We start from the raw sequence: 53529 nt of genomic DNA on the forward strand, positions 1-53529 counted from the left end.
CAATCCCATCATCAACTAAAATACCTACTACAATTATCATCCCAAAAAGAGACACTAAATTTATAGTTATCCCAAAATACGAAGCAAAAATGAACATTCCTAAAAAGGAAACCGGTAGGCCTAATGCCACCCAAAATGCTAATCGAGTATTAAGGAATAAAGACAAGAAAATCAAAACAAGAAAAATTCCCATAGCTCCATTTTCCAATAATAACCATGTTCTATCTCTTAAATTAATTGAACTATCTCTAACTACATCAATTCTTACCCCTGTATTTTTTTCATTAAACTCTTCAATATATTTGTTAACACTAGCTGCGGCACCCAATAAATCTTCATTATTCGTATTAGTAATCTCGATATTTACGGAAGGATTACCATTAAAATAGGAGGCATTAGGAGTTTCGGAAAACCTATCTCTTACCGTGGCGACGTCTTGAAGTCTTACAATAGTTCCATCTTCCTTAGCTCTGACCGTCAGATTATTTAGCTCAATCCCGTAATAGGATCGGTTATTTGCTCTTATTAAATAATCTTCAGCTTCAGTTTTTATATTACCTCCCGAAGAAAGTATATTAGCCTGAGAAACTGCCTCTGCTACCTCTGAAAAAGTTAAATCATATGCTAAAAGGTCATTTTCCCTAACTGCAATTTCAATTTCCTCATCAGGATACCCTGAGACGTTTATCTGAGAAATACCTTCAATATTGCGCAAATCATTTTCAACCTGCCTCCCTATACTTTTTAATGTCTTCAGATCAACATTTTCGCCATTAATTGCAAAATCAATCGTTTGCCGATAATTCTCTTGTTTAGCTACTACCAAAGGTTCCATTCCTGTTGGATAGTTTGGGACTCGATCTACAGCATTTTTTACTTCTGCTAACATAGCATCAATATCTTCTCCTCTTTCGATTTCAATAGCTATACTCCCCCCATTTTCCCTTGCCGTAGAGGTGGTTCTATCTATGCCTTTTAAACCTTTTAAATTATCCTCTATCTTAAGAATAATACCTTCCTCTATTTCCTGAGGCGCAGCACCAGGATATGCAATATTTATACTAATGTTTTTAGCGTCTTGAAGCGGTAAATAAGATGATTTTAATTGAAGTATGCCAAAAACACCAAACAAAACAAAACCAATGAGCACTACATTAACTGCAACACTATATTTAATAAAATATGAAATTATTTTTCTCATATTAATTATTTAATACTCTTGATTCCTGTTTGGTATTGGATAAATTAGCTGGCTTTACAAGCATACCAATAAAAGCTCCTGCTAATGGTCTAGAAAGTATTTTGGTGCCATCTGGAACACCTTTTATAACAACATCATTTGGAAAGAAATAAACGGGATCAATTTTTAAAACATCCAGTAAACTGTCTTTTAAAATAAATATTTCAGAATCATTAACTAGTAATTTTCTCGAGATTTTAATTGCGTTAGGCTCTTCAGAAGCTTGCAATTGTGCTTCAAGGTACATGCCTTCTTTCAAATTATCCGATTTAACCTCAACGTAAACCTTAATCGTTTGAGTGGTTTGGTCAATTTTACTATTTATTCGAACTACTTCGCCAATATAAGACTCTTTACCACCTATAGTACTTAGGTTAACGGATTCGCCTATTTTTAATAAATCGCTGTATGATTTACTAATAGCTAGTTCTACCTCATAAACAGAGGCATCAATAAACTCTCCTAATTTTTGACCAGGTCTTACAAGAGTGCCTTTGGTTACCAAAGCTTCAGTAAGAACCCCATCATAAGGTGCTGTAAGTCTGTATTTAGAGAGTCTTTGCTCTAAGTTTTTAACATTATAATAGGCTGATAATATACCTCGACCAGTAATAAAATAACTAACCTTTTCATCATTTATATCTGGAAGAGCATTTATAGACTTATCCATATCAAAAGCCATCAGATACTTTTCCCAAACTTTATAATGTTCCGGAAAATCTAATCTTAAATCTGGAATGATAGAGGTTATTAAATTATAAAGATTACTTTTAGCAGCCTGCACGGATGCAAAATATTCGCTTGAGTTAATTTTTATTAAAGTTTCACCTTTTTTGAAAGACTGACCTGCTTTAAAATCATGAGAACTCGATTCAAATATTCCTTGAACTTCAGAATACAACTCAAATCTATTTTTTGCAATTAAATTTCCATTTGCTGGAATGATAATTGGAATATTAGTATTCTTTACAGTTTCAACAAAAACAGTTTTAACAACTTTTTCAACTTTAGGCCTTACTTTTTTATTATTTTCAATAATATAATAAGCGCCTAAGAAAGACGCTATTAAAATTAAAATACCAATACCAATTAGTGCTATTTTTCGCATTTTTGAGCTTTTGATGGTCAAGGATGCAAAATTACCTAATTAGTAACCCGTATGAGTTAAAAAAAACTTAAAATTAACTTTCGAGGGTATCTATTTCAAATTGAATAAATTCCCATTTTTCCATACAATTTTGTAAATCACTTTTCAGTTTTTGGTAATTTTCAAAAAAGTTAGCTTTGGAAGTAACTTCTTCATAATTAACTTCCAACTGAACGTCTATAGATTTTATTTGTCGTTCTAACTCACCAATTTTAGATTCAATATTACTTAACTTATTATTTAAGCTTTTTAATTTTTTTTGCTCTTCGTAAGATTGTTGTTTGTTTTCTTTTGGTAGTTCTTTAATAACGGTTCGTTTCTCAACCTCACGTAAACTTTCTACCTTACGCTGATCTAAATAATAGTCTATATCACCTAAATATTCTTTGAGTTTGTGATCTTTAAATTCATAAACCTTATTGGTTAATCCTTGGAGAAAATCACGATCATGCGATACTAGAATTAATGTGCCTCCAAAACGTTTTAGAGCTTCTTTCAAAACATTTTTAGACTTAATATCCAAGTGGTTTGTAGGCTCATCCATAATCAAAACATTAAATGGTTGAAGCATTAATTTTGCTAAAGCTAAACGGTTACGTTCACCACCAGAAAGTACTCTTACATATTTTTCAACCTCATCGCCACGGAATAAAAATGATCCTAAAATATCCCGCACCTTGCTTCTGTTGGTTTCATTTGCAGCATCAATCATGGTATCTAAAACGGTTTTATTGCCATCTAAATACTCCGCTTGGTTTTGGGCAAAATATCCTATTTGAACATTGTGTCCCAGTTTTAAATGCCCATTGTATTTGATATCGCCCACAATTATTTTTGCGAGGGTAGATTTTCCTTGTCCATTTTGACCAACAAAAGCTGTTTTGCTATCACGTTCAATAAGCAAATTTATATGCTTTAACACATGGTTATCGCCGTAATTTTTTGAAATATCTTCAGCTTCAACTACCACCTTTCCGGGAGTAATGGAGACTGGAAAATTAAGAGTCATCACACTATTATCATCCTCATCAACCTCAATTCTATCAATTTTATCAAGCTTTTTGATAAGGGATTGTGCCATAGTTGCTTTGCTTGCTTTGGCACGAAACTTTTCAATGAGTTTTTCGGTTTGTTCGATTTGTTTTTGCTGATTTTTTTGGGATGCTAACTGTTGGGTTCTCAATTCTTCACGCAATACCAAATATTTTGTGTATGGCTTTGGATAATCATAAATCCTTCCCAAAGAAATTTCTATGGTGCGGTTTGTCACATTATCCAAAAACATTTTATCATGCGACACAATAACAACGGCTCCTGTATAATTCTTTAAAAAACCTTCTAACCAAATAATGGACTCTATATCCAAATGGTTTGTGGGTTCATCTAACAACAAAATATCATTGTTTTGAAGCAGCAATTTTGCCAATTCAATCCGCATCCGCCAACCTCCTGAAAATGTATCCGTTAGTTTATCAAAATCTTTTCGTTTAAACCCCAGACCCTGTAGAATTTTTTCTGTATCTCCTTGGTAGTTATAACCGCCAATAATTTCATATTGATGTTGCAGATCATTTATATCGACCATTAATTGATGATAGCCTTCGCTTTCATAATCGGTTCGTTCTGCTAATTGTGTATTAACCGATTCCATTTTGGCCTCTAAATCTTTAATTTCTGTAAAGGCTTCATAAGACTCTTCCAACACGGTTCTACCTAAAACAAAGTCGATATCTTGTTTTAAAAATCCAATTTTTAGTTCTTTATCCGTTGCTATTTGACCTGTATCGGGTTCCATTTCTCTGGATAGAATTTTAAGCATCGTAGATTTGCCAGCTCCATTTTTACCAATTAGACCTACTCTGTCGCCATTTCCAAGTTTAAATGTTATATCTTCAAAGAGATATTCTCCTTGAAATGAAATTGATAAATTATGGATGTTCATCATAAAAATGTAACTTTTATTACAAAAGCATTATTATTAATAATGTACTTTTACGTGTTTATTTGAGCTTGCAAAAATACATAATTATTATGTTTAAAAAAGGAACCAAATTATATAGTATTTTAATAGGAGTTTGCCCAAAGTGTCATCAAGAATCTATGTACACTAATAAAAACCCATATAACCTATCTGAAGCATTAAGTATGCATGAAAAATGCTCAAATTGCGGTATTAAATATAAAATTGAGCCATCCTTCTTTTATGGCTCTATGTATGTTAGTTATGGGTTAGGAATTGCATTTGCAGTTGCAGCTTTTATTATTTCTTACTACTTTTTTAAAGCCAGTATTAATAATATTTTTATTTCTATTATTGCAACGCTGGTTGTGTTTATGCCTATAATTTTGAGGTTATCTAGGAATATTTGGATCAATCTTTTTATACATTATGATAAATCCTTTGGAAAAAAGTGATTCGTTAAAAACGTTTGATATCAATTTCTACATTTAAAGGAATGTTGTTTTCAATAAAACCAAAAAGTTTATTGGCTACATAAGGCCCCATCATAACACCTCTCGTTCCCAAACCATTTAAAACATAAAGGTTTTTGTGTTTTGGATGTTGCCCTACCAAAGGCCTCCTGTCTTTAACCGTTGGCCTAATTCCTGCTACTTGATTTATAACCTTGAATTCGCAATTTATAAGCTTTTTTAGCTTATACAAGAGTTCTTCTTTTCCTTTTTCGGTTACTTTTTGAGTTAGGTCTTTCCATTCATAAGTGGCCCCAACTATATATGAATCCAGGCCTAATGGAATTAAAAAAATACCTGCCTTTAATACAAACTCAATTTTTAATCCTGGAGCTTGTATGGTAAGTAATTCTCCCTTTGCTGGAACTAAAGGCAAATGGTTGAAAAAAGGGTTATGCTTTATACCAAAACCTTCAGCAAACACGATGTTCTTGGCAATTATTTCGTGGTATTTAATATATGTTTCTTCAACAATTAATTCTTCATAATCAAAGCGATTATCGAACAGTAATCCATTGCTTAATAGGTCTTTTTTATAAGCATCAAGCATGGTTTTCACATCTAGCCTTCCTGTTTCTAAAACTTCACCGAAACCAAAAGGCGCATTAACTGATTGATTTTCATTTTTAATAATTTTTGTTGAAAGATATTCAGATAGTAAAGGTTTGTCTGAAGCTGTAAACCAATCGTTTTGTTCTTCTAAAGAAGCAAATTTTCGATATACCGGGATTTTATAATCGAGCTTTACGTTAAGTCTTTTCTCTATACTAGCATAAAGGGGCAATGCCATTTCAAGTTGCTCTTTACATTTCCAAACTGTTGTAAACCGTTTTAAAACTACCGGATTATACAAGCCCCCTGCTACGGTTGAGGATTGTTGTGAAGCGTTATCAAATACCACAAAGGTTTTATGGTGCTTTCTTAACTGCTCACAGAAACTAATGCCTGCAATACCTATCCCTACAATAATATAATCTACTTGCATATTTTGCGAATATATATAGAATAATGGATTCCTGCCTTCGCAGGAATGACAAAAAAAACGCTCACTTTTAGGTGAGCGTTTTTTTTATTATTTGAAATATCAAATTAGTATGTCCACATATCTAATTCAAAATCTCTAATTTTATCTTTGATCCTTTCAGATTCGAGCAACTGCATTAAAGCATTTTGGGACACATACTCATTAACTGCTCGATCACCTTGCACATTTTCTTCTCTGTAAATATAACCCTGAAAGCGTCTAGCGTTTAAAAGGTGATCAAAAGAAAATGGCATAGAACTATTTTCATTGTTGAAAGATTTTGCCTCATGCAGCACCTCTCTTGCATCTGGGAAAAACACCCAAAATAAAGGGACTAAATCTGGTTCTTCTTCATCAATAAAGTTAACGTCAGGTGCCACTGGAGCGATACCTAGCAGTCTGTATTTCATTTCAGCTTGACGCTTATCAAAATACCAAAGTCCTTTTATACGGTACTCTCTAATATCAGCAGCAGTAATATCTCTTCTGTTAATATATTCCGGAGATAGTTCCTCCCCAGCATTTAATTGCTCAATACCTAACTCTGTAGTATCTATCTTCACTAAGGCAGCTTCAATATCTTTTAGTGTACGCTTTGTTGTAAAATAAGAGTCATCATAAATGTTTTCTATTTTACCCTCTTTTACGGCTTTCATCAGCACGTCGTACAACGATCTTCTGTTGCTACCAATATTATTGGTATCTATTGGATAATATAGTGGAAAGTTTGCGCGCTCATCTAACACTATCCGTTCCCAAACCATTTTAGAAAACAAGATATCTCTATCGTCAACATAGCCATATTCCAATGGTTTATCATTGTCAACTGCCCTTTGAGCTGCTGTCCTTACTCCTATTTCTTCAGGGCTTTTAGCATTTAGTATATTGGCTTGCGCGAACATACTGGATGCTGTGAAAACAGTAGCAACGGTTAATAAAAAACTCTTTACATTCATAACTTAATCTTATTTTACATTTTGTACAGTAATAACTAAACGTTAAAACTTGTATTTTAGTTTGTTAACTCAACCAAAACTGGAGATACCTTTTTAAGTATTACGCTAACACCATTAGCTTTCGCTTCGATATCGAATATTTGTACATCAGAACCACGTTTTGCTTTGCTTAACGCTTGTTTAGCTCTACTATCCAATTTGTTTCCGTTTACATCAATTGTTGGTTGACCAGCAACTTTAAATTTAAATCCAGTAACACGTAATGGTAATTCAAAATCGAAATCATCAAATTTTGCACCAATTGTAGAAATCTCAAGGGCGTTACGTTGCATTTTGATTGCTCCATCTTCACCTCTTACAGTTCCTGTTGGTTTTGGTAAATCTTTAATTCTGAATTTCGCATTATCGCTAACTTTTCCACCATCTGGTAACGTACCAGTAACATTAATAGTTACTTCTCTACCTTTGATTAAAGTAGCATCCATAACATAGCTACTGCCTGAACCTCTAGATAATCCTTGTGCACTCGCGGTTACTTTGTTATCTGGGATACCAGCAAATGAAATCGTCATTGGGTTTTTAACACCACGATATACTACGTTCATTTTATCTGCAGAAATAGTTGCAGCATTTGGCTTTGCAACGGTAGCAAATGATGAGTTTACAGGAACTTCAATTTCTTCTCCTCCTTCACCAAATATTAGCTTACCTTCTATCTTGTGCTCTCCTACACCACCAGTTCCAACTTTGAGCTTTACTTTACCATCTTCGATTGAGTATTGACCCTCAGTAAGTTTTCTTCCATCTAAAGTTAATTCAACTCTTTTTGGTTTTGTTGTCGCATCTTTACGTCCTAGTACAATTTGTCCATCAAATTGCTCACCATTAAAGTAAGCCGATTTAGAAGTTTCCATTAAGGTCGTATAGTTGGTCATAGATACTTCACTTGAAAGTGTGCCTTGTAACATGTTTGCTAATACTTCAGACTCAGTCGTTTTAATATCAGCTTGCATTTGCGTCATTTTTGTTAGAGAAGCCACTAAAGGGAATCCTTTGAAATGGTAATCTAACCAGTCTATTTTAATACCGTCTCTGTTAATTTCTTTTTCAGTACTGAATTTTTCTTGAACATCCTTAACGATACTTTCCATACCTTTTTCATCTTTCAACAAATTGACAACGCCGTCTCTAAAAGAATTTATTTGATTTAAAAATTCTTGTCCTTCAGGCTTAATTTTGTCTCCCTTAAAGAAATTTTGATCCAGGTAATCTCCCTTGTCCATGATTTCATAATCGGTAGGGTTGTCAACGGTAGCTGTCATTTTTCCTTTTAGTTCCTCCAAATAAGCATCAAACTTGTGGGCCAAATCATCAATTTGATCTGCTTTGGATTTTAAAGGTGCATACTTTTCTGGTTGATCTGCAGCTTTTTGGTCTAAACTTGCTACAAAATTTTGATTTCTCTGCTCTGTAGCTTGGTTAGATTCTGTAAGCTTTTCGTTCATTAATCCGAAGGCTGAAAGCACTTCTTTTGACATATTTAAAGCTAGCATCGCTATAAATATTAAATACATCAGATTAATCATTTTCTGTCTGGGTGATAGTTTTCCTCCTGCCATGTGTAATTAGGTTTTTGGTTAATTAATAGTAATTTGGGAATTAAAAAACTTCCTAATTAATTTCTGTTCATTGCAGAAAGCATACCACCATATACACCATTTAATGATGATAGGTTAGATGCTAAAGATTGCATTTGCTCTTTAAGTTTGCCAGCATTTTCAATAGATTCTTCATTGATAGTAGCTTGCTTGTTGATGCTTTCTAATTGCACTTTATATAAGCTATTTAACGATTCCATTTGAGCTGCAGCTAATGATAATTCCTCACCATATTTCTTACTTGCTTCAATTGAATCAACTGTTGAAGACATATTTTTGGCAGCACCTTCAAAATTTTTGATACTGTCTCCCAAACTTGCAATTAATTCACCATCAATCTTAGCTTCTTTTAATAATTCGTCTAATTTTTTAGATAGTAAACCTTGAGCATCTTCTTTTCCTTCTTTTTTACTTGATTGTCCACCAGCCAATTCTGGATATACTAATGACCAATCTAATTCATCATCAACAGGTTCGAATGCTGATAGTGCAAAAATAATTGCTTCTGTTACAAGACCAATGGTTAACATAACGTTACCGGTTAGTGGTCCAATTTCAAAGTGAATAATTTTGAATAGAGCTCCAACGATTACAATTGCTGCTCCTAATCCGTAAGCCATATTCATGAACTTTTTACTTGCTTTTGACTTTGCCATAATTTTCGATTTTTAATTTAAGTAGGTATACTTAAGTAGGTTAATTAATAGTTATTATTATTGATTTGATTTAATTCTAAATTTATTTATTGTCCGTTCTTAGTTACTTGAGTCCCCATGTAATCTTGAACAGTTCTGAAGCCTATATAACTTCTTGCTGAATCTGCATATTCATAATCTCTTGAACTTACTTGTAAGAAATACGCAACATCTTTCCATGAACCACCTCTTACAATTTTACGTTGGTTATCATCATCGTTAACACTTGGATTAATTGTTGATGTGAATTCATAAGCTGAAGGATCATAAGAGGCATTTACCCATTCTGATACATTACCAGCCATGTTATATAAGTTATAATCATTAGGTTCATATGATTTGGCTTCAACTGTATACAGTGCTTGGTCTGCGGCATAATCACCTCTTACAGGTTTAAAGTTCGCCATAAAGCAACCCCTATCACTTTTTGTGTATGGTCCGCCCCATGGATACGTTGCAGCTTGCAGGCCACCTCTTGCAGCATATTCCCATTCGGCCTCTGAGGGCAATCTGAAAGTATTTACCATAGCGGCTCCTTTTTTGGATTTTTGATATGAATTTTTGTTAATAGTTCTCCACTCACAAAATGCCTTCGCTTGTTTCCAAGTTACCCCCACAACTGGGTAATCACTATATGCATCATGCCAGAAATAATCGTTATGCATGGGTTCGTTGTAAGAATAGGCGAAATCCCTAATCCATACAGTTGTGTCTGGATATACTTCAATTTCTTCTTTTTTGATGGCGTCTTTACGACTTAAACCTCTATTTCTAGCTGCTTCCTGAATATCCATGTAGCTGTACTGAAATTTGAACTTTTTAACATCCCAAGTACGTTGACCGTTATAGGATTCTTCCAAAGGTAAGTACATAGTATCCATAACTTCGGTATAATATTCATCTGGATATTCAGAGGTATCAAAAACTAAATCAATGTCCTTGTTTAACTTTCTACCTTCATATCCTGTTGGACCTAAACCAGTGTAGTTTTCAAACATATACTTTTCGTAAACAGACATATTAGCTGTATCAGCATCTTTAAATGCGTACTCACCTATACCTCCATCATCTGGAACTTTGCCAACTTCATCGGCTAAAATGGCTAATTTCATTCTGACAATAGAATCTCTTACCCAATTAACGAATTGACGGTATTCACTGTTTGTTATTTCGGTAGCGTCCATATAAAAGGCTCGAACAGTAACTGTTTTGGAAGGTGCATCGTGCACTCCTGCCAAATCATCATCTGCTTTACCCATTATAAATGCACCACCTGGAATAAGTTCCATACCGTATGGCTTTTCTGGGTGCCATTTTTTTCCTTTAACACCAACTAGCTCGCCTCTATCTTTAGAGCCGCAACTAGACATAATTGCTAATACTGTGGTTAATAAAATAAACTTCTTCATATCCATAGAAAACTCGAGGTTAATTATTTAAGCTTCAATTTGAGAGCGTAAACATATTTATATATTTTTTAAAAAACAACTTTTTATCTAAAAAATTTACATTTCATCGTAAAAAAAATACATTTTACCGATGAAATCAACTATTTGACCATACTTTGTCTATAACACACAATTCTTTTGAAATGCTTTATACCAACGGTCTGGCACCTTATTATTACAGGCATCCAGGTAATCTTGATGCATGCAAGGTAATAACGTGTGTCTTTTTAATTTATTATTAACTTCTGATAAAAAAGGTATTTCAATCCACCATCTACCAGTTTTATTACTTTTATAAAAGACCAATTCCTCTGATTCCACCAATGTTATAAACTTTTGATAATTCTTGTCATCTGAAAAATCATCATCTTTTACTCTAAAATTAACCCCTTCAATAAAATACCAAATCATTTGAGAAATTAACATAGCTGTCAATTCATCATCCTTAGATGGCTTGTATTCATAAATTCCAAATGAAGTTACCTTATTACTTATTCCCGCATAACGTGATATAGCACAAATTTCTTTTCCATCTAAACCGTTAGGAGAATATTTTTGTTTTAAACTAACCTCAGCACCTTTTACCGATGTTAAATCTACAGTTACAATATTGGCATCTCGCATTACAGGCTCTACTATGGTAATATCTTTTGAAACTTGCCCTAACCTGTAGGATTCAAAATATAAACTATCCATTAAATCTATTTCTTCTTGGGAATTGAAATATGTTTGATAACCAATAGTTGCATAATTAAAAAGGTTATAGGGCTGGTCTAAAATTATTTTGCCAACAAAACTATTGTTTTTGATAGGTTTTGTTGAATCTCCTAAATTAAATTTAGCATCTACATTAACTATATTAACCATGGGTATTAATCCATCATAAGCCCTGTAATTTGCATAAGTAAGATCTTGGGAACCACCCAAAATAATAGGAATTATATTTTTTTTCACCAAAATATTTATGGCTTCCTTTAGAGCAAAATAGGTATCTTCAACACTTTCTCCTTTATTGATATCGCCCAAATCTGCAATGGTTACATTCCAACTTCCAGGAAAAAGGCCGTAAAAAGCTTTTCTTATTTCATCTAAATCAAAACTTTCACCTATATAATTTACATCATTTCGGTTCTCAAGAACTCCAATAATAGCTATTTTAACACCATCCAAATCGGGTATTCCATACTGTGAAGAATGAATTTTAAGTTTTCTTCCCAAAGTTTGTGTTGAAAGCAGCTCATTATGAGCCAAGACCAAATCTGAAACTGGAGTTAAAAAATTAAAGTTCATCAATAATAAAGTAAGTGTCTGTATTAAAAAATTGATAACACACAAATATCAATAGAATAAATGAGTTTTTTACAAGCTTTATGTTAAAAATAATCGTTGAAATACAAATATTCATTAAATTAATATTTGAATAATTGCGAATTTTGAATATCAACGATAAAATAGGAAATTATTTCTTTTTGGTTGTTTTCTTTTTCGGAGATACTTTTTTCTTGGTCGCTTTGGCTTCGATTAAAGCTTTTACATTTTCCAAGGTCATTTTTGAGACATCAACGGTTTTTGCTAATTCTATTTTAGTTTTTCCTTTTATAATATTGTGCCTTCCCCAACGTGCCTTTTCAATACGAATCCCTTCATCTTTCCAATTATGGACAACTTTATCTTTTTCCTTTTGAAGTTTATCTTCTATCAATTCAACGATATCATCATCAGACAAATTATCCCAATCATACTTTTTACTAACGTTGATGAACATGTTATTCCATTTGATAAATGGTCCAAAGCGTCCTTTTCCTTTTTGTACAGGTAAATTTTGATACATATATATAGGAGCATCTGCTTTTTGCTTTTCCTTGATTAAAACAACGGCGTCCTCGAGTTCTACACTCATAGGGTCCACACCTTTTGGTAAGGATACAAAAGAATCACCAAATTTCACATAAGGACCAAAACGCCCATTATTCACCTCAACTTGTTCTCCTTTATATTCACCTAAAGCTTTTGGAAGTTTAAATAAATCCATTGCCTCTTCATAGGTTATGGTGTTTAATTGTTGATCGGGACTTAAACTTGCAAATTGTGGTTTTTCTTCATCATCAACCGTTCCTATTTGTACCATGGGTCCAAATTTCCCTAAACGCACACTCACTTGTTTTCCGGTTTTCGGATCGGTTCCTAAGACACGTTCGCCAGATTCCCTATCAGCATTTTCCTTAACGTCTTCAACTGTTGGATGAAAATCTTTATAGAAAGATTTCATCATTTTGGTCCAATCTTCATTCCCGTCAGCTATTTCATCGAAATCGGCTTCTACTTTAGCAGTAAAGTTATAATCCAATATTTGTTCAAAATGATTCACTAAAAAATCGGTAACAATCATACCCACATCTGTTGGTATTAATTTTCCTTTATCCGAACCTGTTTTCTCGGTTAACTTTTTACTTTTAATCTCACTTCTTTGTAAGATTAATTGTTTATAATCACGTTCCTCACCTTCATTAGAGCCTTTTTCAACGTAATTTCTATTTTGAATGGTTGAAATGGTTGGCGCATAAGTTGACGGACGTCCAATACCCAATTCCTCCAGTTTTTTTACCAACGAAGCTTCGGTATATCTTGATGGTGGTCGTGTATAACGCTCTGTAGCAGTAATGTATTTATTTTGAAGTTTTTCGCCAATTTTTAAATCTGGAAGAATTCCTTCTTGCTCTACATCTTCATCATCAGTTCCTTCTAAATACACCTTTAAAAATCCATCAAAAGTGATGATTTCTCCATTGGCAACAAACTCTTCTTCAACTTTACTAGAAGCAATTACTTGAATTTTTAAACTGGTACGTTCCAACTCAGCATCACTCATTTGGGAGGCAATAGCACGTTTCCAAATCAAATCGTACAATCTAGCTTGATCTCTATCAATATCAACCGAATGCAATGAAAAATCTGTTGGACGGATGGCCTCATGAGCTTCTTGAGCTCCCTTACTTTTACCTTTATAATTTTGGGGTTTACTATATTTTGTGCCGAATGCAGACATAATCTCTGATTTCGCACCATTTCTTGCCTCTTCGGATAGATTAACACTATCGGTTCTCATATAGGTAATTAGTCCCGATTCATACAAGCGTTGGGCATTACTCATAGTCCTACTCACCGAAAACCCAAGTTTTCGGGATGCTTCCTGTTGTAACGTTGATGTTGTAAAAGGCGCTGCGGATGATTTTTTTGCAGGCTTTTTCTCTAAAGTTGATACTTGATATCCAGCACCTATATTTTTATTAAGAAACTCTAAAGCCTCTTTTTCGGAATTAAAATTCTTCGGAAGTTTTGCTTTGAAGGTTTGCCTATTTTCGTTTGAAAATTCCGCATCTATTCTGAAAGACACTACAGGTGTGAATTCTTGTATTTCACGTTCTTTTTCAACAATTAAACGCACAGAAACCGATTGAACCCGACCAGCGGATAAACCACCTTTTACTTTTCGCCATAAAACCGGAGACAGTTCGTACCCCACAATTCTATCTAATACCCGACGTGCTTGTTGCGCATCCACCAAATCGTAATCGATACCTCTCGGGTTTTCAATGGCCTTTTGAATAGCCGATTTGGTGATTTCATGAAAAACAATACGCTTAGTTTTATTTTTATCCAATTTTAAAGTTTCTGCTAAATGCCAAGCAATAGCCTCTCCTTCTCGATCTTCATCACTCGCCAACCAAACCATGTCGGCATTTTTAGCTAATTCTTTTAGTTTTTTTACAACCTCCTTTTTGTCTTTTGAGACTTCATATTTTGGTTTAAAATCGCCATCAACATCAACCCCTAATTCCTTGGAAGGCAAATCGGAAATATGCCCGAAACTAGATTCTACTTTAAAATCTTTTCCTAGAAATTTTTCAATGGTTTTTGCTTTTGCTGGCGACTCTACTATTACTAAATTCTTAGCCATACTACATTTTTTGAAGGTACAAATGTATATGAAAAAAAGTTTAACTTCCTAATTTTATAAACTATCTCTTTTTTTTTCAAATGAAAAAAGCCTGCATTTTCTATTTGAAACACAGGCTTTTTAATATATAAAATTTAACAATTATTCTGGTGTTGCTCCTATTTCATCAATGGCCGTGGGTTCGTCAAAACCTATTACATTTTTATAAATTAAATAAGTAGGATGATAAACGAAAGCAGCTGTAAATAAAACCCCTACAAAACACAAAATAAAACCTATAATTTGCGCCAATAAAGATGATACTATAATCAATCCAAAGGAAATAAGCCATTTTTTATTACCAAGTTTAAAACTTGCCTTTACCATATCTCCCACACTTAATTCTGGGTTAAATGCAAAAAATAAACTAAAATAAGATAATGGTACAATCGCATAAATTAAAGGAATGTAACATAGAAGTGCTGCAGGAATGGCAATTAAAATTGAGATTAACATCAACATGAATGCTTTACTCAAGTATTTTCCTTTAACAAAGTAAAAGAAATCTGAAGTTGTTACCTGCTCGTTGTAATCTAATCTTTTCATAATTCTGTAAAAACCTGCATTCAATGCTACTGAAATAGCGCCCAAAACAAAGATGCCCACGACGATAAACAAAATGTATAATAAAGACATACTAGCAAAAAAGGCATTGAATGCATCCGAGTCATTGTAACCACTTTCTTCTTGTGCGATTATCAATCCTATAAATGGAATATAAAACATAATAATTAATGGCAACATTACAATAAAAGTGAACAATTGTAATAAAAACCCTTGAAGCCATGTTTTTTTGAACAACTCGATGGATTCACTAAAAATAGTTCCGAAATCCAGTTCTTTTGCGCGTTCTATTTTTTCTTGTAAAGTATTCATTACATTCATTTTTAGACTGATTATTGTTTCTAGTTCATAAATGTAATAGATTTTTTTAAAACCGTTAAAAATTATCGCAAATAAAAAAGCCTACGGTAGTGCATAGTTTAGTTTTAGTAGGCAAAAAAAATTTAAGTAATCAACGCTATCTATTTTAAGATTTTTAATATTAAATTTAAACTGCCACTTTGTCATAAAACATAAATTAATCATATCTTTGCATACTTATTGAAATATATGAGTTTCTTGTATACTATGGAAAAAATAATAGACGAAAACAAACAAGGAGAATCTTTAGTATTGCACCAAAAACCTGGCAATAATCGTAAACTTTTTATTGAAAGTTATGGTTGCGCCATGAATTTTAGCGACAGCGAAATTGTTGCTTCCATTCTATCTGAACAAGGCTTTAATACTACCCAAAAACTTGAAGAAGCCGATTTGGTTTTGGTAAATACTTGCTCCATTCGCGATAAAGCTGAACAAACCGTTCGTAAACGTTTGGAAAAATACAACGCAGTGAAGCGAGACTATAACCCGAAAATGAAAGTGGGAGTATTAGGTTGTATGGCAGAACGTTTAAAAACGAAGTTTCTCGAGGAAGAAAAAATTGTGGATTTGGTTGTTGGACCAGATGCTTACAAAGATTTACCAAACCTCTTAGCCGAGGTTGATGAAGGTCGTGATGCCATAAACGTTATACTTTCAAAAGATGAAACCTATGGAGATATTTCGCCTGTACGTTTAAACACTAATGGCGTTACTGCTTTTGTATCTATAACTCGTGGTTGTGATAACATGTGTACTTTTTGTGTGGTACCTTTCACTCGCGGAAGAGAACGTAGCAGAGATCCGCAAAGCATCATAGAGGAAATTAATGATTTATGGAACAAAGGATTCAAAGAGATTACGCTTCTTGGGCAAAATGTAGACAGCTATCTTTGGTATGGTGGCGGACTTAAAAAAGATTTTGTAAAAGCTAGAGATATGCAGAAAGCTACCTCTGTTAATTTTGCAAAACTATTGGAATTATGTGCTAATGCACAACCTAAAATGCGGATTCGTTTTTCAACCTCCAATCCACAAGATTTAACCTTAGATGTTGTAAAAACCATGGCGAAACACCATAATATTTGCAATCATATACACTTACCTGTACAAAGTGGAAGCAATCGGATTTTGAAAGAAATGAATCGTTTACATACTCGTGAAGAGTACATGACTTTAATCGATAATATTAGAAAAATTATTCCAGATTGCGCTATAAGCCAAGATATGATTGTTGGTTTTCCAACAGAATCCGAAAAAGATTTTCAAGACACGGTATCACTAATGGAATACGTAAAATATGATTTTGGCTATATGTTCACTTATTCAGAACGCCCTGGAACACTGGCAGAACGTAAAATGGATGACGACGTCCCAGAAGAAACCAAAAAACGTAGATTAGCTGAAATTGTTGAATTACAACAAAAACATAGTGGATACAGAACCAGACAAAACTTGAACCAGGTAGTTGAAGTCCTTATTGAAAAAGAATCTAAAAAATCAAACTTACAATGGTCTGGGCGCACATCACAAAATTTGGTAACTGTTTTTCCTAAAGAACACTATAAAATTGGTGATTTGGTGATGGTGAAAGTTACCGATTGCACCTCCGCAACATTAATTGGTGAAGTGACTGGCTATTCGGAAAATAATTAAACCATGGAATCAGTACAAGCAATAAAACAACGTTTTGGAATTATTGGTAACTCGCCAGCCCTAAACCGTGCCATTGAAAAAGCGATTCAAGTAGCACCTACTGATATTTCAGTGTTGGTAACTGGTGAAAGCGGTGTTGGTAAAGAAAGTATTCCTAAAATTATACATCAATTATCGCATAGAAAACACAATAAATACATTGCCGTAAACTGTGGCGCCATTCCAGAAGGCACTATAGATAGTGAGCTTTTTGGTCATGAAAAAGGCTCGTTTACGGGTGCCACTCAAACACGTGAAGGCTATTTTGAAGTAGCCGATGGTGGCACAATTTTTTTGGATGAAGTAGGAGAACTACCACTAACTACACAAGTACGATTGTTACGTGTGTTAGAAAATGGTGAGTTTTTAAAAGTAGGTTCAAGCAAGGTCCAAAAAACTAATGTGCGTATTGTGGCAGCCACAAATGTAAATATGTTTGAGGCTATACAAAAAGAGAAATTTCGAGAAGATTTATTTTACCGTTTAAGTACCGTTGATATTCACTTACCACCACTTCGCGAACGTCAAGAAGACATTCACTTATTATTCAGGAAATTTGCTAGCGATTTTGCTTTAAAATATAAAATGCCGACGGTTAAATTAACCGATAACGCCATACAACTGCTTATAAAGTACAGATGGAGCGGAAACATTCGTCAGTTACGAAACATCGCCGAACAACTTTCAGTTTTAGAGCAGAACAGAACCATTTCTGCTGAAACTTTAAGAAGCTATCTACCTTCAACGGGCACTAATTTGCCAGCGGTAATTAAAACATCAAAATCTGAAAGTGACTTTAGCAGTGAGCGTGAAATTCTTTATAAAGTCCTTTTCGACATGAAAAGCGACCTCAACGATTTGAAAAAATTGACCATGGAACTTATGAAACATGGAAATGTTAAGGACGTTGAAAAAAACAATGAAAGTTTAATTCAAAAGATATATGGGAATGCGAATGATGAAGATACAGATTATGAAGACACTACCGATACCCCAGAAGTAATTTCAATACCAGAACACAATCAAAAAGTGGAAGATGTTGAAACAAATCTGGATAAATATCATTTTGCTGAGGAAATTGAAGAAGAAGAAACGCTTTCTTTACAGGACAAAGAATTGGAATTAATTAAAAAATCGCTTGAACGCCATCATGGAAAACGTAAATTAGCGGCTGCAGAATTAGGCATAAGTGAGCGTACCTTGTATAGAAAAATAAAACAATACGATTTATAGTTCAATCGTTTAATAAACATGAAAAAATACTTTATATACTTTTCCTTTTTCGCTTTAAGCATTTTGTTATTTGGTTGCGGTATTTATTCATTTACAGGCGCATCTATACCAGCAGGCACTCAAACCTACCAAGTTAACCGTTTTGAAAATACAGCACTCTTAATTGAACCAGGATTCGAGCGAGATTTTAAAATAGCCTTGGAAGATTTAATACAAAATCAAACCAACCTTGTCCTAGTGCCTTCTAGTGGCGATTTGGTTTATGAAGGAGAAATAACCGATTATAGGATTTCACCAACCACAGCAACATCACAAAATACAGCAGCACAAAATAGATTGACCGTTTCTGTGAAGTTGCGTTTTTTTAATAGAAAAAATGAAGAGGATGATTTAGAACAAACATTTTCCTTTTTTTATGATTATCCGGGAAGTGACCAACTTGTTGGTGCCCAAAAGGCCACTGCCCACGAGGAAATTTTTGAACGTATCACACAAGATATTTTCAATGCTACTTTAGCTAAATGGTAATGAATAAAACAGATTTTACAAATATCATCCAACATCCACAAGCTATCACGCCCGAGCAAACCGAAGCTGTAAAATCTATCATCGAAGAATTTCCATACTTTCATTCGGCTAGAGCCGTTTACTTAAAAGGCTTAAAAGACCAAAGTAGCTTTAAATACAACCAAGAATTAAAAACGACTGCAGCTTATACTACAGATAGGAGTATTTTGTTTGATTATATTACATCTGAGGCTTTCTTACAGAATGAAATATCACAATTTATAAAACAAAATATAGCCCATTTGAAAGATATTGATGTTGATGTTGAAGATATTTCTGTTAGAAAAAGTGTAAAAATAGATGACGCTTTAAAGCAACAAATTAAAGACACTGATGGTGTTTTGGATCCTGCTCTTTTTCAACCCAAAGAAGCACGCCCCAGTAAAGCGTTTATTTTAGATGAATCTGAAACTATTGAAGATATCACTACTAAAACCAAAACGCCAGAACCTACTGCAGAGGAGATTTTAAGTTTAGGCAAACCGCTTCAATTTGATAAAAAAGAAACGCATTCTTTCAATGAATGGTTAAAGCTTACGCGTTTCAAACCCATCCAAAGGGCATCAAAAAGTGATGAGGAAATTAAGGCAACAGAATCATTAGACAAAGAAAAGAAGTTTGAGTTAATTGATAAATTCATTAGTGAAAACCCAAAAATAAGTCCTACCAAACCAGTATCGCTGAAAGGGAATTTGGCCAAAGCACAAATGATACAACCTGAGGCTCTAATGACAGAGACCTTGGCGCGCATTTACGTCGAACAAAAAAACTACAAAAAAGCCATTCAATCTTATAAGATTTTAAGTTTGAAATATCCAGAAAAAAGTAGTTTCTTTGCAAACCAAATTAAAGCAGTAGAACAATTACAAGAACAAAATAATAAAGAATAATGAGTACGTTTACAATATTTTTAGCCCTAATAGTGGTAGTGGCATTTTTACTGGTAGTAGTAATAATGGTTCAAAACCCTAAAGGCGGAGGTTTATCATCATCATTTGGTGGTGGTGGTACCCAACAATTAGGTGGTGTTAAAAAAACAACCGATTTTTTAGACAAAAGCACGTGGACTTTGGCCACTTTACTTTTAGTATTAATTTTACTATCCAATGTAGCCATTAACAGAGGTTCAGAAACTGTAGATTCAAAAGCATTAGATCCTGATGCAACAACAGCGCAACCTTTGCCTGTAGTTCCGTCTGCTACGTCCAATGACACTGCTACTCCAGCAGATTCAACAGGAAATTAATCAGAAAGATATTAATACAAAAATGCCAACTTTTCCAGTTGGCATTTTTTGTTTCTGAAAGTTTGTCAGTCCCTAAGTATTGGCACATTTTTAGCTAAATCAATAATCATTAATACTAATTTTTAAATTAAAAATATACACAAATGAGCTTAAACATTAAACCATTAGCAGACCGTGTTCTAATCGAACCAGCTGCCGCTGAAACTAAAACAGCATCAGGAATTATTATTCCAGATAACGCTAAAGAAAAACCACAAAAAGGTACCGTTGTAGCTGCCGGACCTGGCACCAAAGACGAGCCTATAACCGTAAAAGTTGGCGACACTGTTTTATATGGTAAATATGCAGGAACAGAGCTTAAACTTGACGGTAAAGATTATTTGATGATGCGCGAAAGCGACATATTAGCAATTGTTTAAATTACTTATAGAGTTAAAATTAATAATTAAATATTGCATATAGCAAAGTGCTAAAGGCAAAATAAAAAAACTAAATAAAATGGCAAAAGATATAAAATTTGATATTGAAGCACGCGACGGTTTAAAACGTGGCGTTGATGCATTGGCAAATGCAGTTAAAGTTACTTTAGGCCCAAAGGGACGCAACGTGATAATCAGTAAAAGTTTTGGTGCACCACAAGTAACCAAAGATGGTGTAACCGTTGCAAAAGAAATTGAATTAGCAGATGCTCATGAAAATATGGGTGCACAAATGGTAAAGGAAGTTGCTTCTAAAACCAACGATTTAGCAGGTGACGGAACTACTACTGCTACCGTTTTAGCACAAGCCATCGTAAAAGAAGGTTTAAAAAACGTAGCTTCTGGTGCAAACCCAATGGATTTAAAACGTGGAATCGACAAAGCCGTTGAAGCCATCACCAAAGACCTTGAAAAACAAGCCAAACAAGTTGGTAATTCCTCTGAAAAAATAAAACAAGTCGCTGCAATCTCTGCCAATAATGACGATACTATTGGCGAATTAATAGCTACCGCTTTTAGTAAAGTTGGTAAAGAAGGGGTTATTACTGTTGAAGAGGCCAAAGGTATGGATACCTACGTTGATGTTGTTGAAGGAATGCAATTCGACAGAGGGTATTTATCACCTTATTTCGTTACAGACGCCGATAAAATGATTGCTGATTTAGAAAATCCATACATTTTACTATTTGATAAAAAGATATCCAACTTACAGGAAATTCTTCCAATTTTAGAACCCGTAGCTCAATCTGGCCGTCCACTATTAATCATCGCAGAAGATGTAGACGGACAAGCTTTGGCTACTTTAGTGGTTAACAAACTGAGAGGTGGTCTTAAAATTGCTGCTGTAAAAGCACCTGGTTTTGGAGACAGACGTAAAGCTATGTTAGAGGATATAGCTATTTTAACTGGTGGTACCGTAATTTCTGAAGAAAGAGGGTTTACTTTGGAGAATGCCGATTTAAGTATGTTAGGAACAGCTGAAACTGTTACAGTTGACAAAGACAATACCACCATTGTAAACGGTTCAGGAGATGCTAAAGATATCAAAGCTCGTGTAAACCAAATAAAAGCTCAAATTGAAACCACAACAAGTGATTACGATAAGGAAAAACTACAAGAACGTTTAGCTAAATTGGCTGGCGGTGTTGCAGTTCTTTACGTGGGCGCTGCAAGTGAAGTGGAAATGAAAGAGAAAAAAGACCGAGTTGATGATGCTTTACATGCTACTCGTGCAGCTGTTGAAGAAGGTATTGTTGCTGGTGGTGGGGTTGCTTTGGTAAGAGCTAAAGCTGTTTTAGAAAAATTAACCACTGAAAACTTAGACGAAACCACTGGTGTTCAAATTGTGAACAAAGCTATAGAAGCACCATTACGTACCATTGTTGAAAACGCAGGTGGTGAAGGTAGTGTGGTAATTAATAAAGTATTGGAAGGTAAAAAAGACTTTGGTTACGATGCTAAATCTGAACAATATGTAGATATGCTGAAAGCAGGAATCATAGACCCGAAAAAAGTTACACGTATTGCTTTAGAAAATGCAGCTTCCGTAGCAGGCATGATTTTAACAACCGAATGTGCCTTAATTGATATTAAAGAAGAGGCTCCTGCGATGCCAGGTGGCATGGGTGGGGGTATGCCAGGAATGATGTAAGTCGAAAATCGCGTTACGCAATTTATATAAAAAAAGCCCTGAGTTTTACTCAGGGTTTTTGTATTAATTTTGATGGTCTTTCACAACTTGCTCATCTCTGTATTTACAACAGGCATTTACTTTATTGTAAGCTTCTTCAGTAGCTTTAATAGCTTTGGTATCATGACCTGCTGATGCAATGTTCGCTTGAATGGTTTTTAAATTGGTTTTATTTTCATCAAAAAACAGTTTTAATTCATGCGTTTTAACATCCCAGTTAGCACTTTTTACCCCTTTAGTGCTTAAACATACTTTTTCAATTCTTGCTTTACACATCATACAAACCCCATCCACTTCAATGGAGGCTTTGGCATTTTTATTTTGCGCAAAGGTTGTTGTTGCTAATAATAGCATCGTTAAAATCATTAATTTTTTCATATTTATTGTTTTTAATTTAATTTAAATCTAAGCCCAGCATAATACATGCTTCCAAAAATAGGACCATATACAAAATTAGTATCAAAATTCAAACCAAATGGATCATTTGCAGCTAAAATAGGATTTGGCTGCCTTACATTGGTTATGTTTTCACCTCCTAAATATACTTCAAATGTATTTGAAAACACTTTAGTAACCTGAGCGTTTAAAGTGCCCACAGTAGGTGTCCGCTGAGGTAATTGATATGGTATTGGATTGGATGTTGTTGATGAAAATCGCTGGGTACCCAACCAATTATATGTAGCATCAAACTTCCATTGAGCATCACGGTCATTTTTATTGGTTTCATAGGAAGCATTCGCAAATAAACGGTGTTTAGGGGTTAATGGTTTTTCCAATCTTCCCGAATTATAATCTGTTTGTACATCATAGTACTTATAAGCTGTTCGCAAATCAAAATTTTCAAAAGCATTATAATTAAACTCTATTTGAAAACTTTTAGCAAAACTTTTTCCATCCAAATTATAAAAATTCACCTCCAATGGGTTTTCATAATCGATAACGATTTGATTTTGAAAATCCGTTTTATAAAAATCTAAAGTCACATCGGCTTTTTTTCCAAATAGATTAAAACCCTGTAAAAACGACACGCCATAGTTCCAAGCAATTTCGGGATTAAGCCCATAAATATTTCCGGTTGTATTTAAAATATTTATCTCTCGCGATGAAGCAAACATGTTTTGATTTTCAGCAAAAATATTGGCACTGCGTATACCTCTACCGAATGAGGCTCTTAAAGCTGATTTCGCCCAAGGCGTATAACGTGCATGTAATCGGGGAGTTATAAAAGTTCCCAATAAATTATGATTGTCTATTCGAACTCCAGCGGTTAAATTCAATTTATCAAGATTATCATAATTATATTCAAAAAAAGCACCAACAGAGCGTTCAATTCTTTCATAATTTGAATCTAAATTTCGTACCGCTAATATTTCATCATATTGATCATACGTATAGCTTACTCCTGTTTTAATCTTATGACGAGAATCGCTAATAATGGAATTATAAATAGCATTGGTGTAAAGACTATTGTGAGTAATATCATATCGATTAAACCCAAAATAAGACTCTTGTTTATGGCTACTAAACGCCGTTTGTACCCCTAAACTTTGCCAAGGAACATCTGGATTCACATAACCAAATTTTGCCGAAACTTCGTAACGTTTGGTATCAATTTCACTACCCCAAGCGTTTGTTGTGAATTTGTCGGTTTCTGGATTAAAACTAATTTGTCCCATTTGCTTTTCATCATTTAAAAATTTAAAATTAATAAAGCTTACAAATCCATTTTTGGTGTCTGTATATTGCCAACGGTTCATGATGTTAATTTGTTTTTGTAATGGCATATCCAAAAAGGAGTCTCCATTTCTATCAAACTTCTCCTCTCTTAAATTACCGTGCAAATACAACCCTGTGCTCCACCTATCTGACAATATAGTGTTGAGATGTGTATTTAATTCAAAACGACCATTTACAGAGCCGTAGGCATTTACAAACAATTTATCGTCAGTAGAAGGTTTTACTAATTCCGCATTAATTTGTCCTGCAATACTTTCAAAACCATTAACCACACTTCCAGCGCCTTTAGTAATTTGGATGCTTTCTACCCAAGTTCCAGGAATAAAGCTCAGTCCAAAGGCTTGTGAAGCGCCACGAACTGTTGGAATATTTTCTGTAGCAATTAATATATAAGGACTGGTAAGACCCAACATTTTTATTTGTCGCGCTCCGGTTACGGCATCGGCAAAATTAACGTCGATTGATGGATTGGTTTCAAAACTTTCCGAAAGGTTACAACAAGCAGCCTTCAACAACTCGTCACTGCTTACATTGGTAACATTTAAAGAACTTAAATAGGACTTGGTTGTAGCCTGCTTTCTTGAGGTTAGTGTAATGGCATCCAAGTTATCAGTTGGTTGCAACCAGTGATGTACCATTTTTGGTTCTTTAATAGTTAAGGTATCGGTTTTAAAACCAACATAACTTATGACTAATTTTGAATACTCTTTTTTGTACTCGAGAGTAAACTTACCATCTAAATCGGTAACCGTGCCAACTTCCGTGTTTAGCCAATATACATTGGCACCTGGTAAACCGATATGCTCATTTCTGTCGTTGGCCTCCATGATCATTCCTGTAATCTTTTCTTGTGAAAAGAAAACCGCAGGAAGTATTAATAATATATATAATAGATTTTTCATTTGTTAATCAATAATTATGTTTTTTAAACGTAAAGCATTGGTGATTACAGAAACCGAGCTAAAACTCATAGCTGCTGCAGCTATCATAGGTGATAATAAAATTCCGAAAAATGGAAACAATATACCAGCCGCAATAGGCACTCCAATACTGTTGTAAAAAAGCGCAAAGAATAAATTTTGCTTGATATTCTTCATTACTTTTTCACTTAAATTGTGCGCTTTTACAATTCCATGTAAATCTCCTTTTACAAGGGTAATTTGGGCGCTTTCTATAGCAACATCGGTTCCCGTTCCCATGGCAATACCAATATCACTTTTTGCCAAAGCAGGCGCATCGTTAATGCCATCGCCAGCCATAGCTACAAGCTTTCCTGCCTTTTGAAGTTTCTCAACTTCGTGTAGTTTACCTTCGGGAAGTATTTCAGATTTAAAATGGCTCAATCCCATTTCGATTGCAACTGCTTTTGCTGTATCGTTATTATCCCCAGTAAGCATAATCACTTCAATACCTTTTTCTTGTAATTTTGAAATGGCTTTTTTACTGCTTTCTTTGATTTTATCAGCTATAACAACGTAACCTACAATAGTATCATCTACGGCAAGCATAGGAACTGTTTTACCTAATTTTTGCTGTTTTGAAATAGCCTTTTTTACATCTTCAGAAATTGAAATCTTGGAATCTTCAATGAGTTTCTCATTACCAAGGATAACCTTTTTTCCTTCAATAATGCCGCTAACTCCTTTTCCAGTAATGGAATTGAAATTTTTGACTTCAAGAGTTTTAATACCCTTTTCCTTTCCATATTTTACTGTGGCCTCTGCAATGGGGTGCTCACTTAATTTATTCAAGGAAACGATGTATTGAATCACCTTTAACTCATCAAAATCTTTGTTGACACTTTTCAACATTTCCACGGAAGGTTTTCCCTCAGTAATGGTTCCTGTTTTATCAATGATTAGAACATCTATTTTATTTAGGTTTTCAATAGCCTCGGCATTTTTAATCAGTACGCCAGATTTTGCGCCCTTACCAACACCAACCATAACAGATATTGGAGTTGCCAAACCCAATGCACATGGGCACGCAATGATTAATACCGCAATGGCATTTACCAAAGCATAAACATTGGAAGGTTCTGGTCCAAGAAATTTCCAAATTATAAAAGTGATGATGGAGATTGCCACCACAATGGGAACAAAATACCCCGATATTTTATCGGCCAATTTTTGAATGGGTGCTTTACTTTTACTGGCATTATTTACCATTTTTACAATTTGAGAAAGCAACGTGTCTTCTCCAACATTTTCTGCTTCCATTAAAAAGGATTGTTTCCCATTTATAGTTCCAGCATGAACTTTGTCATCTATACGCTTTGAGACTGGAACAGGTTCTCCTGTAATCATGGATTCATCTACAGAACTCTCACCTTCTGTAATAATACCATCAACTGGAATTTTATCTCCTGGTTTTACGCGCAACAAATCACCTTTCTTTATATCATTAATTGAAATTTCCCTCTCTTCCCCATCAACAACTCTTATGGCTTTATTAGGTGCTAATTTGAGTAATTCCTTAACTGCAGAATTGGTTTTACTATGGGCTTTAGCTTCTAACAATTGCCCCAACAAAACGAGCGTTAAAATGACGGTAGCGGCTTCAAAATAAACATGAACCGTTCCTGATTCGGTTTTAAATTGATTAGGTAATATCTCAGGAAAAAGCAACCCAAAAACACTAAATAACCAAGCAACACCCGCGCCCATTCCTATGAGGGTGAACATGTTTAAATTCCAAGTTTTTATGGATTTATAGGCGCGCTCGAAAAACATCCAAGTGGTGTAAAACACCACTGGAAGCGACAATACAAATTGTATCCAATTCCAATATTTTAAATCTAAAATGTTGTACAACGGATTGTTTGGAATCATTTCAGACATGGCTATTAAAAAAATAGGTAGTGTAAAAGCTACCGAAATCCAGAACTTTTTGAGCAATTTCTTGTAAGGTTTCGAATAGGCAGAATCATCATTATCTGAAGAATTCACTTCTTCAACTAAGTCCATACCACAAACAGGACAATCACCGGGTTTATCGTAAGTTTTATCTCCCTCGCAACGCATGGGACAATAAAAAACACCAGTGCCCTCTCCTTGTTTTTCCTTTTTGTGAAGTGAATGCTTCTTTTTTTCTTCCCCAGGCAAATGAATACCATAATGGTTTCCCAAAGCTTTTTGAAATCTTTCAATGGTAATATGCTTTTCCATTTCTATGAAAGCTTCAGCTTTTTCTAAATCGACTTGTGCATTTACAACACCTTCGATTTTATTGAGAGCATTCTCAACGTGGGCCCGACAACCATTACAGGTCATTCCTGTAATTTTATATGTATGTTTCATGATATAATAATTTGAAAAGTTAAGACAGTAAAATTCCTGTTATCACAGAAATAGAAGTCTAATTATCAAATTATAAAAACTTGGTCGAGAACCTGTATATCGGCGACCAAATTGGGAGGAGAGTAATCTTTATGAGGAATAACTTGCTGTGGTAATCCTTCAAATAGGTTTATGTAAGTAAAAATAAATGTTGTTAAAAATTGTTGTTGCTGAAATTGTATGTCTTCAAAAGTGTTTACTTTTAAATCGTCTTGTCCCTTAACAACTTTAACCTCATCCTTACAACAATTCATTTTTTTCATCTTAGTTGCTTCTGATTTAGACATCGCCATACCACATTTTTCAGCACTTGAAAAAACAGCGGTATCAACTAAAATACTTCCGCAATAGTGCTTTTGAATGGTAAAAGACATCGTAGACATTAACACGGTAAGTGCCAAAGCCACAGAAAAACTTTTATGTAATATTTTTTTTATCACGTTGCAAAGTTACAAAAAATGTATATTACAACATGGGGTTTTACCATTAGATTAACATTTTACTGCTTTAACCTGTAATAGTAAAAAGCTGGTAATAAGAGAATTAAAATGATAGGTTGAATTAAAAACCGACGAATATTAAAAAACAAATAATAATCTTCTTGCCTTGGGTTAATAACAAAATACAAATAAATGAGCATCAGGATAACAAACGCTATGGTATATAGTATAGCCGAAAATTTCACGATGCTTTTATCTTTAAAAAACACGAACAATACGCCCAACGAAATAATCGTATTTAATAGATAACGCAAGGTTGTAAAAGCTACTAATTTGGCAACTTCGCGTCGTGGACTATCAATATACAAATAGTCGTTTTGGAAGAATGTTAAATAAGGATCGTAAAATAAATCATCTTCTAAAAACCGAATTAAAATCAGCAATCCAAATAACAACGCAAGCCATATGTATTTAGTTACTTTATGCATGCTTTTGTTTTAATTTAGAGAATCGGTTCACCCAAAAAATCCACAATAAAAAAACCATCCCATAAATGATAGCCGGAAAAACCACACTGTGTAAAAAATCAGCATATTCGGGACAGTGGTACACACCCAAACTCAATAAAACAATGCGCAATAAATTCACTATATATATTAAAACACTTCCAGAGAGCACGTAAAAAAATGTTGTTTTTAGCTTACCAGAAAAGGCAATAATGAAAGAGACAAACAAAATAATTACACTTATGGAATTACAACCCTCAATAATTCTGGCTAAATAATTTCCATTAATCAATAATTTCATCGAGGGTTCATTAGGATGAGGCGTTATTTGAGCATCGTAACCAAATCCATTCAAAAGCACTTTGGTTTGCTTTGCAACTAAATGGGTCATATAATCTGGGTAAAATTTGGAGCCATCAGAAAATTGCAAATAAAATTTATAACCCCACGACAAGACACCATATACCAACAAAAATGTAAGTATGAATTTAATAACGGACTTGTATTTTATAAAAAGTGCCTTCAAAAAAATATAAAAACAGAATATCGAATTTACACCTTTTTAAATACTTTTACCAAAAATTTTTGATAACATGACTTTTGAATCGCTAAAACCTCAAATAGAAACCATTGTAAATAACTCGAAAGCAACAGTTGACGAACGTTTACGAAACATTTGCCAACTACTTGAAAAACACATTGACTATTACAATTGGGTGGGTTTTTATTTCAGGAATGGCGATAAAGAGGAACTAAAACTGGGTCCTTATGTTGGTGCACCTACCGATCATACCATCATTCCGTTCGGAAAAGGTATTTGTGGACAAGTGGCGGTTAGCAACCAAAATTTTGTGGTGCCAGATGTATCGGCCCAAGACAACTACATTGCTTGCAGTATTACTGTGAAGGCTGAAATTGTAGTACCCATTTTTGTAAATGGTGAAAATATTGGTCAAATTGATATAGACTCCAACACACCAGACCCATTCACTGAAGCCGATGAACGCTTTTTGGAGTTTGTTTGTGCTAAAGTTGCTGAAATTTTATAGTTGTTAACAACTTGCTTTTTTAGTTGAAAAAAGAACACGTTTTTCAATAATACTTCACTCATTTTTTTAAAGTAAATAAGTACTTTTGCAATGCTTAATAATTTTAACTAAAGCACACTATTTTAAAAATAACACACCACCAATGAGCAACGAAAAAACCATTAAATCGGCTTTAATTTCAGTATTTAGTAAAGACGGATTAGACCCTATCGTAAAAGAATTAAATAAACAAGGCGTTACCATATACTCTACTGGTGGTACAGAAAAATTTATAAAAGATTTAGGTATTGACGTGGTTCCTGTTGAAGATGTGACGTCTTACCCTTCTATTCTTGGTGGTCGCGTTAAAACCTTGCATCCAAAAGTATTTGGAGGTATTCTTAACCGTCAAAACCATGAGGGCGATGTAGCCGAATTGGCTGAATATAACATTCCTCAAATTGATGTGGTGATAGTCGATTTATATCCTTTCGAAAAAACCGTAGCGTCAGGAGCCAGTAACCAAGATATCATTGAAAAAATTGATATTGGTGGTATTTCTTTAATTCGTGCGGCGGCAAAGAATTATGCCGATGTCATTTGTGTGTCTTCCGTAAACGATTATGCTGAGTTTTTAGAGTTGATTTCTACTAATAACGGAGCCATTTCAGAAGAGGATCGAAAACGTTTTGCGGCAAAAGCATTTAATGTGTCTTCTCATTACGATACTGCTATTTTCAATTACTTCAACAAAAATCAGGAAGAAACCGCTTTAAAAATAAGTGAAACTAACGGAAAGGTATTGCGTTATGGCGAAAATCCACATCAACGAGGGTTTTTCTTCGGAAACTTTGATGAATTATTTACCCAATTACACGGTAAAGAATTAAGCTATAACAATTTATTGGATGTAGATGCAGCCGTAAATTTAATGCTAGAGTTTAAAAATGATGCCCCTACATTCGCCATTCTAAAACACAACAACGCATGCGGCTTAGCTCAACGTAAAACACTTCATCAAGCTTATATTGATGCTCTGGCTGGTGATCCAGTTTCCGCTTTTGGTGGTGTTTTAATTAGCAATAAAGAAATTGATTTGGCAACAGCTGAAGAAATACACAATTTGTTTTGCGAGGTAGTTATTGCTCCTTCGTATGCGAAAGATGCTTTGGAAATCCTTAAAGGCAAAAAGAATAGAATTTTATTGAAAATCCATGATGCTGACATGCCACAAATGAACGTGAGAAGTTGTTTAAATGGCATTTTACTTCAAGATAGAAATAGCATAACAGATAAAGCTGAGGATTTAAAAACCGTTACTAATTTGAAGCCAAACGAAAATCAAATCGAAGATTTACTGTTTGCTTCAAAAATATGTAAACACACCAAATCCAACACCATTGTTTTGGCAAAAAACAAACAATTATTGGCAAGTGGAACTGGGCAAACGAGTCGTGTAGATGCTTTGGAACAAGCTATTCATAAAGCACAAACCTTCAATTTTGATTTACTAGATGCCGCCATGGCAAGTGATGCATTTTTTCCGTTTCCAGACTGTGTTGAAATTGCAAAAAATGCAGGTATTAGCTCTGTTATTCAACCCGGTGGGTCTATAAAAGACCAACTTAGCATTGACTATTGTAATGAGAATGATATGGCTATGGTAATGACTGGTACACGTCATTTCAAGCATTAAAATAGTATTTATTAATCTAAAACCCGATTAAAAGCGTATAAGATTAAAATACTATTGTTTGTTACAATTTTGAATACACAATAACCCTATATATTTAGCAACTTTTATTACATTTACGTCATTCGTTTTTCAAACCATTTAAAATTATTAATAGCACATGGGATTTTTTGACTTCCTAACCGAAGAAATAGCCATTGATTTAGGTACAGCAAATACACTTATTATTCACAACGATAAAGTTGTTGTTGATGCCCCTTCGATAGTAGCCAGGGATAGAATTTCTGGAAAAATAATAGCTGTTGGCCAAGAGGCTAGTTTAATGCAAGGTAAAACCCATGAAAACATTAAAACCATTCGCCCCTTAAAAGATGGTGTAATTGCTGATTTTGATGCTTCTGAGCAAATGATAAGTATGTTTATTAAAAATATACCAGCATTAAAAAAGAAATTCTTCACCCCAGCACTTCGCATGGTCATTTGTATTCCTTCAGGAATTACCGAAGTAGAAATGCGTGCAGTTAAAGAAAGTGCTGAAAGAGTAAATGGCAAAGAAGTATATTTAATTCACGAACCCATGGCAGCAGCTATAGGTATAGGCGTAGATATTATGCAACCTAAAGGCAATATGGTGGTTGATATTGGGGGTGGTACTACAGAAATTGCCGTAATTGCTTTAGGTGGGATTGTTTGTGATAAATCGGTTAAAATTGCAGGTGATGTATTTACCAATGATATTGTTTATTACATGCGCACCCAACATAATTTATATGTAGGCGAGCGTACTGCCGAAAAAATAAAAATTCAAATTGGTGCCGCTACTGAAGATTTAGAATTACCACCTGATGACATGAGTGTTCAAGGTCGCGATTTACTTACTGGTAAACCAAAACAAGTTTCAATATCTCACCGTGAAATAGCCAAAGCTTTGGATAAATCTATCTTACGAATTGAAGATGCCGTAATGGAAACTTTGGGTCAAACTCCACCTGAACTTGCTGCCGATATCTATAACACTGGAATATATTTAGCTGGGGGTGGATCGATGCTTCGAGGATTGGATAAGCGTTTGTCACAAAAAACTGACTTACCAGTTTACATCGCTGAAGATCCTTTAAGAGCTGTTGTAAGAGGTACCGGAATCACACTTAAAAATTTATCTAAATACAAAAGTGTATTGATAAAATAGGGATCTAAAACATGCAACAGATTATTAATTTTATAATAAGAAACAAAAACTTTTTGTTGTTCTTGTTGCTGTTTTGTATATCTATTTTGTTTACAGTTCAATCTCATTCTTACCATAAAAGTAAATTTATAAATTCTGCTAATTTTTTAACCGGTGGGGTATACAATTCCATAAACAACATCAGCAGTTATTTCAATTTAAAATCCCAGAATCAAATACTCGTTGAAGAAAATAAAAGATTACGATGGATTATCCGGAATTCTGGAATTAAATCAGACTCCATTTTTATTGATAGCTTGTCTTTTGGCAAATCTTACAGATTTTACAGTGCCAATGTTATAAAAAACAGTTATTCGTTAACCGACAATTATTTAACCATAAACAAAGGCAAAAAAAATAGTATTAAACAAGATTTTGGTGTCATCTCATCAAAGGGAATTATTGGCATTATAGATAAAACAAGCACTAACTATGCCACGGTATTGTCCATTTTAAATACTTCAAGTAGAATAAGTGCCCAATTAAAAAATACCAATCATTTTGGCACCTTAAAATGGGACGGTAAATCCCCAGAGTTTTCACAGCTCATTGATATTGCCAAAATAGCTCCTGTTAAAGTTGGTGATACCATTGTTACTTCGGGTAGGTCGTCAATATTCCCTAAAGGTATTCCGGTTGGCATTGTTGAAAATTTTCAATTAGATGACGCTGAAAATTATTATAAATTAAACGTGAAACTGCTGAACGACATGACAAATTTAGAACACGTTTATATAATCGAAAATATTGATGCTACAGAAATAAATAAGTTAACAAACGGCATTAATGAATAATATTTTCTCTATACATACAGCCCGTTTTTTTTTATTAATATTAGCACAGGTTATTCTATTTAATAACATTAATTTTTTGGGATATACAAACCCGTTTCCTTACATATTATTTATTGCCCTATTTCCCGTAAAAAACAATCGTATTATTTTAATTTTATTGAGTTTTTTAATAGGATTACTCATTGATATATTTCTAGATACTGGGGGCATTCACGCAGCATCATGCGTTTTTATAGCTTACATTAGACCTCTTGTTTTAAAATTTTCTTTTGGCACTATTTACGAACACCAAACTGTAAAATTTAACACCGTAGATTTTGGTTCAAAACTTATTTACTTCTCTTTATTAACTGTTTTGCATCATATTATTTTATTTTCTTTAGAAATTTTTAGTCTTTCAAAAATAATTTTAGTCCTTCAAAAAACGTTATTCTCAAGTATATTTACTATTTTATTAAGTATATCTATTACTATAATTTTTAGTAGGAAAACAAAATGAGACAATTATTACTTTTCATATCTGTAATTAGTGTTGGAATACTATTTATTTCAAGGCTTTTCTATTTACAGGTAGTTAAAGAAAATAACAATAATTTATATGACGATAATGCCATTAGAAAAGTTTACGATTACCCAAAACGTGGTTTTGTTTACGATAGAAATGGAGAACTTTTAGTGGCCAATCAACCATCCTACGATGTAATGGTCATTCCTCGTGAAGTTGAACCATTAGATACTTTGGAGTTTTGCTCTTTATTAAAAATTGATAAGGAAAGATTTATTGATACCTATAACAAAGCATACCGCTATTCACCCAGGTTGCCTTCGGTTTTTGTCTCCCATTTATCAAAAGAAGATTATGCTGTTTTACAGGAGAAAATGCGAAAATTCAGAGGGTTTTACATTCAAAAACGTTCCTTGAGGCACTACCAAACTACCATTGGCGCCAATGTTTTAGGGGATATTGGTGAAGTTAATAATGCTATTATCAACAGCGATCCCTACTATAAAATGGGAGATTTAATTGGCAAACAAGGCGTCGAGGCTTCTTATGAAGAAATTCTACGTGGCGTCAAGGGTATTAAGTTCATACAAAAAGATCGATTTAACCGAAATATTGGTCCATACAAGGAGGGTAAATTTGATACCCTACCAAAACAGGGAAAAGATATTACCATTACCATTGATGCCCAATTGCAAGCCTATGGCGAATTGCTCATGAAAAACAAGCGAGGTGGCGTTATAGCTATCGAGCCTTCATCAGGTGAAATATTGGCCATGGTTGCTGCCCCAACATACGATCCCAATATTTTGGTAGGTAGGGAACGCTCTAGTAATTTTAATATGCTACTCAGGGATTCCATTGCTAAACCATTGTTTAACAGAAGTTTACAAGGTGTTTATGAACCAGGATCACCATTTAAATTAATGAATGCCCTTATAGCCCTTCAAGAAGGAGTTATGACACCAGATGACGCAGTAACTTGCTATAAAGGTTATAGGTATGGTGGCAGGTTTATGAAGTGCCACTGTAATTATGGCACCAGAAATAACATGATTACAGGCATCCAAAGGTCATGCAATGCCTATTTTGCTACAACATACAGAAAAATTTTGGATAAAAACGGAAATGCTTCCGATGGTATAGATACATGGAGTGCACATGCTCAAAGTTTTGGTTTGGGCAATTTTTTGAATAACGATTTGTTCGTTGGCCAGAAAGGAAGAATTCCAGACAGAGATTATTACAAACGCATTTATCCAGAAACCTTCTATTCAACCTACACCATATCAAATGCTATTGGGCAAGGGGAAGTAGCAACAACGCCTATACAATTAGCGAATATGTTAGCTGCAATAGCCAACAGAGGCTACTATTACACGCCCCATATCATAAAAAAAATTGAAGGTGAAACACTTCCAGAGCAATTTACCAAGCCAAAATACACCACCATAGATAGACAACATTTTGAACCTGTCATAGAAGGTATGCTGCAGGTTTACAGGCAAGGTACTGCATCCTCATTACAAGTTAAGGATATTGACATTTGCGGTAAAACAGGAACCGTTGAAAACTTTGCTATTGTTGATAGTTTAAAAACACAACTTACAGACCACTCCATATTTGTGGCCTTTGCACCTAAGAACGACCCTAAAATTGCCATAGCGGTTTTTGTTGAAAATGGTTATTGGGGAAGTCGTTTTGCAGGTAAAGTAGCCAGTTTAATGATTGAGAAACATATTAAAGGCAATATTACAAGAACCGATTTAGAAGATTGGCTTTTATGGCATAGTCTTGAAAACGAATATGCAAAACCTTATTCAGGTAAACCTTTTGGTATTAATGGATATACTACTTTACAAGTCATAGAAGAAAAGGAATATTTAGATTTAAAAAAACAACTCGACAAGATTAATAAAGTTGAAAATTAAATGATAAGAGAAACTAACAGACATTTTAGATTTGATTGGATTACTATTTTTCTTTTTTTTCTTTTAGTTGGTTTTGGTTGGTTAAATATCGTATCAGCGTCACATACGGGTGAAACCATAAATTATTTTGACTTCTCACAACCCTTTGGTAAACAACTTATTTTTATATTTTTAACCTTTATCTTGATCATTCTCATTTTGGCTATTGATGCCAAATTCTATGAACGTTTTTCCAGCATCATTTATATAATTTCAATGCTATCTTTGGTTGGACTATTCATATTTGGTAAAAATGTAAATGGAGCTACCTCTTGGTATGGCATAGGAAGTTTTACCATTCAACCAAGCGAATTTGCCAAAACAGCTACGGCCCTTGCAGTCGCAAAATACATAAGTGATTTAAACACTAATATAAAATTATTCAAAGATCAAATTCAAACATTTGTTATAATTATAATTCCTGCTGTTCTAGTATTGTTACAAAATGATACGGGCAGCACCATAGTTTATGGTGCTTTCTTTTTTGTATTGTACCGAGAGGGTTTGCCTAAATATTATTTGACGATTGCTATATCAGTTATTTTATTATCCATATTATCCCTAAAATTTGGATATGTAATAACCTCAATCATAGCGGGTGTTATTATTTTTAGTTATCACTATTTGAATAAAAAAATATTGAGGATCTATCAATCATTATTTTTATTAATACTAGCTATTGGTATTTCTTTTGGGGTTAAATTTTTTTATCAAAGTATCTTAAAACCCCATCAACAAGAACGAATTAGTCTTTGGCTTCGACTGGAAAAAGACCCAGAAAAGCTGGAAAAAATGAAACAGACTTTCGCCTACAATTTAAACGAATCTGAAAAAGCTATTAGCTCAGGAGGAATAACTGGAAAAGGTTTTATGGAAGGCACGAGAACCACTGGGAAATTTGTTCCAGAACAGCATACCGACTATATTTTTAGCACCGTAGGTGAAGAATGGGGGTTTTTGGGAAGTTCTTTTGTAGTCATTGTTTTCGTCTTGCTCCTGTTGCGCATTTTACATTTAGCAGAATTGCAAAAATCACAATTCAGTAGAGTGTATGGCTACGGGGTTGCGTCTATTATTTTTGTGCATTTTTTAGTCAATATTGGCATGGTAATGGGCCTCATCCCCACCATTGGCATACCATTACCTTTATTTAGTTATGGTGGTTCTGGACTTTGGGCATTTACAATTTTAATATTTATTTTTATAAAATTAGATTCTAACAGAATTAACGAATGGTAAACCTACCATAATTATATATTTACTCAATCAATCCTATGAAAAACAATCTACTTTTAATTTTCACTGTCCTTTCTATAATAGGATGTTCCAGTTATAAAAATGCCACAAAAAATGTGTTTTCTACAGATGAAATAAAAATGATAATGAACGCTGATAGCTTAAAACCTATGAGAGTTTATAAAATAACAAATTATGAAGATTCTCTTCTGCTTAGAAAGAAAAGCGCTTACATCAAACCAAATCCAAACGACCCTGTTTTGCATAACTTTGTGAAACGACTTTATGCAACCGTAACCGATAGTGCTTCTTTGGGAGCGGGCATCGCTGCACCCCAAGTTGGTGTTTTAAAAAATATTATTTGGGTACAGCGTTTTGATAAGGAAAACTTCCCATTTGAGCTGTATCTAAACCCCGTTATTATTAAGTATTCAGATGAAAAGCAAACCCGAAGAGAAGGATGTTTATCAATTCCCAACCGTCGCGATACTTTAAGCAGCAGAGCCTTTTCCGTTTCTGTCGAATACGATACTATGAATGGTGAACATAAAACAGAAACTATTGAAGATTTTACATCTGTTATTTTTCAGCATGAAGTAGACCATTTGAATGGTATTTTATATTTGGATCACTTACAGAAAGAAGTTATAGATGCCAAAAACTAAATAAAAAAGCAGAATATTTTTATTCTGCTTTTTTATTTAGTTTTTGTAAAGTTACTAATCCATATCAAATCGAACTCCTATGGAAATATTATTTTGTTTGATAGGTTGGTCTTTAAATATAGGTGACAAATCATATTTCACGTAAAGCGCCACCTCATCAATAGCTAAATAGCCACTTAACCCGTAAACTAGATTGGTAGTGTTAAATCCTCGTTTTTGTTTATCTTTAATACGCTCACCATCCAACTCATACTTAAGTTTTTGTCGCGTACCAATATTAAAACCGGCATATCCACCTAATCCAATTTTGAATTGCTTATTGGTTGAATATCTATAATAAGTGTCTTTATCTATTCGTTTTGATGGACCAAACTCAAAATGTACTGGAAACACCAAATTTGTTATAGATAGCTTTGATTTTTTGAGATTTTCAGGGAATTCTTCTAAAATCGTTTGATTGCCTTGTTGCACAAAATATTGGTTATCATCTGGTTTCAAACCGTTTATTTGAAAAGAATATCCGTATTTAAGTCTCATAAAATTTGAGTTTTTAAATACCCGGGTTTTCCACGCCCAACCTATTTCAAAAAAACGAGAACCTCCCAACTTGTATGGTGAATCGTCTAATTTCTCTCCTTCAATAATGGCATTGTTTAAACCAAATGCCAAAACAAAATCACTAGAAGTACGCAAATCATATTTTCTAGGTTTATTTTTATTCTTTATTCGTATGCCTGCAAAACCATCTTCCTCATCCCCTAAAGAAATCCCAATTTTAGAAATTTCATCATCGGCACTAGTATCATAGCCATCATCATTTCTCTCTAAAAGTGCTATTTTATTGTTGATAATAGCCAATCTATTTTCAATATTTAAAGCACGCTTTTTTGCTACTTCTTTTTTAAGTTTTTCTGCTTCATCAGTATTAATTTCACCATTTTCCAATCGTTTACTAATGGCTTCTACTTCCAGTTTTAAAAACTCGCGTTCTTGATTTTCAATATCTGCTTTTATGGATTTTAATTCAACTATTTTATCCTTGTTATTCACATTTTGAATGGTGTCTTGCGCTTGTATAAATTTTGCATTTAAGCATAAAACGAGTAGTAATAATAATTTAGTAATAGTTTTCATAATTGTTCGTTTTTTGACCTTTTAAGGTTATTGATTTATTTGATTGAATTTAATTATTTCGTTGGGCAACTGCAGTTTTTACTGAACTGTAGCTTGATTTGATAGCTTCAAAAACCTTGCTTCTAAAAGACTGGTCTAATTCTGCTTCAACGTCTTGTAGCAATCTATTAGCATCAACCATTCCAGTAGTTTCATTGGCTAATCTATTTAATTTAATTTCTTTTTGGGCTTGTTCTAAAAGAGCATCAATATTAGTTTTTGTTAATTTTCTATCCTCATTCTCTAAGGCCTGTACTTGTGCGACAGCATCTTGTATTTTTTGTTCTTCAAAGGTTAATTTTGGGTTGGGAAACTCTGCTTTTTCATTGACTAAAATAGCCTCTTCTACATTTCTAGCATCCTCAGAAACAGCCACTTTGGTTTCACTTGAAGTATTAATTTTTAATGGGCTTTTTATTTCAGAATATTGAATTGTTTCCTCTTTATTTAGCACTTCAACATCTTCAACTGGTTTAATAGTTTCTCTTTCAGAGGCCATTACATTGGTTTCTTGTTGCTCAATAATTTCAACTTCCGGTGTTGTCACTACTTCGGTTTCAGTTTTATTTCTGACATTAAGATTTAAAAATTGAGATACTATAAATACTATTCCAACTAAACTCGCTGCTAAACCCAACCACCAGTATGATTTATTTGTGTTCTTTTTCTGTTCGTTATCTAAACGATCCGAAAGTTTTTCCCAAGCATTTTCCATTGGCTGCATTCTGCGTTTCTCGAGCTTTTCCTTTAACTGTTCTTCGTATTTAAGTGGTGCCATAGCTTGTTGATTTATCTATTTTCTCTAATTTATCTTGAAGCATTTTTCGTGCTTTATATAATTGCGATTTTGAGGTGCCTTCAGTAATATTTAGCATTTTAGCTATTTCATGATGTTTATAGCCCTCAATCGCATACATATTGAATACTATTTTATAACCCTCTGGAAGCTCATCTATAATTTCTTGTATTTGTGAAACTTCAATATTGGTAATCATATTATTAGCATGTTGGTCATGAACCAGAATATCTTCTACCGAAAACTCTACATTTTTTTGCTTCCTTAGAAAGGATATGGATTCTCTAACCATAATACGCCTCATCCAACCTTCAAAACTGCCCTCATTTTTAAAACTATTTAAATTTGTAAAGACCTTAAAAAAGCCGTTCAGCATAACTTCTTCGGCATGATGGATATCTTTTATGTAATATCTGCAAACACTTAACATTTTTGGAGCATGCATCTCAAATAAAACATGTTGCGCTTCACGATTTTGGTTGACCGCCTTTTTTATAAGCACAGATTCGTTTTTATGAAGTTGTATTACTTTCAACAATAATGTCATTTTGCTTTCTATTATTAAAGACGCAATTAATATGCAAATGGTTGCCTGAGAGTTGTTAAATTTTTAAATTTACCTATTGTTTTATTTTTGATTGATTATTGTTACCTTATAAGGTAAGATTACCAAATACCCATTTTTAGATTATTTAAATATCAAAAAAATATAATCTTAATCAAAAAATCACAAATTTTTTATAATTGTTGAATTTTATTCTGTTAAAACAATAATTCATTGAATATCTTCTAATAATTAATTATATTTGGAATATACCTTTAGTTTATGAGTGAAAACAACCTTTTTTCGTCGTATGATTTGCTTCCCAAAACTTGGGATGAAATGTACAACAACAATACAGAGTTTAGAAATCAGTATAAAGGCTTTATCAAGTATCTAGAAAATACATCTCCAGAGAAACTTTCAAAAAAGGAAGATCTATCCAAACAATTATTTATGAGCCAAGGAGTTACTTTCACGGTTTATAATGACAATGAAGGGATTGAGAAAATATTTCCTTTTGATATTGTACCAAGAATTATAACCGCTACAGAATGGGATAAAATAGAAAGAGGAATCAAACAACGACTTAAAGCTTTGAATCTCTTTATAAAAGATATTTACAATGAGCAATTTATAATTAAAGATGGCATTATGCCTGCCGAGTTAATTTACTCTTGCCCTAATTTCTTGCGAGAAATGAAAGGCATAAAGGTGCCTCATGATGTTTATGTACATATCTCTGGAGTAGATTTAATCAGGAATAATGATGGTGAATTTTATGTGCTTGAAGATAATTTAAGAACCCCTTCTGGCGTTAGCTACATGTTGGAAAATAGAGAAATTTCCAAACGATTATTCCCAGGCATTTTACCAAAAAGCAAAGTGCGTTCCGTTTCTAATTATCCGAATATGCTTTACGAAAAACTTAAAGGTCTTTCAGATAAGGCTAACCCAAACATAGTTCTGTTAACACCTGGAATTTACAATTCGGCCTATTATGAACATACTACTTTAGCCAGATTGATGGGAATTGAACTGGTTGAAGGTAGCGACTTGGTTGTTAAAAACCACTTTGTGTACATGAAGACAACCAATGGCTTAAAACAGGTAGATGTTATTTACAGACGTGTTGATGATGACTTTTTAGACCCTCTTGAATTTAATGCGAAAAGTGTTTTAGGTGTAGCAGGAATAATGGCAGCTTACAGAAAAGGGCATGTTAACATTGTAAATGCTCCTGGTACAGGGATAGCTGATGATAAAGCCATCTATATCTATGTGCCCGATATGATAAAATATTATCTTGAGGAAGAACCCATTTTAAAGAATATTGAAACGTACCAATTAGGAAAACCAGATGAATTGGAATATGTTACTAAAAACATCAAAGACATGGTTATTAAGAAAACTGATGGAAGTGGAGGTTACGGCATGTTAATGGGGCATGAAGCCTCAGATGCTGAAATAAAGGATTATTTAAATAACGTTAAGAAAAAACCTGAAAACTTTATAGCCCAACCTATATTAAGACTTTCAACTGCACCTTGTTATATAGACGGCCAACTGTCGCCTCGATGCATCGATTTAAGACCATTTGCACTTTCGGGGAGAGATGGAATAGACATATGCCCAGGAGGACTCACTAGAGTAGCTCTAAAAAAAGGGTCTTTAGTTGTAAACAGTTCGCAAGGTGGCGGTAGCAAAGATACATGGGTATTAGAATAAATCTCAAAAAAGTTAAGTATGTTAAGTAGAGTAGCAAATAATCTTATTTGGTTAGATAGGTATATGGAGCGTGGAAATGGTATTTTAAGCTTACTAAAAGTAAATTTTTATGCCAATCAAGATTCCCCAGAACTTTTTTCATGGACACCAATCATTAAAAATTTTACAACTTACGACAATGAATTTTACACTGAAGACCCAATTGAGTGCATCGATTTTATGGTATTCAATTTAGATAATTCTAACTCTATTTTAAATATTGTAACCAAGGCAAGAGAAAATGCTCGAAGTGTTCAAGAACATATATCAAGGGAACTATGGTTGTGCATTAACAATTATTATCTATACCTTACAAGTAAAGATTTACCAAAAAAACTTGAAGAGGATCCTGTTCAGTTTTTAGAGGATTTGAGAAAGCATCATTTAATATATAATGGCACAGGAGACATTACCCAAGAACGAGGTCCTTCCTATTATTTTATGAATGTTGGTAAATTTTTGGAGCGTGTTGTTCTTATATCAGATTTTACAGCACTTAAATTAGTTGATATTGGCAACACATCCGACACTTTAGAAAAAAGCTTTTATTGGAAAAATTTATTATTATCAATAGGTGGATATCAATTATATTTAAAGAAACATAAATCTACCTTCAACGAAAATCATATTATAAGTATGGTGTTTCAGGATAAATTATTTCCTCGATCTGTGTATTACTGCATAAATAAACTCAACCGACATATAGAGCGGCTTATTGAAAGCAACGAGCTTGAAAAAAACAACCTTGAATTTTTACTAGGAAAGCTCGAAAGCACTATAAAATATACGACTATTGAAAATATTAACCAACAGGGATTAGATAATTTCATTAGAGACATTAAGGAAGATATCCGAAATATTTCACTAAATATAAATGCGGTATATTTTTCCCAAAATAATTGATAAATAAAACCAATGGCTACTTTTTTTATTAAACATGTTACAAAATACAGCTACAGCAGCACTGTTATTGATGGCGCGACACTCACCAGATTACACCCCATAAATGATGCTTACCAAAAAGTACTTTCGCATACTTTATCAATTACCAATAACCCTTTTGTAGAAACATTCTATGATTTTTACAATAATCGTGTTGGTACTTTTATGATAACCGAACCCCATACTGAACTCAATATTGTTTCAGAAATTGAGGTGATTACCCAAAATAGACTATTTCCTGATGATAGTGTTAGTGTGGCAGACCAATGGTCGAATTTAAAAACAATGCAAAACCAAGTTGATTTTATTGACTTCTTAAAACATAAACCTTTTGCCGGTAGCGATGATGTTTCAAATTATATTGCTTCAAAAAATTTAACTTCAAAATCACCATTTAAGGCCATATTGGAACTTTGTGAGTATGTGTATTCAAACTTCAAATATATAAAGGACATAACCGATGTTAATACTTCTTTAGATAGTATTTGGGAACTAAAAGCTGGTGTCTGTCAAGATTTTACCAATATTTTGTTGCAAATGGTAAGAATGTTAGGAATTCCTGCTCGTTATGTAAGTGGTTATATTTGCCCCAGTGACGATATGACCCGAGGTGAAGGTGCTACCCATGCTTGGGTTGAAGCTTATATTCCATTTTACGGTTGGTTAGGTATAGACCCAACCAATAATTCCATAGCAAACGAAAATCACGTACGCTTAGCTGTTGGTAGAAATTACAATGATTGTTCCCCAATTAAAGGTGTTTTTAAGGGAAAAGTTGAGGCTGAAATGAAGGTTAAAGTAGAAGTTAAAACTAATAAAGATATATCAACCGAAACCAATATAGATAATACCATCTCAAATACTGAAACCAATAGTTATCAAAGAAATTTAGAAATCATGCAACAACATCAGCAGCAACAATAGTTTTTGATAAAAAATTCAGGCCAAAACTTACTCTAAATCTTGATGCTTAGAGTAGTTTCGCCACTTTTCAATACATTGTTGCATATCTTCAGGAATTGGTGTTTCAAAGCGCATAAACTCACCCGTTTTAGGATGTAAAAAACCAAGTGTTTTCGCATGTAAAGCTTGCCTTGGCAAAACTTTAAAACAATTATCCACAAATTGTTTGTATTTAGTAAATGTAGTGCCCTTTAAAATTTTTTCACCACCGTAACGCTCATCATTAAAAAGTGTATGTCCAATGTGTTTCATGTGTACACGTATTTGATGGGTGCGACCAGTTTCTAATTTACAAGACACTAGAGTAACATACCCCAAACGTTCCAAAACTTTATAATGTGTTACTGCCGGTTTACCCTTTTCGGCTTCATCATCTAAAAATACAGTGTTTTGTAATCGGTTTTTAGGATGACGACCAATATTGCCTTCAACAGTACCTTCATCTAATTCAACATTTCCCCAAACCAAAGCCACATATTCGCGTTCGCTCGTTTTTTCAGCAAATTGAAGTGATAAATGATTCATAGCTTGTTCGGTTTTGGCAACTACCAATAATCCACTAGTATCCTTATCAATTCTGTGAACCAAACCAGGACGCTCACTAGAGTTATTTGGTAAATTATCAAAACGATAAATTAAAGCATTAATTAAAGTTCCCGAGTAATTACCATGTCCAGGATGTACCACCATACCGGCAGGTTTATTAACCACTAACAAGGTGTCATCTTCATAAACTACATCTAAATCAATAGCTTCTCCTACTAAGAGGTTTTCGTGAGGTGGATGGGTGAACAATACACGAATGGAATCAAAGGGTTTTACTTTATAATTTGATTTTACAGCTAAACCATTTACAAAAATACTTCCGTTTTTGGCAGCTGCCTGAATTTTGTTTCGCGTAGCATTTTCAACAAAATTCATTAAATATTTATCAATTCGTAGCGGATTTTGGCCTTTTTCTACAGTAAAAGCATAATGCTCATAAAGGTCATTATCTTCTTCTTCAGGTAATTCTGGAGAGTTATTTTCCATGTTTAAGGTCTGTTGCCATTCCCTAACACCAAGTCTATTTCTGATGTTTTTGGCAGTTTATCACCAGAATTTATGGTGGTTCCTTTGTGCGATAATTTTAAAACCATGTCTTTGCCTATGTTATCAACATAGCTTATGGTACCTACCTTAAAACCTAAAGCTTCAAGAGTTGGTTTTACTTGTCTAAAAGTCTTATCAATCAATCCATCTGGAATTCTAATTTTTCTATACCCTGAAGGATTTAAAGTAATATAAATTTTTCTATCCTCTTTAACTTTAGCACCAGCAGGTGGATCTTGCTCAATTACCGAAAATTTTGGATAGTCAGGATTATAATTAGCAGAATCTTGAATTTGCATTACCAAATTATTATCTTCCAATTCCACTTTGGCTACATTAATGGATTTTCCTTTTAAGTCCGGAACAGTTTCAAAATCACCGTGATTGGTAGTCATTTTAAGCCATTGTAATACTATAAAACATAGCAGAACTAATGCTACTATTGCCAATAAAATTTGTTTAAAAAAAATCTTACTGGTTAGGAATTTAATGATGCTCATTTGTAGAATTTTCAATTAGGCAAATATATAAAAACAGAACTGTTTTTTCTTTTGCAATTTATATGATATTTTAGCTTAACTAATATTAGATATGATTTATTGTTGGTTTTAGATGGATACTAATTTATTTTTGAATAGATGAAAAAAAATATTGCCATTATAATGGGCGGATATTCGAGTGAATATCTAATTTCCATAAAAAGTGGAAATGTAGTTTACGAAACGCTTAACAAATCAAAATACAACGCGTATCGAATTCAAATTTTCAAAGATAAATGGGTTTACGTTGATATAAATGACACCGAATTCCCCATAGATAAAAATGATTTCTCGGTTAACATCAATAATGAAAAAATCACATTTGATTGTGTTTTTAATGCCATTCATGGCTCACCCGGAGAAGATGGTTTTATGCAAGGCTATTTCAAGTTACTCAATATTCCACAAACCAGCTGCGGTATGTACCAAGCAAGTTTAACATTTAACAAACGGGATTGTTTAAGTGTTCTAAAGCCTTACGGAATAAAAACAGCAGAATCTTATTATTTAAACCTAGGAGACGTTGTTAATGAAAGTGACATTATAAAAAAAGTTGGCTTGCCTTGTTTCGTAAAAGCCAATAAAGCAGGTAGTAGTTTTGGAGTTACCAAAGTGCATAAAAAAGAAGATTTACAAAATGCTATTGATGTGGCATTTAAAGAAGATGATGAGATTATCATTGAATCCTTTTTAGATGGCACTGAGGTTTCTGTCGGTGTTATCACCTACCAAGGCGAGACAAAAGTATTACCCATAACGGAAATTGTTAGTGAAAACGATTTTTTCGATTACGAAGCTAAATATTTAGGGAAATCCCAAGAAATAACTCCTGCTAGATTAACCAAAGAACAAGAGGACAAAGTAAAAACGGCAGCTAAAAAAGTATACGAGGTTTTAAAAATGACAGGTTTTAGCAGAAGTGAATATATTTTTAAAAATGGTGAACCTCATTTATTAGAGGTAAATACGGTACCTGGGTTAACTAGAGAAAGCATCTTACCGCAACAAGCTTCAGCCGCAGGAATAAGCCTAAGCGATTTATTTGATAATGCTATTGAAGAAGCTTTAAAATAAAAATTGTAAATTTAGTTTATGAAAAGCGCATTATTTCCTGGATCATTCGATCCGTTAACCTTGGGACACTACGATATTATAAAGCGTGGTGTGACGCTTTTTGATGAAATTATTGTGGCTATTGGTGTCAATTCTGATAAAAAATACATGTTTACTCTTAATGAACGCAAACGTTTTATTGAAGAAGCTTTTGCCAGTGAGCCCAAAGTAAAAGTGGTAACATATAAAGGGTTAACGGTTGATTTTTGTAAAGAAATAGGCGTTGATTTTATTTTACGAGGGTTGCGAAATCCCGCAGATTTTGAATTTGAAAAAGCCATCGCACACACCAATAGAAGCCTCTCAGAAATAGAAACCGTTTTTCTATTAACCGCAGCTCGTACCTCATATATTGCTTCTTCCATTGTGCGCGATGTTATTAGAAATCATGGCGATTACACAAAATTAGTTCCAGATAGTGTACGTGTAAAACAACATCACTTTAAATGAATTTCCCTTTAAAATTCAAAAATTCCTTTTTAATCGTTTTACTCATTTTATGTTCTTGCGGTAAAAGCAAACCTGCAAAAGAAAAAACAGACTTCTGCACCAGTATTCATAAAAATAATAGTACAACTCTTACCAAAGAACTTCAGGATGTAGCTTTATTGATGAAAAGTAAAACTGCGGTTTATGTTTTAGAGGACGGAAGTGGCTCTATGGTGGCTAGAGCTTGGTTAACTGAATATGCAGAAAAAACCATCGATATTCAATACTTTATTTTTTCAACCGATAATGTCGGGCTCATAGCATGTGATTATTTAGTTAGAGCAGCAGATAGAGGTGTTAAAGTAAGGATTATAGTTGATGATATTATGGTAGATACCGATATTGAAGATATCTTAACTTTTAATTCCCATAAAAATATTTCGGTGAAAATATATAATCCAGGAGTTAATTTAGGGAAAAATATTTTTCAAAAAATAGAAAAATTCACTTCTGATTTCAGAGGTGCTAACCAACGGATGCACAACAAAACATTTATAGTTGATGATAAAGTTGTTATAACTGGAGGCAGAAATATCGCAGATGAATATTTTGATTATGACCACGAATATAATTTTAGAGACAGAGACATTCTTTTGTTAGGAAAAGAATCGGGAGCTGTAAAAAAATCTTTTGATGAATTTTGGAATAGCCCATTAAGTGTCCATGTAGAGGCTGTTGTTAAAGGTGAATCTAAAGATACCTATCAGGAAAATCCATTTGAAAATCTTCATGAGTATGCTTGCAATCCTGATAATTTTTGGCCTCAAGTAAGAAAACGCATTGAAAAATTACCAGAAACATTTCAATCCATTAAAAATTCGGGAGATTTGGTATGGTTAGATGATGTTAGCTTTATTTCAGATATACCAGGAAAAAACGATGGAGAAGATGGCTTGAGTGGTGGTGGTGTTTCAACCACGGCACTTATCAACTTAATTAAAAATGCTAAGTCATCAATCGACATACAAACGCCTTATTTAATAACAACCGAATTAGGTAGAAACCTATTTAAAGAAGCTGTTGACCGCGGCGTAAAAATTAGAATTCTCACTAATAGTCTGGCCTCAACAGATAATTTAGAAGCTTTTAGCAGTTATCAATCAGACAGAGAAAGATTATTAAAAACAGGCGTGCGCGTTTTTGAATTTAGACCAGATGCCGAGGAACGAAAAAAGATTATGACTGGAGAATTACAAATTACATTAGACCACCAACCTACCTTCGGACTTCATGCAAAATCTATGGTAATTGATAACTATATAACGGTTATTGGTACTTTTAATTTAGACCCCAGAAGCGCTAACCTAAATACAGAATGCATTGTTATTGTTAATTCTAACAAAGTATCTAAAAGTGTTTTAGAGGGGATGGAAATTGAATTTAAACCAGAAAACTCGTGGGAATCTACATTAGAATTAAATCCCGACAGTAAGGTGGGGAATTACAAGCGCTTTAAAACATGGACTAGGAAAATTATTCCTAAAGAAATTTTATGATACGTTTATTTTTACAAAATGAAAACGAGTGCCTCAATTAGTAAATTCGTAACATTTCTTTAATATATTATACTAATAAGTAAATAATATATTCTAGAATTCATGTTTCTTCCAATTACATATTTACTTTTTAAATTAAAATTAATTCAGCCTTCTGAAAGAGCGATTTACTTTTGGACGCAGAATTATGATGTTGGAAAATTGGAATATGCCTTAAAATTTGGAAATTATAAAACCCGAAAACTAGCTGCAGAAGCTTTAGAAATTATTGGTGAACCGTCATCTATACCGGCTCTTCTGCATGCCATGAGCGATAAAGTTCAAAATGTATCCATTGCTGCATTAAATGCTTTGGAGAAAATTAGTAAAGAGGAAGAACTTATAAAAACCATTGTGAATAAACGATTTAATTGGGTTACATACATCAATGAACGTAAAGCAAAATATGAAGCCAACAAAAATAAAAAGTATACTATTTACCGTTGGGAGCGCACCAGCAAAAAATCATTTGACCGTGTAAAAGAACAATTAAAGAAGCCCATACGATAACTATTTTAAGGAAATTAAAACTTATACTCCGAAAGCCCTTTGGTAAAAGCCTCGGGGTTTTCGGCTAAATGGTAACGTGGGTCGTCAATAGCTTCAACAATTACTTCCTTAAATTTTGGGCTTGCTTTGTATAATAATATTTTACAATCCTCACTTAAGTGTTTCAACTTTATGGATTTACCCTCAGCTTCATATTTATTAACCAAATTAAATATAGCTTCTAGAGCAGAATGGTCACTAACACGTGATTCAATAAAATCAATTTCCACATTATCTGGATCATTTTTTACATCAAATTTGTCGTTAAAAGCCAAAATAGAACCAAAAAATAAAGGACCCCAAATTTCATAAATTTTAGTGCCATCCTCTCGCAAACGCTTTCTAGCGCGTATGCGTTTGGCATTTTCCCAAGAAAAAACCAGTGCGCTGATAATAACTCCTGCAATAACGGCTATGGCCAAATCAAAAATAACGGTTAAAGAAGATACCGCAACTAACACAATAACATCGCTTAAAGGTATTTTATTTAAAATACGGAAACTACTCCATGCAAATGTTCCTATAACAACCATAAACATGACACCCACCAGAGCGGCAATAGGAACTTGCTCAATTAAACCGGAAGCAAAAAGAATAAAAACTAATAATAAAACAGCAGCAACAATACCTGATAATCTAGTTCTACCTCCAGATTTTATATTGATTAATGATTGCCCAATCATAGCACAACCACCCATACCACCAAATAACCCAGTAACAATATTCGCGCCACCTTGAGCTAAACATTCTCGGTTGGTGTTGCCTCGGGTTTCCGTTAATTCGTCAACAAGATTTAAGGTCATAAGTGATTCTATCAAACCTATTGCAGCCAATATTAAAGCATAAGGCCCAATAAATTTTAAGGTTTCCCATGTAAAAGGTACTTTAGTGAAAATAGCCGTTTGGAATTCTGGCAATCCCCCTTTTAAACCTTCTCCACCACCATCACGAATAAAACTACCTACTGTTGCAACATCTAATTTCCCAAAAATTACAATGGCCGAAACCACTAAAATGGCTATCAAAGCTTCTGGGAGTTTTTTAGTGAGTTTTGGTAACCCAAACATAATTCCCATAGTTAAGGCTACTAATCCAAGCATTGTCCAAAGTTGTGACCCTGAAAACCAATTTCCCGAAGCATCTTTAAACATTCCTAACTGAGATAAGAAAATAACAATGGCCAAACCATTAACAAAACCCATCATAACTGGGTGCGGAATCAGCCTTACAAACTTACCTAGTTTAAAAAACCCTGCTAACATTTGAATAATTCCCATTAAAATAACCGTAGCAAACAAATAATAAAGACCCAAATTTTCTCCTTCAATTCCAAACGCATTACCTTCCGCGACCAAACTAACCATAACCACAGCTAAAGCACCTGTTGCACCACTTATCATGCCTGGTCTACCGCCAAAAATGGAGGTAATTAGTCCTATCATAAAGGCTGCATACAAACCAACCAATGGATCAACCCCTGCAACAAAAGCAAAGGCTACGGCCTCTGGAACCAAGGCTAATGCCACCGTTATTCCACTTAAAATATCATTTTTAGCATTGGCTGCTCTTTTAGTAATAAACTCCATAGTACCATCTTTGAAGCTGTAAATTTACGTTTAATAAGCTGGTTTGCAAGTGAAGTGTTAATATTTGAATGTTTATATAAACTACAACGTTTGAAAATTTGCAAATTATTTTCTTTATAAATTGTAGATTTACTCAAACAATTAATCCTCATGAAAAGAATTCTTATTCTATTAGTTTTTATAATTGCTTGCAACACTTCAAACGAAATCTCAGATCATAACTTCGAAACTCAATTTGAAAAATCAAAAGGCTTAGAAACCGCTACCTACCAAGAAACCATTCAATTTTATAAAAATCTATCTGAAGCTTACGCTGAAATTTCCATGGATAGCATAGGTGAAACAGATTCTGGAAAACCTTTACATCTGGTCACTTTAAACATGGATAAAACATTTGATTTTTCTGAAGTTCGCAAAACAGGGAAAAGAATTTTAATGATAAATAATGGCATCCACCCCGGAGAATCAGATGGTATTGATGCTACCATGATGCTTTTTAGAGATATGGTTCAAGGAAACATAGTAGCTCCTAAAAATACGGTTTTAGTTACCATTCCTATTTATAATGTTGGTGGCAGTTTAAATAGGAACTCTACTACACGAACCAATCAAAACGGTCCTTTAGAATATGGTTTTAGGGGAAATGCTAGAAATTATGATTTAAACCGCGATTTTATTAAATGTGATACCAAAAACGCTAAAACATTTGCTAAGATTTTTCATTTGGTAAAACCCGATGTTTTTATTGATAATCATGTTAGTAATGGTGCGGATTATCAATACACTCTCACCCATTTATTTACACAACACAACAAACTTTCTGGAGGTTTAGGTAATTATTTACATACTGAAATGATGCCAGAATTGGAACAAAAACTAGATAAAAAAGATTGGAATATTACCCCATATGTAAATGTTTTTAATGAATTGCCAGAAAAAGGATTCTCTCAATTTATGGATTATCCTCGGTATTCAACTGGTTACACTACGCTTTTTAACGTGTTGGGAATGATGGTTGAAACACATATGCTAAAACCCTATAACAAACGTGTTGAAGGCACCTACGAACTTATGAAAAGCATGATTGAAATTGTTGAAGAGCAAGGTGATAAAATTTCTGAATTACGAAAAAAGGCTATATCTGAAATTCAAAATCGAAAAACCTATGCCTTGGATTGGAAAATTGATACTACAAAACACTCTAAGTTAATTTTTAAAGGTTTTGAGGGCAACATTATAAAAAGTAATGTGACTGGTTTTGACAGATTGAAATACGATAGAACTAAGCCTTTTACAAAAGAGGTGGTTTACAAAAATTATTTTGCACCAACGATTGAAGTAGAAATACCAAAAGCTTATTTAATTCCCAAAGGTTGGCATAATGTGATTGAACTATTACAGTTAAATCAAGTCGAAATGATAGCCTTTGAAAACGATACTACTTTAACTGTTGAATCTTATAAAATTTCTGATTTCAAAACCAATCAAATGCCTTTCGAAGGACACTTTCAACATTACGATACAAAAATTGAAAAAACTAAAAATGAGATTCTATTTTCAAAAGGTGATTATCTGATATACACCAATCAAAATGCTATCAGATATTTATTGGAAACATTAGAACCACAAGCTCCTGATTCATTTTATAACTGGAATTTTTTCGATACCATTTTACAGCAAAAAGAAGGATTTTCTCCCTATGTATGGGAAGATAAAATTTTAGAAATCCTTTATTCAAACCCCACATTACAAATAGATTTCAACTTAAAAAAAACCTATGACAAAGATTTTGCAAGTAACTGGTATGCCCAACTAGACTGGTTGCACAAGCAAACCGATTATTATGAATCAGCTCACATGCAATATCCCGTATATAGACTTCCATAAATTAAAAATAAAAAGCCTACCACATAATATGGTAGACTTTTTAACACTTGAATTAGTCGAATTTTTCTTTTTCTATTTTCTAACTATTATCTTTTCGGTTACAGTCCTGTATTCCGATTTAAATTGCACTAAGTATAAACCTTCACTTAGTATACTGGTATCAATTTTTTGAGTTCTATTTTGTAAATCTTTCGCAATACCAGATATGACTCGTCTTCCACTTGCATCATAAACATTGAAGTTCATAACTTCACCATCAAAGAGCTCTAAGTCAACATTTAAGATATTAACAACTGGATTTGGGTGAACACCTAAGGTTGTGTTTTGTGCAATAAAAGCCTCCTTGAACTCATCATAACTTTTATAAAGTACTACATATTCAGCTATTTGCTCATTTATCCAATCTTTATCAGTGTTGGTTTTACCACTTCTATTGTTCTTAAAAAATCTGTTAAAGAAGTCACAAAACCATTGTGATCCAATAACTAAATTTACAGCACCTTGCACATCTAAGGAAGCACAAATATTATTATCCGAAATTAAAGATGCTACATCAAAACCAGTAGTAACTCCTGGCACAACCACACTTAAATCCAAAGTGTTTGGGTTAAATACTAAACTATGTATTCTGTAAAAACCTCTATCCCTTACTTCAAACTCCGGAGATGTGGACACATTTAATATGGTTAAAGAGAAGGCCTCTGTTAAAACATACAATTGTTGATATCCATTTGGTATTGTAGGATTTATTTTTGTAGTTGCTGAAATAACCGCAGAACCGTTACTTAAACAACTGATTGGACTATTTGAATACATCGTTCCAGAGAAAGCATTACAAACTTCACCTTCTTCAACCATCACTGGTACACCTGCTACATCTAAACTTGCACAAAGACCATTGTCTATAACCAAGCCCAATACAGCGCCTCCTGTGGTAACTCCAAATTCT

The 53529-nt window shown here is 33.7% G+C and carries 47 protein-coding genes (1 of these 47 running past the window's edge); 23 read left to right on the forward strand and 24 right to left on the reverse strand.

What is annotated here, in order from left to right:
• The 3 genes from ABD963_RS11215 to ABD963_RS11225 form a co-directional block, all read right to left on the reverse strand.
• Positions 1-1201, reverse strand: partial view of an efflux RND transporter permease subunit gene (locus ABD963_RS11215; RefSeq protein ID WP_345277058.1) — the beginning only. 1994 nt of this gene lie to the left of the window's left edge; the window shows 1201 of its 3195 coding nt (coding positions 1-1201); it begins with the start codon at positions 1199-1201; its stop codon lies off the left edge, out of view.
• Between the two features lies 1 nt (position 1202).
• Positions 1203-2348: an efflux RND transporter periplasmic adaptor subunit gene (locus ABD963_RS11220; RefSeq protein WP_345277059.1), complete on the reverse strand. Its 1146-nt coding sequence runs from the start codon at positions 2346-2348 to the stop codon at positions 1203-1205.
• Between the two features lie 73 nt (positions 2349-2421).
• Positions 2422-4332 (reverse strand): ABC-F family ATP-binding cassette domain-containing protein, encoded by a 1911-nt coding sequence (locus tag ABD963_RS11225; RefSeq protein ID WP_345277060.1) that lies wholly within the window; start codon positions 4330-4332, stop codon positions 2422-2424.
• Between the two features lie 86 nt (positions 4333-4418).
• On the opposite strand from ABD963_RS11225, the gene ABD963_RS11230 reads away from it, so the two are divergent.
• Complete coding sequence (locus tag ABD963_RS11230) at positions 4419-4802, forward strand: DUF983 domain-containing protein (RefSeq protein WP_345277061.1); 384 nt, start codon at positions 4419-4421, stop codon at positions 4800-4802.
• A 4-nt stretch (positions 4803-4806) separates the two neighbouring features.
• Here the strand turns inward: ABD963_RS11230 and ABD963_RS11235 are convergent, their stop codons facing one another.
• From ABD963_RS11235 to ABD963_RS11270, 8 genes are all read right to left on the reverse strand, one after another.
• Entirely contained in the window at positions 4807-5844 is a 1038-nt protein-coding gene (locus tag ABD963_RS11235; RefSeq protein WP_345277062.1) for an NAD(P)/FAD-dependent oxidoreductase, read from the reverse strand.
• Positions 5845-5948: 104 nt separating this feature from the next.
• Positions 5949-6839 (reverse strand): type IX secretion system ring subunit PorN/GldN, encoded by an 891-nt coding sequence (gene porN, locus ABD963_RS11240; RefSeq protein WP_345277063.1) that lies wholly within the window; start codon positions 6837-6839, stop codon positions 5949-5951.
• 56 nt (positions 6840-6895) lie between these two features.
• Positions 6896-8458, reverse strand: coding sequence for a type IX secretion system motor protein PorM/GldM (gene porM, locus ABD963_RS11245; RefSeq protein ID WP_345277064.1), 1563 nt, complete (start codon positions 8456-8458; stop codon positions 6896-6898).
• 56 nt (positions 8459-8514) lie between these two features.
• Positions 8515-9153, reverse strand: a complete 639-nt coding sequence (gene porL / locus ABD963_RS11250; protein WP_345277065.1) for a type IX secretion system motor protein PorL/GldL — start codon at positions 9151-9153, stop codon at positions 8515-8517.
• Positions 9154-9239: 86 nt separating this feature from the next.
• Positions 9240-10601: a T9SS ring complex lipoprotein PorK/GldK gene (porK, locus tag ABD963_RS11255; RefSeq protein WP_345277066.1), complete on the reverse strand. Its 1362-nt coding sequence runs from the start codon at positions 10599-10601 to the stop codon at positions 9240-9242.
• A 159-nt stretch (positions 10602-10760) separates the two neighbouring features.
• On the reverse strand, positions 10761-11930 hold the full coding sequence (locus ABD963_RS11260) for a formimidoylglutamase (protein WP_345277067.1): 1170 nt from the start codon (positions 11928-11930) through the stop codon (positions 10761-10763).
• Positions 11931-12099: 169 nt separating this feature from the next.
• A complete protein-coding gene (gene topA / locus ABD963_RS11265) occupies positions 12100-14598 on the reverse strand; it encodes a type I DNA topoisomerase (RefSeq protein WP_345277068.1) in 2499 nt (832 codons plus the stop codon).
• A gap of 141 nt (positions 14599-14739) precedes the next feature.
• The gene (locus ABD963_RS11270; RefSeq protein WP_345277069.1) at positions 14740-15513 is read right to left on the reverse strand and encodes a hypothetical protein; all 774 of its coding nucleotides are present in this window, start codon (positions 15511-15513) and stop codon (positions 14740-14742) included.
• A gap of 255 nt (positions 15514-15768) precedes the next feature.
• Here ABD963_RS11270 and miaB point away from each other — a divergent pair, with 255 nt between their 5' ends.
• The 7 genes from miaB (at position 15769) to groL (ending at position 22432) form a co-directional block, all read left to right on the forward strand.
• Positions 15769-17217 carry a tRNA (N6-isopentenyl adenosine(37)-C2)-methylthiotransferase MiaB gene (gene miaB, locus ABD963_RS11275; RefSeq protein ID WP_345277070.1) on the forward strand — a complete coding sequence of 483 codons (1449 nt, stop codon included), beginning with the start codon at positions 15769-15771 and terminating at the stop codon, positions 17215-17217.
• A 3-nt stretch (positions 17218-17220) separates the two neighbouring features.
• Positions 17221-18489 (forward strand): sigma-54 interaction domain-containing protein, encoded by a 1269-nt coding sequence (locus tag ABD963_RS11280; protein ID WP_345277071.1) that lies wholly within the window; start codon positions 17221-17223, stop codon positions 18487-18489.
• Between the two features lie 18 nt (positions 18490-18507).
• Positions 18508-19017 carry an LPS assembly lipoprotein LptE gene (gene lptE, locus ABD963_RS11285; RefSeq protein ID WP_345277072.1) on the forward strand — a complete coding sequence of 170 codons (510 nt, stop codon included), beginning with the start codon at positions 18508-18510 and terminating at the stop codon, positions 19015-19017.
• Complete coding sequence (locus ABD963_RS11290) at positions 19017-19946, forward strand: hypothetical protein (protein ID WP_345277073.1); 930 nt, start codon at positions 19017-19019, stop codon at positions 19944-19946. The genes lptE and ABD963_RS11290 overlap by 1 nt, the downstream gene beginning before the upstream one ends.
• Positions 19946-20302, forward strand: a complete 357-nt coding sequence (secG, locus tag ABD963_RS11295; RefSeq protein WP_345277074.1) for a preprotein translocase subunit SecG — start codon at positions 19946-19948, stop codon at positions 20300-20302. The genes ABD963_RS11290 and secG overlap by 1 nt, the downstream gene beginning before the upstream one ends.
• Positions 20303-20445: 143 nt before the next feature.
• Complete coding sequence (locus ABD963_RS11300; RefSeq protein WP_345277075.1) at positions 20446-20721, forward strand: co-chaperone GroES; 276 nt, start codon at positions 20446-20448, stop codon at positions 20719-20721.
• Between the two features lie 79 nt (positions 20722-20800).
• The gene (gene groL / locus ABD963_RS11305) at positions 20801-22432 is read left to right on the forward strand and encodes a chaperonin GroEL (RefSeq protein ID WP_345277076.1); all 1632 of its coding nucleotides are present in this window, start codon (positions 20801-20803) and stop codon (positions 22430-22432) included.
• Positions 22433-22495: 63 nt separating this feature from the next.
• Here groL and ABD963_RS11310 read toward each other — a convergent pair whose 3' ends face one another.
• The 6 genes from ABD963_RS11310 to xrtF all read right to left on the reverse strand — a co-directional run bounded on the left by ABD963_RS11310 (position 22496) and on the right by xrtF (position 29018).
• Positions 22496-22849, reverse strand: coding sequence for a heavy-metal-associated domain-containing protein (locus tag ABD963_RS11310; protein WP_345277077.1), 354 nt, complete (start codon positions 22847-22849; stop codon positions 22496-22498).
• An 11-nt stretch (positions 22850-22860) separates the two neighbouring features.
• Entirely contained in the window at positions 22861-25110 is a 2250-nt protein-coding gene (locus ABD963_RS11315; RefSeq protein WP_345277078.1) for a TonB-dependent receptor, read from the reverse strand.
• A gap of 3 nt (positions 25111-25113) precedes the next feature.
• A complete protein-coding gene (locus ABD963_RS11320) occupies positions 25114-27507 on the reverse strand; it encodes a heavy metal translocating P-type ATPase (RefSeq protein ID WP_345277079.1) in 2394 nt (797 codons plus the stop codon).
• A 65-nt stretch (positions 27508-27572) separates the two neighbouring features.
• Positions 27573-27986, reverse strand: a complete 414-nt coding sequence (locus ABD963_RS11325; RefSeq protein WP_345277080.1) for an HYC_CC_PP family protein — start codon at positions 27984-27986, stop codon at positions 27573-27575.
• A gap of 59 nt (positions 27987-28045) precedes the next feature.
• Complete coding sequence (locus tag ABD963_RS11330; RefSeq protein ID WP_345277081.1) at positions 28046-28474, reverse strand: exosortase F system-associated membrane protein; 429 nt, start codon at positions 28472-28474, stop codon at positions 28046-28048.
• A complete protein-coding gene (xrtF, locus tag ABD963_RS11335) occupies positions 28467-29018 on the reverse strand; it encodes an exosortase family protein XrtF (RefSeq protein WP_345277082.1) in 552 nt (183 codons plus the stop codon). Before xrtF ends, ABD963_RS11330 begins: the two co-directional genes overlap by 8 nt.
• Before the next feature lie 67 nt (positions 29019-29085).
• Here xrtF and ABD963_RS11340 point away from each other — a divergent pair, with 67 nt between their 5' ends.
• The 7 genes from ABD963_RS11340 to def all read left to right on the forward strand — a co-directional run bounded on the left by ABD963_RS11340 (position 29086) and on the right by def (position 37608).
• On the forward strand, positions 29086-29541 hold the full coding sequence (locus ABD963_RS11340) for a GAF domain-containing protein (protein WP_345277083.1): 456 nt from the start codon (positions 29086-29088) through the stop codon (positions 29539-29541).
• Positions 29542-29683: 142 nt separating this feature from the next.
• Positions 29684-31216 (forward strand): bifunctional phosphoribosylaminoimidazolecarboxamide formyltransferase/IMP cyclohydrolase, encoded by a 1533-nt coding sequence (purH, locus tag ABD963_RS11345; RefSeq protein ID WP_345277084.1) that lies wholly within the window; start codon positions 29684-29686, stop codon positions 31214-31216.
• Positions 31217-31373: 157 nt separating this feature from the next.
• On the forward strand, positions 31374-32402 hold the full coding sequence (locus ABD963_RS11350) for a rod shape-determining protein (RefSeq protein ID WP_345277085.1): 1029 nt from the start codon (positions 31374-31376) through the stop codon (positions 32400-32402).
• Positions 32403-32413: 11 nt separating this feature from the next.
• The gene (gene mreC / locus ABD963_RS11355; RefSeq protein ID WP_345277086.1) at positions 32414-33235 is read left to right on the forward strand and encodes a rod shape-determining protein MreC; all 822 of its coding nucleotides are present in this window, start codon (positions 32414-32416) and stop codon (positions 33233-33235) included.
• Positions 33236-33730: 495 nt separating this feature from the next.
• Positions 33731-35668 (forward strand): penicillin-binding protein 2, encoded by a 1938-nt coding sequence (gene mrdA, locus ABD963_RS11360; RefSeq protein WP_345277087.1) that lies wholly within the window; start codon positions 33731-33733, stop codon positions 35666-35668.
• A complete protein-coding gene (gene rodA / locus ABD963_RS11365; protein WP_345277088.1) occupies positions 35669-36946 on the forward strand; it encodes a rod shape-determining protein RodA in 1278 nt (425 codons plus the stop codon). It begins immediately after the preceding gene.
• A 35-nt stretch (positions 36947-36981) separates the two neighbouring features.
• Positions 36982-37608 (forward strand): peptide deformylase, encoded by a 627-nt coding sequence (def, locus tag ABD963_RS11370; protein WP_345277089.1) that lies wholly within the window; start codon positions 36982-36984, stop codon positions 37606-37608.
• A 54-nt stretch (positions 37609-37662) separates the two neighbouring features.
• On the opposite strand, the gene ABD963_RS11375 is transcribed toward def, so the two are convergent.
• The 3 genes from ABD963_RS11375 to ABD963_RS11385 are packed head-to-tail and all read right to left on the reverse strand — an operon-like array spanning position 37663 to position 40112.
• Positions 37663-38742: a hypothetical protein gene (locus ABD963_RS11375; RefSeq protein ID WP_345277090.1), complete on the reverse strand. Its 1080-nt coding sequence runs from the start codon at positions 38740-38742 to the stop codon at positions 37663-37665.
• A 49-nt stretch (positions 38743-38791) separates the two neighbouring features.
• A complete protein-coding gene (locus ABD963_RS11380; protein ID WP_345277091.1) occupies positions 38792-39559 on the reverse strand; it encodes a hypothetical protein in 768 nt (255 codons plus the stop codon).
• Entirely contained in the window at positions 39546-40112 is a 567-nt protein-coding gene (locus ABD963_RS11385; RefSeq protein ID WP_345277092.1) for an RNA polymerase sigma factor, read from the reverse strand. The genes ABD963_RS11380 and ABD963_RS11385 overlap by 14 nt, the downstream gene beginning before the upstream one ends.
• Positions 40113-40403: 291 nt before the next feature.
• Here ABD963_RS11385 and ABD963_RS11390 point away from each other — a divergent pair, with 291 nt between their 5' ends.
• The 3 genes from ABD963_RS11390 to ABD963_RS11400 are packed head-to-tail and all read left to right on the forward strand — an operon-like array spanning position 40404 to position 43751.
• The gene (locus tag ABD963_RS11390; RefSeq protein WP_425562804.1) at positions 40404-41846 is read left to right on the forward strand and encodes a circularly permuted type 2 ATP-grasp protein; all 1443 of its coding nucleotides are present in this window, start codon (positions 40404-40406) and stop codon (positions 41844-41846) included.
• 18 nt (positions 41847-41864) lie between these two features.
• Entirely contained in the window at positions 41865-42788 is a 924-nt protein-coding gene (locus tag ABD963_RS11395) for an alpha-E domain-containing protein (RefSeq protein ID WP_345277093.1), read from the forward strand.
• A gap of 12 nt (positions 42789-42800) precedes the next feature.
• Complete coding sequence (locus ABD963_RS11400) at positions 42801-43751, forward strand: transglutaminase family protein (RefSeq protein WP_345277094.1); 951 nt, start codon at positions 42801-42803, stop codon at positions 43749-43751.
• Between the two features lie 27 nt (positions 43752-43778).
• On the opposite strand, the gene ABD963_RS11405 is transcribed toward ABD963_RS11400, so the two are convergent.
• Both ABD963_RS11405 and ABD963_RS11410 read right to left on the reverse strand, forming a co-directional pair.
• Positions 43779-44822 (reverse strand): RluA family pseudouridine synthase, encoded by a 1044-nt coding sequence (locus ABD963_RS11405; protein WP_345277095.1) that lies wholly within the window; start codon positions 44820-44822, stop codon positions 43779-43781.
• 2 nt (positions 44823-44824) lie between these two features.
• Positions 44825-45382, reverse strand: a complete 558-nt coding sequence (locus ABD963_RS11410) for a PASTA domain-containing protein (RefSeq protein WP_345277096.1) — start codon at positions 45380-45382, stop codon at positions 44825-44827.
• Between the two features lie 138 nt (positions 45383-45520).
• On the opposite strand from ABD963_RS11410, the gene ABD963_RS11415 reads away from it, so the two are divergent.
• The 4 genes from ABD963_RS11415 (at position 45521) to ABD963_RS11430 (ending at position 49068) form a co-directional block, all read left to right on the forward strand.
• Entirely contained in the window at positions 45521-46495 is a 975-nt protein-coding gene (locus ABD963_RS11415) for a D-alanine--D-alanine ligase (protein WP_345277097.1), read from the forward strand.
• Between the two features lie 18 nt (positions 46496-46513).
• A complete protein-coding gene (coaD, locus tag ABD963_RS11420; RefSeq protein ID WP_345277098.1) occupies positions 46514-46984 on the forward strand; it encodes a pantetheine-phosphate adenylyltransferase in 471 nt (156 codons plus the stop codon).
• The gene (locus ABD963_RS11425) at positions 46981-48519 is read left to right on the forward strand and encodes a phospholipase D family protein (protein ID WP_345277099.1); all 1539 of its coding nucleotides are present in this window, start codon (positions 46981-46983) and stop codon (positions 48517-48519) included. Before coaD ends, ABD963_RS11425 begins: the two co-directional genes overlap by 4 nt.
• A gap of 102 nt (positions 48520-48621) precedes the next feature.
• A complete protein-coding gene (locus ABD963_RS11430; protein ID WP_345277100.1) occupies positions 48622-49068 on the forward strand; it encodes a HEAT repeat domain-containing protein in 447 nt (148 codons plus the stop codon).
• A 14-nt stretch (positions 49069-49082) separates the two neighbouring features.
• Here the strand turns inward: ABD963_RS11430 and ABD963_RS11435 are convergent, their stop codons facing one another.
• On the reverse strand, positions 49083-50693 hold the full coding sequence (locus ABD963_RS11435) for a SulP family inorganic anion transporter (protein WP_345277101.1): 1611 nt from the start codon (positions 50691-50693) through the stop codon (positions 49083-49085).
• A gap of 150 nt (positions 50694-50843) precedes the next feature.
• Here ABD963_RS11435 and ABD963_RS11440 point away from each other — a divergent pair, with 150 nt between their 5' ends.
• Complete coding sequence (locus tag ABD963_RS11440) at positions 50844-52580, forward strand: M14 family metallopeptidase (RefSeq protein ID WP_345277102.1); 1737 nt, start codon at positions 50844-50846, stop codon at positions 52578-52580.
• 72 nt (positions 52581-52652) lie between these two features.
• Here ABD963_RS11440 and ABD963_RS11445 read toward each other — a convergent pair.
• Positions 52653-53529: T9SS type A sorting domain-containing protein (locus ABD963_RS11445; protein ID WP_345277103.1), on the reverse strand; the 877-nt coding region annotated here is incomplete at its 5' end.

Source organism: Litoribaculum gwangyangense (genome assembly GCF_039543505.1).
In the GTDB taxonomy this organism is placed as follows: domain Bacteria; phylum Bacteroidota; class Bacteroidia; order Flavobacteriales; family Flavobacteriaceae; genus Litoribaculum; species Litoribaculum gwangyangense.

What these genes read in the sequence shown, in the direction of transcription:
- ABD963_RS11220 (WP_345277059.1), bottom strand. Translation starts at nt 2,348, where the DNA reads ATGCGAAAAATAGCACTAATTGGTATTGGTATTTTAATTTTAATAGCG.
- ABD963_RS11225 (WP_345277060.1), bottom strand. Translation starts at nt 4,332, where the DNA reads ATGATGAACATCCATAATTTATCAATTTCATTTCAAGGAGAATATCTC.
- ABD963_RS11230 (WP_345277061.1), top strand. Translation starts at nt 4,419, where the DNA reads ATGTTTAAAAAAGGAACCAAATTATATAGTATTTTAATAGGAGTTTGC.
- ABD963_RS11235 (WP_345277062.1), bottom strand. Translation starts at nt 5,844, where the DNA reads ATGCAAGTAGATTATATTATTGTAGGGATAGGTATTGCAGGCATTAGT.
- porN (WP_345277063.1), bottom strand. Translation starts at nt 6,839, where the DNA reads ATGAATGTAAAGAGTTTTTTATTAACCGTTGCTACTGTTTTCACAGCA.
- porM (WP_345277064.1), bottom strand. Translation starts at nt 8,458, where the DNA reads ATGGCAGGAGGAAAACTATCACCCAGACAGAAAATGATTAATCTGATG.
- porL (WP_345277065.1), bottom strand. Translation starts at nt 9,153, where the DNA reads ATGGCAAAGTCAAAAGCAAGTAAAAAGTTCATGAATATGGCTTACGGA.
- porK (WP_345277066.1), bottom strand. Translation starts at nt 10,601, where the DNA reads ATGAAGAAGTTTATTTTATTAACCACAGTATTAGCAATTATGTCTAGT.
- ABD963_RS11260 (WP_345277067.1), bottom strand. Translation starts at nt 11,930, where the DNA reads ATGAACTTTAATTTTTTAACTCCAGTTTCAGATTTGGTCTTGGCTCAT.
- topA (WP_345277068.1), bottom strand. Translation starts at nt 14,598, where the DNA reads ATGGCTAAGAATTTAGTAATAGTAGAGTCGCCAGCAAAAGCAAAAACC.
- ABD963_RS11270 (WP_345277069.1), bottom strand. Translation starts at nt 15,513, where the DNA reads ATGAATACTTTACAAGAAAAAATAGAACGCGCAAAAGAACTGGATTTC.
- miaB (WP_345277070.1), top strand. Translation starts at nt 15,769, where the DNA reads ATGGAAAAAATAATAGACGAAAACAAACAAGGAGAATCTTTAGTATTG.
- ABD963_RS11280 (WP_345277071.1), top strand. Translation starts at nt 17,221, where the DNA reads ATGGAATCAGTACAAGCAATAAAACAACGTTTTGGAATTATTGGTAAC.
- lptE (WP_345277072.1), top strand. Translation starts at nt 18,508, where the DNA reads ATGAAAAAATACTTTATATACTTTTCCTTTTTCGCTTTAAGCATTTTG.
- ABD963_RS11290 (WP_345277073.1), top strand. Translation starts at nt 19,017, where the DNA reads ATGAATAAAACAGATTTTACAAATATCATCCAACATCCACAAGCTATC.
- secG (WP_345277074.1), top strand. Translation starts at nt 19,946, where the DNA reads ATGAGTACGTTTACAATATTTTTAGCCCTAATAGTGGTAGTGGCATTT.
- ABD963_RS11300 (WP_345277075.1), top strand. Translation starts at nt 20,446, where the DNA reads ATGAGCTTAAACATTAAACCATTAGCAGACCGTGTTCTAATCGAACCA.
- groL (WP_345277076.1), top strand. Translation starts at nt 20,801, where the DNA reads ATGGCAAAAGATATAAAATTTGATATTGAAGCACGCGACGGTTTAAAA.
- ABD963_RS11310 (WP_345277077.1), bottom strand. Translation starts at nt 22,849, where the DNA reads ATGAAAAAATTAATGATTTTAACGATGCTATTATTAGCAACAACAACC.
- ABD963_RS11315 (WP_345277078.1), bottom strand. Translation starts at nt 25,110, where the DNA reads ATGAAAAATCTATTATATATATTATTAATACTTCCTGCGGTTTTCTTT.
- ABD963_RS11320 (WP_345277079.1), bottom strand. Translation starts at nt 27,507, where the DNA reads ATGAAACATACATATAAAATTACAGGAATGACCTGTAATGGTTGTCGG.
- ABD963_RS11330 (WP_345277081.1), bottom strand. Translation starts at nt 28,474, where the DNA reads ATGCATAAAGTAACTAAATACATATGGCTTGCGTTGTTATTTGGATTG.
- ABD963_RS11340 (WP_345277083.1), top strand. Translation starts at nt 29,086, where the DNA reads ATGACTTTTGAATCGCTAAAACCTCAAATAGAAACCATTGTAAATAAC.
- purH (WP_345277084.1), top strand. Translation starts at nt 29,684, where the DNA reads ATGAGCAACGAAAAAACCATTAAATCGGCTTTAATTTCAGTATTTAGT.
- ABD963_RS11350 (WP_345277085.1), top strand. Translation starts at nt 31,374, where the DNA reads ATGGGATTTTTTGACTTCCTAACCGAAGAAATAGCCATTGATTTAGGT.
- mreC (WP_345277086.1), top strand. Translation starts at nt 32,414, where the DNA reads ATGCAACAGATTATTAATTTTATAATAAGAAACAAAAACTTTTTGTTG.
- mrdA (WP_345277087.1), top strand. Translation starts at nt 33,731, where the DNA reads ATGAGACAATTATTACTTTTCATATCTGTAATTAGTGTTGGAATACTA.
- rodA (WP_345277088.1), top strand. Translation starts at nt 35,669, where the DNA reads ATGATAAGAGAAACTAACAGACATTTTAGATTTGATTGGATTACTATT.
- def (WP_345277089.1), top strand. Translation starts at nt 36,982, where the DNA reads ATGAAAAACAATCTACTTTTAATTTTCACTGTCCTTTCTATAATAGGA.
- ABD963_RS11375 (WP_345277090.1), bottom strand. Translation starts at nt 38,742, where the DNA reads ATGAAAACTATTACTAAATTATTATTACTACTCGTTTTATGCTTAAAT.
- ABD963_RS11380 (WP_345277091.1), bottom strand. Translation starts at nt 39,559, where the DNA reads ATGGCACCACTTAAATACGAAGAACAGTTAAAGGAAAAGCTCGAGAAA.
- ABD963_RS11390 (WP_425562804.1), top strand. Translation starts at nt 40,404, where the DNA reads ATGAGTGAAAACAACCTTTTTTCGTCGTATGATTTGCTTCCCAAAACT.
- ABD963_RS11395 (WP_345277093.1), top strand. Translation starts at nt 41,865, where the DNA reads ATGTTAAGTAGAGTAGCAAATAATCTTATTTGGTTAGATAGGTATATG.
- ABD963_RS11400 (WP_345277094.1), top strand. Translation starts at nt 42,801, where the DNA reads ATGGCTACTTTTTTTATTAAACATGTTACAAAATACAGCTACAGCAGC.
- ABD963_RS11405 (WP_345277095.1), bottom strand. Translation starts at nt 44,822, where the DNA reads ATGGAAAATAACTCTCCAGAATTACCTGAAGAAGAAGATAATGACCTT.
- ABD963_RS11410 (WP_345277096.1), bottom strand. Translation starts at nt 45,382, where the DNA reads ATGAGCATCATTAAATTCCTAACCAGTAAGATTTTTTTTAAACAAATT.
- ABD963_RS11415 (WP_345277097.1), top strand. Translation starts at nt 45,521, where the DNA reads ATGAAAAAAAATATTGCCATTATAATGGGCGGATATTCGAGTGAATAT.
- coaD (WP_345277098.1), top strand. Translation starts at nt 46,514, where the DNA reads ATGAAAAGCGCATTATTTCCTGGATCATTCGATCCGTTAACCTTGGGA.
- ABD963_RS11425 (WP_345277099.1), top strand. Translation starts at nt 46,981, where the DNA reads ATGAATTTCCCTTTAAAATTCAAAAATTCCTTTTTAATCGTTTTACTC.
- ABD963_RS11430 (WP_345277100.1), top strand. Translation starts at nt 48,622, where the DNA reads ATGTTTCTTCCAATTACATATTTACTTTTTAAATTAAAATTAATTCAG.
- ABD963_RS11435 (WP_345277101.1), bottom strand. Translation starts at nt 50,693, where the DNA reads ATGGAGTTTATTACTAAAAGAGCAGCCAATGCTAAAAATGATATTTTA.
- ABD963_RS11440 (WP_345277102.1), top strand. Translation starts at nt 50,844, where the DNA reads ATGAAAAGAATTCTTATTCTATTAGTTTTTATAATTGCTTGCAACACT.